Consider the following 56,859-nt stretch of genomic DNA (forward strand, 5'->3'; position numbering starts at 1 on the left):
GGCTTTTGCGCCGCTGCCGGATTCGCGCGACAATGGCGCCCATCACCTCTTATATAGAGGCGTCGTCAGCGCCGCGCGGCAGTCCGCGGTGGCTCTGGTAGAATCGCCTCGATTTCCAGCCTGCGAATGCGCACAAGCGCTCAGAGAGCCCCGAATGACCGTGACCATCAAGACCCCCGAAGACATCGAGAAGATGCGAATTGCCGGCCGCCTGGCGGCCGAGGTGCTGGAGATGATCGCGCCTCACGTCAAGCCCGGTGTCACCACCGAAGAGCTCGACCGCCTGTGCCACGACTACATAGTCAACGAGCAGCAGGCCATCCCTGCCCCGCTCAACTATAAAGGCTACCCCAAGTCGATCTGCACCTCGATCAACCATGTGGTCTGCCACGGCATCCCCAACGACAAGCCGCTCAAGAACGGCGACGTCCTGAACATCGATGTCACCGTGATCAAGGACGGCTACCACGGCGACACCAGCCGCATGTTCCACGTTGGCACCGTGCCGGTGTGGGCCGAGCGTCTGTCGCAAGTGACCCAGGAATGCCTGTACAAGGCCATCGAACTGGTCAAGCCAGGTTGCCGCCTGGGCGACATTGGTGAAGTCATCCAGAAGCACGCCGAGAAGAACGGTTTTTCCGTGGTCCGCGAATTCTGCGGCCACGGCATCGGCAAGGTGTTCCACGAAGAACCCCAGGTGCTGCACTACGGGCGTGCCGGGACCGGCATGGAGCTCAAAGAAGGCATGACTTTCACCATCGAGCCGATGATCAACCAGGGCAAGGCCGACACCAAGGTGCTGGGCGATGGCTGGACGGCGATCACCAAGGACCGCAAGCTGTCGGCACAGTGGGAGCACACCCTGGTGGTGACGGCTACCGGCTACGAGATCTTCACCTTGCGCAGTGACGACACCATCGCCCGCGTTTCGGCGTGATGCCGCGCAGGCGGGCGAACCGTTCAGGCCACTAATCTCTTCAGGAATACGACATGCCGCAGGTGGATCCGGAGTTGTTCGATCGCGGCCAGTTCCAGGCCGAACTGGCATTGAAGGCAAGCCCCATCGCGGCTTTCAAGAAGGCGATTCGCCAGGCTCACGACGTGCTCGACGAGCGCTTTCGCAACGGCCGCGACATTCGTCGGCTGATCGAAGACCGTGCCTGGTTCGTCGACAACATCCTGGAACGGGCGTGGAACCAGTTCGACTGGAGCGAGGATGCCGACATCGCCCTGGTCGCCGTGGGCGGCTACGGTCGCGGCGAACTGCACCCCTACTCCGACATCGACCTGATGATCCTGCTCGAAAGCCCCGACTACGAGGTTTTTCGCGATTCGATCGAGCGTTTTCTCACCCTGCTGTGGGACATTGGCCTGGAAGTGGGCCAGAGCGTGCGCTCCATCGATGAGTGCGCCGAGCAGGCGCGTGCCGACATCACGGTCATCACCAACCTGATGGAAAGCCGCACCATCGCCGGGCCCGAGCGGCTGCGCAAGCGCATGCTCGAGGTCACCAGCACCGAGCGCATGTGGCCCAGCCGCGAGTTCTTCCTGGCCAAGCGCGCCGAACAGTCCGCCCGTCATCACAAGTACAACGACACCGAGTACAACCTGGAGCCCAACGTCAAGGGCTCCCCCGGCGGCCTGCGCGATATCCAGACCCTGCTGTGGGTGGCGCGCCGCCAGTTCGGCACGCTGAACCTGCATGCGCTGGCCGGTGAAGGCTTCCTGGTGGAAAGCGAAAACAACCTGCTGGCCTCTTCCCAGGAGTTCCTGTGGAAGGTGCGCTATGCCCTGCACATGCTCGCCGGGCGTGCCGAAGACCGCCTGCTGTTCGATCACCAGCGTTCCATCGCCGGCCTCCTGGGTTACAAGGACAGCGACGCGAAGCTGGCGATCGAGCGGTTCATGCAGAAGTACTACCGCGTGGTGATGAGCATCGCCGAGCTCAGCGACCTGATCATCCAGCATTTCGAGGAAGTGATTCTCGGCGACCCCGATGCCGGTTCCACGGTACCGATCAACTCGCGCTTCCAGCTGCATGATGGCTATATCGAGGCGACTCACACCCAGGTGTTCAAGCGCACTCCGTTCGCGATGCTGGAAATCTTCGTGCTGATGGCGCAGAACCCGGAGATCAAGGGCGTACGCGCGGACACCATCCGCCTGCTGCGTGAGCACCGCCACCTGATCGACGATACGTTCCGCAACGATATCCGCAACACCAGCCTGTTCATCGAGCTGTTCAAGTGCGAAGTGGGCATTCACCGCAATCTGCGTCGCATGAACCGCTACGGCATCCTCGGCCGCTACCTGCCCGAGTTCGGCCATATCGTCGGGCAGATGCAACACGACCTGTTCCACATCTATACGGTGGATGCGCACACGCTCAACCTGATCAAGCACCTGCGCAAGCTGCAGTACACCCAGGTCTCGGAGAAGTTTCCATTGGCCAGCAAGGTCATGGGCCGCCTGCCCAAGCCAGAGCTGATCTACCTGGCCGGGCTGTACCACGACATCGGCAAGGGGCGTAACGGCGACCACTCCGAGCTGGGTGCGGTGGATGCCGAGCACTTCTGCCAGCGTCACCAGTTGCCGGCCTGGGACAGTCGCCTCATCGTCTGGCTGGTGCAGAACCACCTGGTGATGTCGACCACCGCGCAGCGCAAGGACCTCTCCGACCCGCAGGTCATCCACGATTTCGCCCAGCAGGTCGGTGACGAAGTGCACCTGGATTACCTCTACGTGCTGACGGTGGCCGACATCAACGCGACCAACCCCAGCCTGTGGAATTCCTGGCGGGCCAGCCTGTTGCGCCAGCTTTATACCGAGACCAAGCGCGCGCTGCGTCGGGGTCTGGAAAACCCGCTGGACCGGGAGGAGCAGATTCGTCGCACGCAGAGCGCCGCCCTGGAGATACTGGTACGCGGCGGCACCGATCAGGACGACATCGAGCAGCTCTGGTCGCAGTTGGGCGACGACTATTTCCTGCGCCATAACGCCGGCGACGTGGCTTGGCATACGGACGCCATCCTCCAGCAGCCTGCCAATGGCGACCCGTTGGTGCTGATCAAGGAAACCACCCAGCGCGAATTCGAGGGCGGCACGCAGATCTTCATCTATGCGCCCGACCAGCACGACTTCTTCGCGGTGACGGTCGCGGCCATGGACCAGCTCAACCTGAACATCCACGACGCACGCATCATCACTTCCAGCAGCCAGTTCACCCTCGACACCTACATCGTGCTGGACAACGACGGCGGCTCGATCGGCAACGACCCGCGCCGCGTCGCGCAGATTCGCCAGGGCCTGAGCGATGCACTGCGCAATCCCGATGACTACCCCAACATCATCCATCGCCGCGTGCCGCGCCAGCTAAAGCATTTCGCCTTCCCGCCGCAGGTGACCATCCAGAACGATGCCCAGCGCCCGGTCACCATCCTGGAGTTGAGCGCGCCTGACAGGCCTGGCCTGCTGGCCCGCATCGGCAAGATCTTCCTTGAGTTCGATTTGTCGTTGCAGAACGCCAAGGTGTCCACACTGGGCGAACGCGTAGAGGACGTGTTCTTCATCACCGATGCGCACAATCTGCCCCTGTCCGACCCGCAGCTGTGCAGTCGGTTGCAGGCCACCATCGTCGACCAACTCAGTGTCAGCCAGGCGCCCGGCGTCGAGCTGTCCCGTTTGAGCATTTGATATGAACCATGCGTTGAACCAGCTGCAGCCCTACCCTTTCGAGAAGTTGCGTGCCTTGCTCAGTGGCGTCACCGCCGCTGCGGATAAGCGTGCGATCGCCCTGTCCATCGGCGAACCCAAGCACAGCTCGCCGGCCTTCGTGAAGCAGGCACTGGCCGACAATCTCGACCAGATGGCCGTGTACCCGACGACTCAGGGCATCCCGGCCCTGCGCGAAGCCATCGCGCAGTGGTGCGAGCGACGCTTCCAGGTCCCGGCGGGTTGGCTCGATCCGGCGCGCCACGTACTGCCGGTCAATGGCACCCGTGAGGCGCTGTTCGCCTTCACCCAGACCGTTGCCCAGCGCGACGTCGACGGGCTGGTGGTCAGCCCCAATCCGTTCTATCAGATCTACGAGGGCGCAGCCCTGCTGGCGGGCACCAAGCCGCACTACCTGCCCTGCCTGGACCAGAACGGCTTCAACCCGGATTTCGACGCGGTCCCGGCCGATGTCTGGCAGCGCTGCCAGATCCTGTTCCTGTGCTCGCCCGGCAACCCGACCGGCGCCCTGGTGCCGATGCCGACCTTGAAAAAACTCATCGCCCTGGCCGACGAATACGACTTCGTGATCGCTGCCGACGAGTGCTACAGCGAGCTGTACTTCGACGAAGACGCACCGCCGCCTGGTCTGCTGACGGCCTGTGCCGAGCTGGGTCGCAGCGATTTCAAGCGGTGCGTGGTGTTCCACAGCCTGTCCAAGCGCTCCAACCTGCCAGGCCTGCGTTCCGGATTCGTGGCGGGCGACGCGCAGATCCTCAAGGCGTTCCTGCTGTACCGCACCTACCATGGCTGCGCCATGCCCGTGCAAACCCAGTTGGCCAGCATTGCCGCCTGGCAGGACGAAGCCCACGTACTGGCCAACCGCGATCTGTACCGGGAAAAATTCGATGCCGTGCTGGACATCCTGACGCCGGTACTGGACGTCAAGCGCCCCGATGGCAGCTTCTACCTGTGGGCCAAGGTACCGATGGACGATGCCAAATTCTGCCGCGAGCTGTTCGAGCAGGAGCATGTCACGGTGGTGCCCGGATCCTACCTGTCCCGCGAAGTCGACGGGCTCAACCCGGGTGCCGGACGCGTACGCATGGCGCTGGTCGCACCGTTGAGCGAGTGTGTCGAAGCCGCCCAGCGCATTCGCCACTTTCTCGAGCGCCGATAACACATAGCTACGCTTTTGCCGGGCGTTTGATCGCCATCATCGGTGGCCCTTTTTCAGGAGCCATTGATGATGTGCGATCTACTGTTCTGCAAACCCCTTCCTGCCTTGGACGTCGCGGCTTCACGCCGCGTGGCCCTGGCCGAGCGCCCGACCAATGCGTTGAGCGCCTCTTCCTCCGGACGTTCAAAACGCGCTCTGGGCCAGTTCTCAAAATTCTGGGCACCTGGCCGCACGCTGACCGTCGGTTTTTTCAATGAAACCCCAGTCGAGCACCAGGCAGCCATCGAGAAGGTGGCGCGGCAATGGCTATGCTGCGCCAACCTGAAGTTCGATTTCGTCGACAGCCTGTTCGCCGATATCCGCATTTATACCGGTGGTGAAGACAACTACAGTCAAGTTGGCACCGATGCGCTGCTGGCCAGCCCGATGGATGCAACCATGGCCTTGGGCATCAAGCCGGATGATCCGCTGTTCGGGCGGACCGTGCTGCACGAGTTCGGCCACGTATTGGGACTGCTGCACGAGCATCAACACCCCAACGCGGATATTCCGTGGGACGTCCCCAAGCTGTATGCGTACTTCGCGGCCAAGGGCATCGACCAGCAGACCGTCGACATCAACCTGTTGGACAAGATCGACAAGGCGCTGGCCAAGGGCACGGCGTATGACCGCACTTCGATCATGCATTACTCGGTGCTGCAGGAGCAGACCGTGGGAGACTGGGAAGTGGGCATCAATCACACCTTGAGCCGCCGCGACCGCAAGTTCGTGCGGCGCATATACCCTGAGGTGGTCGCCTAGCGGGCGGGGCCGAGGTGGGCGTCGCTCATCTCGAAGCCGGCCAGTGTCTCATTCATCGCTCGGCCACTCATGAGACGCTGGCGAACCACCACAGGACGTACCACGTAACGCGGCAGGCACTCGAATTCGTGTTCTTCCCACGCCGGCTCGTGCGTGGTTCGCTGGAAATCGGGCCACTGCCCGATGGCCAGGAAAACCAACTGCGGTATGAGCGAAATCGCCAGCAAAGTGTTGAAGTCAACCAATCCCAGGCCACCGAGAGCCGAACCGATGATGACGGGTACCGCGCTACCGACGGCAGTCCACAGTTTGGATAATCTGCGCATGGGATAGAACCTCACGTAGTTACTGTATGCATATACAGTAACCCATGCTCAGCCGTATGAGCAATCCTTGATATTCGAACGGGAACACCAGTGATTCAACTCAGTGGACCCAGGTGCCATGCCACGGGCTCAGCGCCCGTGGCCGAGGTTGGCTTCGCTCATGTCCAGCTCGGCCAGCACCTCGCGCACGGCATCGTCGCCGATCCGCCGTTCACGGCGCATTTCATAGAGTGCCAGGCGCTGCGCGCGCAGTGCCTTGATCCGCAGGTGGCGTTCGAGTTGATCCATTTGCCGGGCCAGCGCCTGGGCCTCCGCGGAATCCTCGAACGCGTCCAGCTGCTGGCGGTACTCGGACATGATCCGCGCCCTGAGCTCGGTCGCCAAGGCCGCCTGACTGGCGTCCTGCTCGGTGGCTTTCTGCGTCGGATCTTCCTCTTCGAGCGAGCGAATGGCCGACTCGGCGGTGTGGCGCCAGGCATCCCGTATTTCCTGGCGAGCGCCCTGATCATCGCTGGTGGCCACGCCGCGCAGCAACAGCGGCAAGGCGATGCAGGCCACGACCAGCGACAGGAGGATGACACCGGCGGCGATGAAGATGAGCAGGTCTCGCTGAGGGAAGTCCTGACCGGGTGCCATCAACAGCGGCACCGACATGACGCCGGCCAGGGTTACCGCGCCGCGCACACCGCCCAGGGTCAGCAGCGCGCAGGAGCGGGCGTCTGGCAGCCGGGTGATAGTGGCCTTGCCGCGCAGGCGGCGTATCCACGTCATCGCGCGCCAAGTGCTCTGGACCCAGACGAAGCGCAGCGTAAGCAAGACGCCGAAGATCGCCAGCACCTCCAGACAGCGCCACGACAACGCAGGCCACAACGTCGGCTCGTGGCTCAGTACTGCCTTGACGATGTCCGGCAACTGCAAGCCGAGCAGGAGGAAGATCAAACCGTTGAAGGCAAACTCCAGCAGCGCCCACACGCTGCGGTTGAGGATGCGCGTGCGGGTCTGCCGGGGCAGCAGGTCCAGCCAGCTCTGCATCATGCCGGCAGCCACCGCGCTGAGGATGCCTGAAGCGCCCAGGCGTTCGGCCAGCACATACGCGGCGAAGGGCAACAGCAGCATGAACACCACATGGGTGGCCGGATCATCCCAGCCCCGCGCAATCATCCAGACACGCAGACGCCCCACCACCCAGCTCAGCAGCACGCCCAAAGCCAGGCCGCCGACCGCCACCAGGACGAACGTGACACTGGCGTCGGCCAGGGAGAACACGCCGGTGATCGCTGCCGCGAGGGCGAACTTGAAGGTCACCAGGCCCGAGGCATCGTTCATCAGCGCTTCGCCCTGAAGGATGCGCATCAGCGGGGTCGGCAAGCGGTCCTGGGCAATCGCCGACACCGCCACGGCGTCGGTCGGCGACAGTACCGCCGCCAGGGCGAAGGCCACCGGCAGCGGAATGTCGGGCAGCAGCCAGTGAATGAAGTACCCCGCCCCCAGTACCGTGAACAGCACCAGGCCCACCGCCAGCATCAGCACGGGGCCGCGGTAATGCCAGAGATCGCGCTTGGGAATGCGCCAACCATCGGAAAACAGCAGCGGCGGCAGAAACAGAAACAGGAACAGCTCAGGCTCCAGCGCAACGTGCAGGCCCAGGGTGGGCCAGGCGAGGATGGCCCCGGCGGCGATTTGCAGCAGTGGCAATGGCAAGGGAATGACGCGGGCGACCAACCGCGAAACGCCGACCAGCATCAACAGGATCAGCACGGTGTAGGCGGTTTGCATGGGGCAGGATTTCCTTTGAATCGACAGACAGTGGCCATGGTAACGGTTCACAGGCTGTCGGCGCATGCCCACGGAGCTGTCTGCCTTGCCTCAAGGGCGTGAACGATCTTTCATGCGTTCCACCACGCCCATCACCAGCACGAAGAACACCGGCACGAAGATGATTGCCAAGGTGGCGGTGAGCATGCCGCCTATCACCCCTGTACCGATTGCCTGCTGGCTGGCAGAGCTTGCTCCCGTCGCGAATACCAGCGGTACGACACCCAGGATGAACGCCAAAGAGGTCATGATGATCGGCCGCAGACGCAGACGCGCGGCATGGATGGCCGCCTCGACCCTGCCCATGCCTTGCTCATGCAGGCTCTTGGCAAATTCGATGATCAGAATTGCATTCTTGGCCGAGAGGCCAATGATAGTGATGAGCCCGACCTTGAAGAACACATCGTTCGGCATCCCACGCAAAGTTACGGCCAGCACGGCCCCGATGATGCCCAGCGGGACTACCAGCAATACAGCAGTGGGGATTGCCCAGCTTTCGTACAGCGCCGCCAGACAAAGAAAAACGACGATCATCGACAAGCCCAGCAACAGCGGCACCTGTCCGCCCGAGATTCGCTCTTGCAGCGATAGGCCGGTCCACTCCAGCGCGAATCCCTTTGGCAGACTCGAAGCCAGTCGCTCCATTTCTTCCATTGCCTGGCCGGTGCTATGGCCCGCCGAAGGCTCGCCGGACAGACTCACCGAAGGATAACCGTTGTACCGATTGAGCTGCGCCGGCCCCCTGGTCCAGTTCGCCTGGGCAAATGCCGATACGGGCACCATGCGACCTTGGTTGTTTTTGACTTCAAGACGCATCACGTCATCAATCTGCTGACGACGATCGCCCTCGCTTTGCACGATGACCTGTTGCATGCGCCCCAGGTTGGGAAAGTCGTTGACGTAGGCCGAACCGAGCGATGTGGACAACACGCTGGCAATGTCGGCGAAGGAGACGCCCATTGCGTTGGCTTGTTGGCGATCGATCTCGATGTCGATCTGCGGCGTTTCCGCCAATGACGCCTCGCGCACGCTTTGCAGCAATGGGCTGGACGAGGCCTTGCCCAAAAGCTCATCGCGCGCCTGTTGAAGAGCGGCATAGCCTTGCCCGCCCCGGTCTTGCAAACGCACCTCGAAACCGCCGGAAGTTCCCAACCCCTCTACCGGAGGCGGTAGCAGACTGAATGCAATGGCATCCTTGAGCCCGGAAAATACCGCACTGGCGCGATCGGCGATCGCTTGTGCCGAATCCTCTGCGGAGCGCTGCGACCAGTCCTTCAAGGTAGTGAACGCCAGGGCCGCATTCTGCCCGCTGCCGGAAAAACTGAAACCCAAGATCATTACCGTATTGGCAACACCCGATTCCTGGGCGTTGTGCGCCTCGACCTGTTTGGCTACGGCAATGGTCCGATTCTGGCTGGCGCCTGGCGGCAGCTGTATGTCGGTGATGGTGTACCCCTGATCCTCCATGGGCAAAAAGGATGAAGGCAAGCGACTGAACAACACGCCCAGAATCACGACCAACATCACGAACACCAGCATGTATCGCCCCACTCTACGTACTGCGCCGCGCACCCAGCCTTCATAGCGCTCGCTGGCGCGATCAAACTTGCGATTGAACCAGCCGAAGAACCCTTTCTTTTCATGGTGGTTTCCATCGGCAATGGGCTTGAGCAGCGTGGCGCACAGGGCGGGCGTGAGGCTCAGGGCCAGAAACGCCGAGAAGACGATGGCTACTGCCATGGAAATCGAGAACTGCTGGTAGATCACTCCAACCGACCCTGGCATGAAGGCCATCGGAATGAACACGGCGGTCAGCACCAGCGTGATACCAATGATTGCGCTGCTGATCTCGGTCATGGCCTTGCGGGTGGCGTCCTTGGGCGACAGCCCTTCCTGCGCCATGAGGCGTTCGACGTTTTCAACGACAACGATGGCATCGTCCACCAGAATGCCGATTGCCAGCACCATGCCGAATAAGGTCAGCACGTTGATGGAGAAGCCGAGCAGGAACATCACAGCAAAGGTGCCCATCAGTGCTACGGGTACGACCAGTGCAGGGATCAAGGTGTAACGAATGTTCTGCAAAAACACGAACATCACGATGAAGACCAGCGCCATCGCTTCGAGCAGGGTATGGATGACCTTGGTAATCGATATTTTCACGAACGGCGAGGTGTCGTAGGGTATGTCGTATTTGACGCCTGCCGGGAAAAACCGCGACAGCTCGTCGAGCTTGGCCCGCACCTGCGTGGCTGTATTCAAGGCGTTGCCGGCGGGCGCCAGCTGCACACCCACGGCCACGGATGCATTGCCATCCAGGCGCGTTCCGAAGTTGTAGCTCTGACTTCCGACTTCTACCCTGGCGACATCGCCCACGGTCACGTTGGAGCCGTTCGGGTTCGCCTTGAGCACGACGGCGGCGAATTCCTCCGGGGTGCCGAGCTGCCCTTTCACCATGACCGTCGCGGTCATCTCCTGGTCGGTCGAACTGGGCAGGTCACCAATGCTACCTGCCGACACCTGTACGTTCTGGTCGGCAATGGCCTGGCTGACTTCGCCGGGTGTCAGCTGAAACGCCACCAGTTTCTGCGGGTCCACCCAGACCCGCATGGCACGCTCGGAGCCAAACAGCTGAGCCTTGCCGACGCCATCCAGGCGTTTGATCTCGTTGATCACGTTGCGTGCCAGATAGTCGCTCAAGGCGATCTCGTCCAGGCGCCCGTCGATCGAGCTCAGTGTTGCGATCATCAGAAAGCCGGCGGACGTCTCTTCAATCTGCAGGCCCTGCTGAGTCACGGCCCGGGGTAGGCGCGGCTCAACGACTTTCAGCCGGTTTTGAACATCGACCTTGGCCAACTCCGGATCGGTGCCTGGCTGGAACGTGATGGTCAGGGTTGCCGTGCCCTGGCTGCTGCTGGAGCTGAAATACAGAAGATGATTGACCCCGTTGAGCTCTTGCTCGATCAGGCTTACCACGGTCTCGTCAATGGTTTGGGCGGACGCTCCCGGGTAGGTCGCAGTGAGCTCGATCTGCGGCGGGGCCACGCTCGGGTATTGCGCCACGGGCAGATTGGGGATGGCAATCAGTCCGGCCAGCACGATGAACAACGCGATGACCCAGGCGAACACCGGCCGGCCGATAAAAAACTGTGCCATCAGCGGTTTGCTCCAGAATCCGCAACATTGCCAGGCTCCTGGGCGGTCACAGCCATGCCAGGTTGAACATGTTGCAAGCCTTCGATAATCACTCGCTCGCCAGCGCTCAATCCGCGCTGCACGATCCAGCGATTGCCTCTGACGCCGTCGACCTCGACTTGACGCTCCTCGACCTGGCCTTGAGCATCGACGAGCAACACGATGGCCTTGCCTGCCGCATCACGCTGCACAGCTCGCTGCGGCACCGTGATGCCGTTCGCATCGTGGGCCTGATCCAGTTGCACGCGAATGAAGCTGCCGGGCAACAGCAGCTTTTGCGGATTGGGAAACTCGCTGCGCAAGGTGATCTGCCCCGTGCTTTGATCAACCGCCAGATCCGTGAACAGCAGGACGCCCTTGAGCGGGTAGGCGGTGCCATCCTCCTGAATGAGGGTGGCGCTTATCTGCGTCTTGGAAAGAGCTTGCAGCCGGCCGGTCTGTAGCGATTTTCGCAGCTGACTGATCTGCCGCGTGGACTGGTTGACGTCGGCGTAGATCGGTTCGAGTTGCTGAATCATGGCCAGCGCGGTGGTATCGCCCTGGCCCACCAAGGCGCCTTCGGTGACCAGAGCCTTGCCGATACGCCCGGAGATGGGTGCGGTGACTGTGGCGTAGCCCAGATCAAGGCGAGCCTTTTTCAAGGTCGCCCGCGCGGAGGCGACGTCGGCTTGAGACTGCAGAAAACCAGCCTTGGCGTTCTCGGCCTCCTGGCGGCTCACCGCGTCGATCTTGACCAGTTCTTCGTATCGCTCGGCTTGCAGGCGGGTCTGGTAAAGGTTCGCCTCGGCTTTCTTGACACCGGCTTGGGCGCTCTCGACTTCGGCTTGCAGCGGCGCCGGGTCGATAAGGAACAACACGTCGCCCTGCTTCACGTCACTGCCCTCGCGATAAACGCGCTTGAGGACGATGCCTGCAACCCTGGCACGAACTTCGGCCGTACGAGGAGAAACCAGACGCCCGTTCAGTTCGGTAGTGACCGTCAACGCTTGCGGCTTTACCAATTCCACGGTCACTTGAGGTGGCGATGCCTGTTCAGGCGCTGCTGGCTTGCCACAAGCTGCCAACAGCAGAAGGACCAAGCATGGAAGCAGTCGATGGAATCGAAGTTGACGTAGCAAAGACATGATGGCGTTCCCGGAAAGATCCGCCCATGCTAGCGACACTTGGCTGCGCAACTTGTAAAGAAGTGTTGGAAGTTGTTAAGGAGTGTCAAGAGAACGGACTGCTGCCGGTTTCGTTGGTTATGCTAGCGCTTTCAAACCAGGCTGAAACGAAATGACTGGAATCCTGCTCGTGGAGGACGACGAAGCGCTGGCCGAGCTGATCGCAAGCTATCTGCAACGGTTCGGCTATGACGTCAGCGTCGTTCATCGTGGCGATCAGGCCTTGGATGCCCTGCACAGGCACCGGCCTGATCTGGTCGTGCTGGACCTGATGATTCCGGGTCTGGATGGACTGCAAGTCTGCCGCCTGATCCGGCAGCACGATGCCGAACTGCCCATTATCATGCTGACCGCTCGACATGACAGCGACGACCAGATTCTGGGCTTGGAAACGGGTGCGGACGACTACGTGGCCAAACCCTGCGAGCCCCGTGTGCTGTTGGCGCGCATCCGCACCTTGTTGCGGCGCAGCGCCCATGGCGAACAGCCCAGTGAAGCCAAGCGAATCGTTCTGGGTCAACTGACCCTGGACCTGGCAGAGCGTCAGGTGCAATGGCGGTCACAACGGGTCGACCTGTCTTCCGGGGAATACAACCTGCTGGTGATCCTGGCTCGACACACGGGTGACGTCTTGAGCCGAGACCAATTGATTCACGAGCTCAGGGGCATCGAGTTCAATGGTATCGATCGATCGGTCGATGTAGCGATCTCGAAATTGCGCCGCAAGTTCGAAGAGAATCCAAGCGATCCCCAACGAATCAAGACCGTATGGGGAAAGGGCTACATGCTGAGTCGACGCGAGTGGGACGACTAACCCTGTGTCCATTGCGTTTCTCCGCCACTCGAGCACCATCGACCATGTTCAAGATGCTGACCCGGCTTTACCTGATCTTGCTTGTAACTTATGGGCTTGCGCTCTATGTCGTGCCCGAAGCGGTACTCAAGCTGTTCGACGAACGCAACTTCATCTACAACATGGAAGAAGCCCGAGGGCCACTGAAGCTTATCCAGCAACGCTTCCAGGCTGTTCCCGAAGCGACTTGGGGTGAAGTCGAACGGGCACTTCAACAGGATTTTGCGCCGTTGCAACTGCGCCTGATTGGCATCGATGATGTTCACCTGAGTGCCAAGGAGGTACAGGATCTGACCCAGGGGCGAAACGCGGTGCGGATGGGTTTCTACGGCGAACTGGGTATCGCATTGACGCCACTCTCCAAGCGCGTGGCGGTTGAGGTGGTCTGGCCGGACCCGCCCGTGGACATCAATGCGATGTATTGGCTGATGAACATTCTTATCGGTGCGGCACTGCTGGGTTGTCTGCTGATATGGGTGCGCCCGCACTGGCGAGATCTGCAGCGCTTCAAGCTCACCGCGATTCGACTGGGCCGCGGCGAGTTGGGCGCAAGAACGCAGATATCGCAGCGCTCCAACATCGGGGAACTGGCCCAGGTATTCGACAGAATGGCCGAGGACATAGAAGCGCTTCTGACTCAGCGGCAAGACCTGCTCAACGCGGTCTCCCATGAACTGCGCACCCCGCTGTCCAGGCTCGAGTTCGGCATGGCACTGATCCGCTCGGACGAACTGGCTCCCTCCACGCGCATCAGGCTGGATCAAATGATCGGTCATGTGCGAGAGCTCGACTCGCTGGTTGGCGAACTGTTGTCCTATACCCGACTGCAATCGCCTTACGAACGTGCCCATCTGGAGCCGGTGCATACCGCAGCGTTTCTGGACAGCGTGTTGATCGGTTTCATCGAAGAGCAGGAACGACGCGGCATTGATCTGCTCGTTGACACCACGCTGGCTCCGGACCTGTTCGGGTTCGATCCCAAGCTGACGGCTCGTGCCCTGCAGAACCTCGCCGGCAATGCCTTGCGGTACTGTCAGCATCAGGTTCGAGTATCGGCAATCACTACGCATGAACGCGGCTTGGTGATCCGCATCGAAGACGATGGCATCGGTATCCCGGCCGGTGAGCGCGTGCGAATCTTCGAACCTTTCTACCGGATGGATCGCAGCCGCGACCGCGCCACCGGTGGCTTTGGACTCGGGCTGGCCATCAGTCGGCGCGCCATTCAATGCCAGGGCGGCGACGTCACCGTCGATGCATCGCCACTGGGTGGCAGCCGCTTCGACATTCACCTGCCCCCTACCCCGCCACGCAAGCATGGCGCTGTCACAGTCGATGCCGCATAATTCCCCGATTCGTTTTCGGGAGGCAGTGGGGCGCATTCGTAGCCCCTCCTAGATCAATGACGCATATTCTCTACGGCATCAAAGCCTGCGACACGATGAAGAAGGCCCGCACCTGGCTCGACGAGCACCAGATCGAATACGCCTTCCATGACTACAAGACCGCTGGCATCGACCGCGAGCACCTGGCCCGCTGGTGCGACGAACACGGCTGGCAGGTGGTGCTGAACAAGGCCGGTACCACCTTCCGCAAGCTTGCCGACGAACAGAAGGCCGACATCGACCAGGCCCGGGCCATCGAGCTGATGCTCGCCCAGCCGTCGATGATCAAGCGCCCGGTGTTGCAGCTTGGCGACAAGACCGTGATCGGCTTCAAGCCCGACATCTACGCAGCGGCCCTTGCCTGACACGGGCCCGCACTCATTCTGCACGAGGTAATTCCATGTCCAATTCTCTGTTCAGCCTGGCCTTCGGCGTCGGCACGCAAAACCGTCAAGGCACCTGGCTGGAAGTGTTCTACGCCCAGCCCCTGACCAACCCATCCGCCGCGCTGGTCGATGCCATTGCACCCGTGTTGAACTACACCGGCGGCAACCAGGCCATCACCTTCAGTAACACCCAGGCTTCGCAACTGGCCGAGGCGCTCAAGCACGTCGACCCGGCCCAGGCTGCCCTGCTCACTCGCCTGGCCGAGAGCCACAAGCCGCTGGTCGCGACCCTGCTGGCCGAAGACGCCGCGCTGACCTCCACGCCCGAGGCGTACCTGAAGCTGCACCTGCTGTCGCACCGTCTGGCCCAGCCACACGGTCTGAACCTGGCCGGCATCTTCCCATTGCTGCCCAATGTCGCCTGGACCAGCCAGGGCGCGGTCGATCTGGCCGAACTGGGTGAGCGTCAGCTGGAAGCACGCCTGAAGGGCGAGTTGCTGGAAGTGTTCTCGGTGGACAAATTCCCGAAGATGACCGACTACGTCGTGCCGGCCGGTGTGCGCATCGCCGACAGCGCCCGTGTACGACTGGGCGCCTACATCGGCGAAGGCACCACCGTCATGCACGAGGGCTTCGTCAACTTCAACGCCGGCACCCAGGGCCCGGGCATGATCGAAGGCCGTGTTTCGGCCGGTGTGTTCGTCGGCAAGGGCTCGGACCTGGGCGGCGGCTGCTCGACCATGGGCACCCTGTCCGGTGGTGGCAACATCTTGATCAAGGTCGGTGAAGGCTGCCTGATCGGCGCCAATGCCGGTATCGGCATCCCGTTGGGCGACCGCAACACCGTCGAAGCCGGCCTGTACATCACGGCGGGCACCAAGGTGGCCCTGCTCGACGAGCAGAACCAACTGGTCAAGACCTTGAAAGCGCGCGACCTGGCGGGCCAGCCCGACCTGCTGTTCCGTCGCAATTCGGTCACCGGCGCCGTGGAGTGCAAGAGCCACAAGTCGGCCATCGAACTCAACGAAGCGCTGCACGCTCACAACTAAGTGGCGATATCGGGCCCGGCATCTCGGCCGGGCCTCTTGCCCGGGGTCTTCGACCATGTTCCACGCCTCCCCCTGGCGCTCTGACTTCCCAGCCATCGCCGCCTTGCAACACCAGCAGCAGACCTACCTGGACAGCGCTGCCACCACGCAGAAACCACACGCCCTGATCGACGCCATCGGCCAGTACTACGCCCAGGGTGCGGCCAACGTGCATCGCGCGCAGCACCTGCCTGGCTCCATGGCCACGCGTGCGTTCGAAGCCAGCCGTGAGAAGGTCGCGCAGTGGCTCAATGCAAGCAGTGCGGAGCAGATCGTTTTCACTCACGGCGCGACCAGTGCCCTGAACCTGCTGGCGTATGGCCTGGCCGAGCAGTTTCAGCCAGGCGATGAACTGGTGATAAGCGCCGCCGAGCACCACGCCAACCTGCTGCCCTGGCAGCAACTGGCCAAGCGTCGTGGCCTGTCGTTGCGGGTTCTGCCACTGCAAGCCAGCGGCGTGGTTGATCTGCAAGCGGCCGCACAGATCATCGGCCCACGTACTCGGGTATTGGCAGTGAGTCAGTTGTCCAATGTGTTCGGTGCGTGGCAACCGCTACCGGAGCTGCTGACGCTGGCTCGGGCCCAAGGCGCAATCACGGTGGTGGATGGCGCCCAGGGCGTGGTGCACGGACGCCATGATGTTGAACGCCTGCAGTGCGACTTCTATGTGTTTTCCAGCCACAAGCTGTACGGCCCGGACGGCGTCGGCGTGTTGTATGGGCGCCGCGAGGCGTTGCAGAAGCTCGCGCACTGGCAGTTCGGCGGCGAGATGGTGCACCAGGCCGACTACCAGAGCGCCAGCTTCCATCCCGCGCCCCTGGGCCATGAGGCAGGCACCCCGCCCATCGCCAGCGTCATCGGCCTGGGCGCGACTCTGGATTACCTGAGCGGCCTGGACGCGCAGGCGGTCGCCGAACACGAGGCAGCCCTGCATGCACAACTGCTGGCAGGGTTGCGCGCGCGCAGTGGCGTTCAACTGCTCGGCGCACCGCAGGTCGCGCTGGCCAGCTTTGTCGTTGAGGGCGTGCACAACGCCGACCTGGCGCACCTGCTGACCGATCAGGGCGTCGCCGTGCGGGCCGGACATCACTGCGCCATGCCGCTGATGAAGCACCTGGGTTTGTCGGGCGCCATTCGTGTGTCCCTTGGCCTGTACAACGACTCAGGGGATTTGCAGCGGTTTTTCGACGCGTTGGACAAGTCGCTGGAGATACTCGTATGACGATGAGTTCACAGGCGCAAGAAGCACTGAAGGTGTTCACCCAGGCCAACGGGTGGGAGCAACGCGCGCGGTTGCTGATGCAGTGGGGCGAACGCCTGGAACCGCTGAGCGACGAGCAGAAAGTGGAGGCCAATCGCGTGCACGGCTGTGAGAGCGTGGTGTGGCTGGTGGCCGAGCGGCAGGGCGAGCACTGGCACTTCAAGGCGGCCAGCGATGCCCGAATGATCCGCGGCTTGCTGGCGCTGCTGCTGGTGCGGGTTCAGGGGCTCGATTCCCAAGCGTTGCGTGAGTTGAATCTTAACGCCTGGTTCGAGCAACTGGGCCTGGGCCGCCAGCTGTCACCTTCGCGCAGCAATGGGCTGAATGCGGTGTTGAAGCGGATGAGCGAACTGGCGTGAACCTGTGCGTTGGGTGGGCACTCTTCGCGGGCAGAGGGCTCGCCGCCCGCCCCGCTCCCACAAAAGGCGCATGCCATGCTTGCCCTGTGGGAGCGGGCTCTGCCCGCGAAGAAGCCGCCGCGACGTTGCAGCTGCCCCTGCCCTCAGACTCCCGCCTTGACCCGATCCGCCGGCCGCCGCACTCCGGCGACGATCTTGTCGACCGCCTTGGTCGCCGCCACCATGCCGAAAGTCGCCGTCACCATCATCACTGCGCCAAAGCCCCCCGCGCAGTCCAGTTTCACCCCGTCACCGACGAAACTCTTCTGCAGACAAATGCTGCCATCGGGCTTGGGATAGCGCAGCTGCTCGGTGGAGAACACGCAGGGCACGCTGTAGTGACGGGTGACCGTGCGCGAAAAGCCATAGTCGCGACGCAGAGTCGAGCGCACCTTGGACGCCAGCGGATCGTTGAACGTCCGGTTCAGGTCGCACACTTGAATCAGGGTCGGATCGATCTGCCCGCCGGCGCCGCCGGTGGTGATGATCTGGATCTTGCGCCGCTTGCACCAGGCGATCAGCGCGGCCTTGGCATTCACGCTGTCGATGCAGTCGATCACGCAATCGATGTTCGGCGTGATGTATTCAGCCATGGTGTCGCGGGTGACGAAATCAGCCACCGCGTGCACGGTACAACCGGGGTTGATGCCACGCAGCCGCTCGGCCATCACCTCGACCTTGGGCTTGCCCACGGTGCTGTCGAGCGCATGCAACTGACGGTTGGCGTTGCTGACGCAGACATCGTCCAAATCGAACAGCGAGATTTCGCCCACCCCGGTGCGGGCAATCGCTTCCGCCGCCCAGGAGCCGACGCCGCCCACACCCACGATGGCCACGTGCGCATCACGCAGGCGCTGCATGCCCGCCAGGCCATACAGGCGGGTAATACCGGCGAAACGGGGATCTTCTGTACTCATGGGGCGGCACCTCAAAAAACCGGCGCGCAGTATACATCACAGCCTGATGCAGGAGCGGTCATGGGATGCGCCGCCCTTTTCGCGGACAAGGACCGCTCCTACGGACGAGGGAAACCGTTAATATAGCGCCTGACCGTCATTATCCGAGGTGAACCCCATGAGTTCGTCCACACCCCACACCGCCAAGCTCGATCGCATTCTGGCCGATGCCCAGCGCGAGCGCGAAAGCGGCTACCGCGACAAGGCCCTGCGCATGTACCCCCATGTGTGCGGCCGTTGCGCCCGCGAGTTCGCCGGCAAGCGCCTGAGCGAGCTGACCGTGCACCACCGCGACCACAACCACGACAACAACCCCCAGGACGGCTCCAACTGGGAATTGCTGTGCCTGTACTGCCACGACAACGAGCACTCGCGCTACACCGATCAGCAGTACTACGCCGAAGGCTCGACCAGCAGCCCGACCATCGCCAAGGCGACCCACAACCCCTTCGCGGCTCTGGCCGGATTGATGAAAAAAGACTGAGCGAGCACGTGGCCAACAAACGGTACAGCTGCATCGGGTTGTTCAACCCCAAATCCCCGGAAAACGTCGGCTCGGTGATGCGCGCCGCCGGTTGCTACGGGGTCAATTCGGTGTTCTACACCGGCAAGCGCTACGAGCGTGCGCGGGATTTCGTCACCGACACCAAGCGGGTTCACTACGACATCCCGCTCATCGGCATCGACGACCTGCAGAAGATCATCCCCCTGGGCTGCACGCCCGTGGCCGTGGAACTGGTCGACGGCGCACGCCCGCTGCCCGAGTACACCCATCCGGACCGTGCCATCTACATTTTCGGCCCCGAAGACGGCAGCCTCGACCAGAGCGTGCGCGACTGGTGCGAAGACACCATCTACATCCCCACCACCGGCTGCATGAACCTGGCGGCTACGGTCAACGTCGTGCTTTACGATCGACTGGCCAAGGGCAACAACACGCGCTCCGGGCCCAAATTCAAATAAGCCGATGGAACAGCGTGACGATTTGGCAGTCAGCTTGTTATCACTGCCCTATCAGGAGATTCACCATGAGCGACAGCAAAACCGTGGACGTCATCAAATCCGTTACTCAGCCCGACTACCATAACGTCAAGGGTTGGGAACGCGCCGGCTCGCTGCTGGTGGGCGTCGTCACGATCGGCAAGGGTCTGCGCCGCGGCGGGATCTTCGGCCTGATCCAGGTGGCCATCGGCGGCGCTGCCCTGGCACGCGGTTGGAGCGGTCACTGCGCGGCCAAGTCGCTGGCCGAAAAAGGTCGCAGCGATCTGGAAGAGATTCGCAGCAAGATCGAGCGCGCTGGCGAAGACCTGCTGAATCTGAAGAAGAATGCCGATTCGGCCACCGACACGGCGACCGTGACCGGTGAAGACCCTGCCGTGACCCCCAAGGTCTAAGCGTTCGGCATCAGGCGCATCCCTGCACGCTGCGGGGATGCGCTCCACACGTGTAGATCGACCCTCGCCAAACGAGCTTCGTGCTCGATCAGCCCGCCCGAAAGATCAGATAGTCTTCCCAGTCGTCTTCATCGACATCCTTCTCGCTGACCATCTTTCCAGACTGCGAAATACGCTGTTTGTGCACCTGTTCGCGATCACCGCAGACCAGATGATGCCACAGCGGCAAATCCTGCCCCTGGCTGACCAGGCGGTAGCCGCAGGTGGGCGGAAGCCACTTGAACTGGTCGGCCTGGCCCGGCGTCAGCTGGATGCAGTCAGGCACTTCGAGCTTGCGCCGTGGGTAATCGCTGCACTGGCAGGTCTTGAGGTCCAGCATCTTGCACGCCACGCGTGTGTAGTAGACGCTCTCGTCATCTTCGTCCTCAAGCTTCTGCAGACAGCACAGGCCGCACCCGTCGCACAGCGACTCCCACTCGACCGGATCGAGTTGGTCGAGCGTCTTGCGCTTCCAGAAGGGTTCGACGATGGCGGCCATGTTACCGAGTGTCCTGTACGAAATTGACGGTTCAGGCATAGGCGGTACCCGAAAGGGCCGCCAGTCTAGTGCGCTGCGGCGCGCGGGCCAAGCCTTGGCGACTGCCGGTCAAGCTTCACTTGTCAGGCGCGATCGATTCGCAGTAGGTTTTGCCCCTGTCATCCATCACTCTCTCATTCAGGAATGCCATGAGCGCCAATCCCCGCATCGCCGACTACGCCATCCACGAGCAATTCATCAATCGCTGGTCGCCCCGTGCGTTCGAGCCGGTCGAGATCGAACAGGACACCCTGCTCAGCTTCTTCGAAGCCGCTCGCTGGGCCGCTTCGGCCTACAACTCGCAACCTTGGCGCTTTCTCTACGCACGCCGTGGCACGCCGAACTGGGAGCGTTACCTGGGCCTGCTCAATGAATTCAACCGCTCCTGGGCACAGCATTCGTCGGCGATCGTGATCATCGCCTCGAAGACCACCTTCACCGCACCCGGCGCGACCGAAGAATCGCCTGCGCTGTGGCACACCTTCGACACCGGTTCGGCCTGGGCTCACCTGGCGCTGCAAGCCAGCATCAGCGGCTGGCACACCCACGGCATGGCCGGCTTCGACCAGGACAAGACCCGTGAAGAGCTGAAAGTCCCCGCCGAATACGCGCTGCACGCCGCCGTGGCCATCGGCAAGCTGGGCGACAAGGCCACCCTGGCCGAATACCTGCAAGGCCGCGAGCTGCCGAGCCCGCGTCTGCCTCTGAGCCAACTGGTGGCTGAAGGCGACTTCACGCTATGATCCGAAGGGTCGGCGCGCCATCCGCCGCCGACCCTGCTTCCCTCCATCCCCGCAACTCAATAGCCGCGAGCGAAATCCACTTCGCCGCGCAGCGGCTTGCCGTCCTGCCACGCCTGCAGGTTCTCGACGAACAGCTCGACCATGGCCGCCGGCGAGGTCGGCGCTGCGCTGTGGCCGGTGAGCAGCAAGCCCCACGCGGTCCAGAAGGGATGCTTGACCGGCAACGGCTCCTGCCGACAGACGTCGATGACCGCACCGGCCAGGTGCCCTTCCTTGAGTGCTTCCACCAGATCCGCGTCCACCACCGCCACGCCGCGTCCGGCGTTGATGAACAGCGCTTCGGGCTTGAAACGCTTGAACATCGCCGCATCGAACAGATCGTGGGTCTGCGGGGTGTCGGGCAGCAGGTTGATGACATAGTCGGCCTGCTCTACCAGGCGACCAAGCTCAGCGAGCGGTGCCACTTCAGTGAAAGGCGCCAGCACTCTGGCACTGCTCGCCACCCCATTCAGTGCGACACCGAAGGGTTGCAGGAACTTCGCCACCGCCTGGCCAATCTCGCCCACGCCGACAATCAACACGCTACGCCCAGCCAGGCTGCTGCCAGGACGCGGATCCCACTTGCGCTCGACCTGACTCACCAGCCGTGCCAGCACTTCGCGCTCGTGGCCCAGCATGTAGGTCAGCATGTACTCGGCCATGACCTGACCGAAAATGCCCACGGCCCGAGTGAGGCGATAGCTTTGAGGCAAACTGTCATTTAGCAGCGGTTTTATGCCCGCCCAGGTCGACTGCGCCCATTGCGGCGTCGCGCCGGTGCGCAATAGGTTGACGAACAGGTCCGGCTGGCCGAGCCACACCGGGCAATCTGCCACCAACCGCGCCAGCTCGGCCGGATCGCCGCTGGTCTGTACATTCAAATGAGGAGCAGCTGCGCCGAGCAACCTGGCGTATACGGCGTAATCGTGTTCGGCGATCAGAACGCGGGTCATTGCGGAACCTTGGTCAAGACAGCTGGCCGACCCTGTTTCAGCAGGGCGGCAGCAGATTGGGATGATCAGATGGGGTCGTTGCGGCGCAGCAGCTCTTCGGGAAGATGCTCGATGTACTCGTCTTCGGCGGGCGGCATCTGCAGGTGGTAACCCTGGGTATCCAGGTGTTCCAGCACCAGATTGATGTCTTCACGCGCCAGGGCGCGCTCGGGGCTCAATACCAGGTCGAAGGCGTGCACCGGCTTGCCGAATACCCCCAGCAGGCCTTCGGGCACGCGCTCCAGCGCGTCGCTCTTGAGCACATAGAGGTACATTTCGTTCTTGCGCGGGCTGCGATAGATCGAGCAGATGCGTTTCATGACGGTTCTCCAGCGTTGGCCAGGCTGTCGAGCAGGGCCTGCCCCATGCGCTCGCGTCGCCATCCACGCAGCGAATCGGGCAATTGATAAGGGCCATCGGGGTAGCCGGTCTTGAGCAGGGCCTCAAGGGTTTTCTTGCGCAGCATCAGCTCGGGTGCCATGTTCAGGCGCTCTGCTTCGCGTTGGCCGATGGCGCGCAACTGCTTGAGCACGGCCGAGCTTTCGATGGGCAAAGGCTCGGGCAGCGCCGCCGGCCAGTGCTCGGGCGGAACGCTGGCACCGGTCTTGATCAACTCCAGAATCTGCTCGCCATCCTGGCGGACGGTACGCGGATGCATGTCTTCGATCTTGGCCAGGGTCTGCAGGTTGTCCGGTTGCAGTTTGGCCAGGGGCCACAGCGACTGCTCACGCACGATGCGGTTGCGTGGCAGGTTGCGCGCACGGGCCTCGCGCTCGCGCCAGGCGCATAACTCGCGCAGCACCGCCAACTGTGCCCGCGACAACTTCCACGCCAGCTTGGCGTCACGGTACAGCTCGTCGGGGTTCACTTCGCGGCGCAGCTGGGCAACCAGTTCGGCGCCGTCTTCAAGGACCCAGGCGTACTTGTCCTCGGACAACTGCGGACGCAGCTTCTCGAACACTTCGGCCAGGTGCACGGCATCTTCGGCGGCATAGCTGACCTGGGTATCGGACAACGGCCGCTGCAGCCAATCCGAACGGGTTTCGCCCTTGGGCAGCTCGATGCCCAACACTTCCTGAACCAGGCGCGAGTAACCCATGGAGAAACCAAGGTTGAGGTAGGCCGCCGCCAATTGGGTGTCGAACAGCGGAGCTGGCAGGCTGCCGGTCAGGCGCAACAAAACTTCCAGGTCTTCGCTGCAGGCGTGCAGCACCTTGATCACCGCAGGGTTTTCCAGCAGTTGAGTCAGCGGTTGCCATTGCGTGATCGACAAGGGGTCGATCAGAAAAGCGCTGGCGCCGTCGCCGATCTGCAGCAGTCCGGCGATCGGGTAGAAGGTGTCGACCCGCATGAATTCGGTGTCGAGGGCGACGTACGGCAGGCGCTGCCAGTGGGCGCAATGCTCAGCCAGGCTGGCATCGTCGCGAATCCAGTGAATATCGATGGCCACAAGCCTCTCCCACGAATAATGGCGCGCAGTATATATCGGCCCTGCTTCCACGGGGACATCCATCCGTGCCTGCGGTCGCCAATCCTGAGAGTACCCGTTGCGGGCACATGCATTGAACGATCCGCCCCTCGTTGTGGGTCGAACCTAGGCATGGGGTCGTTTTCGATGGCCCGCCATTCTGTCCACACTGACCAGAGGTGTCGAGATGCCGGTAAAACACAACTTGTTCGCTGACCTGAAACTGAGCAAGGAAGAGGTCGAAAGCCGCGCCAAGAGCGATGATCGACTCAGCCAGCTACTCACCGAATACCACGTCAGCGACGCCGACGTGGTCAAGGCCGAAGACCGCGCCGCGCCGGACGACGAGGTCAAGAAGCTCAAGGAAAAACGCCTGCTGATCAAGGACAAGATCGTCCAGCAGTTGGGCTAGTGCGAGCGTGGGAGGCGGCGCAGGTGCGCCGCTTCCACAGTCCTCACAGTGCCGAGGATTCGCGCTTCAGGTCCGCATGGCGAAACGGCTTGGTCGCCCCGGACAAGGATGTGGCCACCTGATCGAGCCAATGCTCGGCGGTAAATTTTGGCGCACCGGCCGCAAGTACGATCAGCATCAACCCAGGCACCAGCGCAGCCGGCCCGAGACGCCGCAGGTTCCAACGTTCCAACACCAGAAGAAACGCGAACGCGGCACTCCCGCCGATCACCGCACCCATGATGGCCTCCGCCATCGGGTGGATCACATTGCCCACCAGCGTTGCCGCGAACCAGACTCCAAAGCCAAGACCCGCCAGCGCCGCCGGCCATCGCAGACGCGGATGGATCTGCCGCGCCAGCATGTTCGCCAGCACCGGCATCATCAAACAGGCATTCATCGCATGGCCACTGAACACGGCAATGTTCAACGACGGCAGGCCGATGCCCCAGCCTTTGAACAGAATCTTGCTGGCGCCGACCAGGGCGTAGGCGCACAACACCGTCAGCAACCACACGGCACATGCGGCGCGGGCGCCGCTGAACCACAACCAGCCGGCAATCACCAGCGCAATGGGGAACATCACGGTGATAGCACCGTACTCCAACAACATGCATCACTCCTTCACAATCGAACCAACTGCGCCGGTCGTGTAGATCCGGCGCGACATCAAGGCGTCTTGTTGAGCGTTATACGCGAGATATCGTGGACCGCGATGTACTTCTTGGCATTCTTCGACACACGCACGCATCCAAACACCAGTACGTAGGCACCGGCCAGGTCCTCAAGCTCATGTATCGGAAAGCGCTGGGTGAAATCATCGGCCAGCGAACTGTCGACCACCACGCTCAAGTCCTGCCGCCCGCCGGTGTTGAGCCACAGGCTCGGCGGCTGATCGCCCGACTGCGCCGCATCGGAGATCAAGCCCCAATAACCGCGCATGCGCTCCAGCTCATCACACTCGGCATGGGCGAACGGCACGAAGAAATCGCGGACCTTGAACAGCCCGCTTTCCACCGAGATCAACTGCTCCGAACGACGAAAGTCCTCGCTCAGGATCAGGTTCTTCAGCAACGTGCTCAAGCGCCGATGACGGGTCTGGGTTCTTTGTGCGGCATGCCCGCCACCCTGCCGGCCTGCGCCATAGGTGGCCTCTGCGCCCTCCTCCACGGCGTGATGATGCAACGGTGCGCCAAAGGCAAAGTCCACCTCGATGCGTTCGCCCCGGTTGACCACATCGTCCTGCTCCAGCGTGTCACCGCGGTACGACGCACTCTGCGGCCCGCCCATGTCGCAGAACTCGGCGTGGGGCCGGGCACCGAAGCAGGAGGCCTGACCACTGCGCGCCGCCTTGCGATAAAACCCAGGGCCCATGCAACGCGGACACAACAGATTGCGCCGCATGACACCAATGCACTTGGGGCTCAGCGCCTCGAATCCGGCGATGTCGTAAACGGTATTGTTGATGGTGCACAAGGCGACGTCCATGCAGCTCTCCGGCTCGGGTCTCAGGTAGGGATGCGGGAGGTTGGCAGTGGACGGAGTGGGATGATAGGCGAAGGGGGGATTTTCAGATTTTTCTTACAGGGTTTCTGCTGCGCAGCTTTTTTGGCGAAAGCACGGGTTAGCGAGCCGGAACGCAACGGCTCACTTTGCACAGAGGTACGGGTGGCTGAAACACGGGTCGGAAGTTTGCCGGGTCGTTTTTCAGGCCTTGGCAATCTCTGGCGTCAGCAGCCATTCGGCACTGTCATTCCAGACGTCCATGCGGACTATCTTGCCATCCCGCACCTCGAATCGATCCAGGTAACGGTTGCCCGAGAAACTGCGGCCATCAGCCCATTCACCATAAAGCGTTCCGTTTGAATACACCACGGTGTGATCACCACGGTCCATCCAGTCGAAATTACCCAGGGCTTTCTTGACCCACGCGTAGCGTGAACCGTTGAACGCAGTGATTGCCTGGGGATCGGGCATCACCCGTCCGCCGGTGAAGGTGATCTGCACATCCTCACTCATGAACGTCGCGGCGCGGACCGGATCCGGAGCCATCGAGGCCTCGAGGAAACTGCTAACAATCTGTACGTCTTTGTTTATATCGATCATCGTCATAACTCCTGAATCAAGGTAAGTCCGCTGATGGCGGATGCATCCGCTTGGTGCAAAACGCTTTATTTTGGCGCGCAGACTGCGGTATTCACGGACATATCGGCCATTTTTGTGGATCCAGCGACTGGCATCCTACTTGCTAGCAATAAATATGCAAATGCTAGCAATCAGGAGAGTAAACCATGGCCACCTGGCTTCCAAACCTGCAACGTCTGCTGTTCCCCGTGGCTGCGGCAGCCACGCTAAACCTGGCGATGATCCAAGGCGCGCAAGCGGCCGAACCGCCGATCAAAGTCGGTTTGTTAGCCGCCCTTTCGGGCCAATCGGCCAAGTCCGGGGAAGCCCTGACCCGCGGCCTGACCATGGCCATCAATGAGGTCAATGCCAGCGGCGGCGTGCTTGGCCGTCAGTTGGAGCTGGTGCGTCGAGATGATGAAAGCAACCCGTCCAAGGGGATGCTCGCCGCGCGCGAGCTGGTCCAGCGCGAGAAGGTCACCGTGCTGTTCGGCGGACTGGACACGCCAGTTTCCCTGGCTATCGTGCCGCTGGCCAATCAACTCAAAGTACCGTTCATGGGCATCTGGGCCGCGGGTACGAAAATCACCGAGAACGGTGCGGCAGAAAACTACGTGTTCCGGGTCTCTGCCGTCGATGAGCTGGTGGACGAGGCCCTGGTGCAATACGGGGTCGACAACGGCATGAAAAAGCCGGGCATGATCCTCATCAATAATCCCTGGGGCGAATCCAACGAGGCAGGTTTCAAACGCGCCCTGGAAAAACGCAGCCTGGCCAATGCCGGTGTCGAGCGCATTCAGGACAGCGATTTGGACGTGGTTCCGCAATTGACTCGCCTGAAAAACGCCGGTGCGGACACTCTGCTGATGGTGGGCAATGTGGGTCCTTCGGCACAGGTGGTCAAATCCCTGGACCGCATGGGCTGGGACGTGCCTGTGGTTTCTCACTGGGGGCCGGCGGGTGGTCGTTTCGGCGAACTGGCGGGGCCGAACGCGTCCAAGGTCCATTTCATTCAGACCTACGTGTTCACGGAACACAACGGCGCCAAGGGCGATGCACTGCTGGCCGCATTGAAGACGGCCTACCCGCAGATCAAGACCGTGGCCGACGTCACCCCGGCAGTCGGCATCGCCAATGCGTACGACGCGCTGCATCTCGCCGCTCAAGCCATCGAAAAGGCCGGCACCACGCAGGGCCCTGCCGTGCGCGACGGTTTCTACGCAGTCACGGACTATGACGGCTTGATCAAGCACTACAAGCAGCCGTTCAGCCCATCCAAGCATGATGCCCTGGGCCCTGACGACTATATCTTCACCCACTTCGTCAACGACCAGATCGTACCGCTCAAGCCTCAGGAGTAAGCGATGTTCACCGCCGCCGTTATCACCGGGCTCGGCCTGGGCAGCATGTACGCTTTGTTGGCATTGGGTTTTCACCTCACCTACGTCGTATCGCGCACCGTCAACTTTGCCCAGGGCAGCGCCATGATGGTCGGTGCGGTGCTCGGCTACCTGTTTTGCATCAACTGGGGCTGGCCATTGTGGCTGGGCGTGCCACTGACACTGATCCTCTGTGCGTTGTATGGCTTGGTGATCGAGCGCTACCTGGTACGGCCCTTCCACAGCCGTGGTTCGCAGGCCTGGCTGATGGCAACGGTGGCGGGCGGAATTCTGGTGGACAACCTTGCGCTGTTTACCTTCGGCAAGGAACCTCGGCAGTTCGAGAGCCGCTTGGTGAACCTGAATGTCGAGCTGTTCGGCAGCCACATCAGTGCACTGCAGCTGCTGATTCCACTGGCAGGCGCGGCCGTCGCCCTGGCGCTGTACCTGGTACGGCGTTACACCCGACTGGGCAAGGTACTGGAAGCCTGCGTGCAAAATCCGCGCGCCGCGATGCTGATGGGCATCAACGTCAATCGTGTGGTCGCCATCGCCTTTGCGCTGTCGACCGTCTTCGCGGCGGTGGCGGGCCTGTTGATTGCGCCACTGTTCAGCGTCAACGCGGAAATGGGCCTGTTGTTCGGCCTGAAAGCCTTTGCGGTGGCGATTCTCGGTGGCATCGGCAGCGCGGGCGGTGTGTTCGCCGCCGGATTGCTGTTCGGCCTGGCCGAGGCGTTGATCACCCTGTACTTCGGCTCGGCATTCACCCAGATATTCACGTTTGCGCTGGTCATTCTGGCGCTGGCGATTCGGCCTAACGGCCTGTTCGGCAGCCGGGTATTGGTGAAAGTATGAACAACCCCAAAACCCTGGTCGCTCCAGCGTTCATCGCCTTGCTCGCTGTGGTCTGCGGCGTCATGGCGTTCACGCTCGACAGCTACTCGTTACTGGTTTTTACCCTCTGCGCCCTGGCGGCGGTGGTCGGCGTCGGCCTCAATATCCTGATTGGCCTGAGCGGACAGATTTCATTCGGGCATATCGCGTTCTATGCGATAGGCGCCTATGTATCGGCACTCCTGAGCATGGCCGGATGGACGCTGTGGCTGGCCCTGCCAATGGCCGGTGCGGTAGCGGGTCTGATTGGCGCGCTGCTGGCGATCCCCGCGCTACGGGTCAGCGGCCCTTACCTGGCGATGATCACCATCGCCTTTGCGTTCGTGGTGCATCACGGCTTGATCGAATGGCGGGACGTGACCGGTGGCTCCAACGGCTTGATGGGTATCCCGCTACCGGAATTCGCCGGCCTGGATCCGGCGATCCTGCTCGCCCTGCTGGCCGCCGCGCTGATGATCGGCGCGCTGCTGTTCTATCGACGCCTGAGCCAGAGCGGCTGGGGCAAGGCCATGCGTGCGGTGAAAACCTCGGAAATCGCGGCACGCTCGCTGGGCTTCAATCCGGTGATCAGCAAGACCCTGGCGTTCGCATTGTCCGCCGCCCTGACCGGGCTGGCAGGCGGTTTGCTCGCGCCACTACTGATGTTCATCAACCCGGAATCCTTTCCCTTCTCCCAATCCATCCTGTTCGTTCTGGCCGTGATCGTGGGCGGCAGTGGCATGCTGTTCGGGCCGCTGATCGGCGCAGTGTTGATCGTGCTGGTCCCGGAACTGCTCTCGGATTTTGCCGAATACCGGCTGCTGATCTTCTCCCTGCTCCTGCTCATCGTATTGTGGATCGCGCCCAACGGACTGCTGGGTGCCCTTGCCCGACGCCTGATCAAACCGGTGCGCTTGCTGCCGCCGACGTCCATCGATCAAGCACGCATGGCCGCGCATCTACGCAGCCGTGGCCCGTCCTCAGGGTTGCGGGTTTCCGATATCGGCATTCGCTTCGGTGGTGTACAGGCCGCGCAACACGTCAGCCTGCAGGCACCCGCTGGCAGTATCACCAGCATCATCGGGCCCAACGGTGCGGGCAAAACCACCGTTCTGAATATGATCAGTGGATTTTACGCACCGGACAGCGGCCAGATCGAGTTGCAGCAACCGCTGGCCGGCCTACCCGCCTGGAAAACCGCCAGGGCCGGCATCGCCCGTACTTACCAGACCACCTTGCTGTTCGGCGAAATGTCCGTACTCGACAATCTGTTGGTGGCGATGCAGAAGGGACGCCTGGGTCTGCCATTCAGCCGCGCCCTGGACACACAACGCAGCCTGGCGCTGGATCTGCTGGCATTGGTGGGCTACCGCGGCGAGGTGAATATTCCCGCCGAAGATTTGCCTCACGTAGACCGTCGCCTGGTGGAAATAGCCCGGGCGCTGGCGACCGCACCGGCCGTATTGCTGCTGGATGAACCTGCGGCGGGCCTCAGTCGTCGCGACACCGACGACTTGGCGACACTGCTGCGCAAGCTGGCGGACTTCGGCCTCACGGTCATTCTGGTCGAGCACGACATGACGCTGGTCATGTCGGTGTCCGAGCATTTACTGGTGCTTGATGCTGGCAAGCCGATCGCCTCGGGGCCGCCGTCTGAAATCCGCCAGAATCCGCAAGTGATCGCGGCCTATCTGGGCGGCACCGACTATCAGGCCACCGCGCGTGCCCAACCCTGGGCCGGTAGCCGCGACACGCGTCTGTACGTCAAGGATCTGGTCATTGACTACGGCGCGTCCGCCGTGGTCAACAAAGTCAATCTGCTGGTCAATCCTGGCGAGCTGGTGGCCATTCTCGGCGCGAACGGCGCTGGCAAATCGAGCATTCTGCAATGCCTGGCCGGCCTGCATCGCGCCAGCAGCGGCAGCATCCTGCTCGACAACGAAAATATCGAACAGACCAGCGCCAGCCTGATTGCTGCGCAGGGCCTGGCACTGGTGCCCGAAGGCCGTCAGGTCTTCCCTTACCTGAGCGTGCGCGACAATTTGCTACTGGGCGGTTACTCACGCCGCGAAGCCTTCGATGCCGACGCTGAAATCGAGGCCATCCTCAAGCGCTTCCCTCGCCTGCGCGATCGCATCGACAACCCGGCCGGCCTGCTGTCCGGTGGTGAACAGCAAATGGTTGCCGTGGGTCGCGGTCTGATGGCGAAGCCGAAAATCCTGTTGCTCGACGAACCCTCCCTGGGCCTGTCGCCCGCCATGATCGGCGAGCTTTACGACGCGCTGGCTGCCCTGCGTGACGAGGGCGTGACCATTCTGCTGGTGGACCAGATGGCCAACCTGGCGCTGCAAGTGGCAGATCGTGCGTATGTGCTGGAAATCGGAACCATCGTGAAAACCGGCAGCGCCGCTCAATTGCGTGAAGACAAAGACCTGGCTGCGGCCTACCTGGGCGAAGGTGTCAGTGCATGAAGGCGATGAAGATCATCAATGTGCGGCTTGGCGCCGATAACCACTTGAGCGAGCTACAGGTGGAGAACGGCTATTTCGTCGAAGCCTTGAGCGCCGACGCAGGCCCATGGGAAACCCTCGATCTGCGTGGGCAGCTCGTCATGCCCGGCCTGATCGAAACCCACATTCACCTGGACAAAGCCTGCATCATGCAGCGATGCCATCTTCAGGAAGGCACGTTGGCGGAAGCGGTGGCCCAAACCCGAGCGGCCAAAGCCGGGTTTACCGAAGACGATGTGTATCGGCGCGGTGCGCAGGTGCTGGACAAGGCCATCGTGCAAGGCACCACGCACATGCGCACTCATGTGGAGCTGGATCCACAGATCGGCTTGATCGGTTTCCATGCCATTCGCCGTTTGCAGGCCGACTATGCATGGGCGATCACCCTGGAACTGTGTGTGTTTCCGCAGGAAGGAATGCTCAACAACCCAGGGACCGAGGCACTGTTGTGCCAGGCGCTGGAAAGCGGTGCAACGGTCCTGGGTGGGTGCCCGTATATGGACAGCGACCCGCTGGGGCAGATCCAGCGGCTATTCGAACTGGCCACACGCTACGACTGCGACCTGGACCTGCATCTGGATTTCGATTTGAACCCCGAAGGCCTGACCGTCATGGAAGTCGCGCGCTGCACTCGGCTGCATGGGTGGGGCGGACGTGTGACCATCGGCCACGTGACCAAGCTGTCCGCCTTGCCCCAGGAATCACTGACGGTGCTCGCACTGGAGCTGGCCGAAGCGGGCGTTCAGGTGACCTGCCTGCCCAGCACCGACCTGTTCCTGATGGGTCGCGACGTGTTCCACAACAAACCTCGGGGGCTGGCACCGCTGGCGCATCTACACGCCTGCGGCGTGACGTGTTCGGTGTCCACCAACAATGTCGGCAACCCCTTTACGCCCTATGGCGATGCTTCGCTGGTGCGTCAGGCCAACCTCTTCGCCAACGTCAGCCAGATGGGCACAGTGCCGCAGTTGCTGCAGTGCCTGGCCTGGGTATCCAGCGAATCGGCACGCCTGCTCAGGCTGAAGGATTACGGCCTGCTACCGGGCTGCCGCGCCGACTTCATCGTCTTCGACGCGCCTTCGCCAGCAGCGGTGATCGCCGAGATAAGCGCTCCGGTAATGGGCTTCAAGGGTGGCAGGCAAACATTCAGTCGACCGGTCGGGACGTTGCTGAGGCCATGATTGAACGGGCAGGCCTGCTCGTCAGCCACTCAGCGCCTGCTTGAGGTTGAACTCCTCCAAGGCGCGCTCTTCCAGCGCCAACTGCCCTTCCAGTTCGTCCAGGTGCTCCAGCATGACCCGTACGGCCCCCGCGTTATCGCCCTGTTCCAGCGCGGTGATGATCTGCTGATGTTCGTCCGGCGCGCATGACGGCACATCGTTGCGCTGGTACAGCGCCACGATCAATGAGCTGCGCACCATCAGATTGCCAAGGATATCGCTGAGCACGACGTTTCCACTGATCTCGCCGAGCATGAGGTGAAATTCACTCAGCTCGCGAACGATGGCGCGTCGATCGGTATCGCTGGTGGCTTTGCGCTCGTTGTTCATATGGCTGGCAATGCGCTGGCGGTGCTTGCGCATCACGGCCGGGGTAATGGCCTCGACGATCGCCCGTTCGATGGCGCGACGGGCGCTGAAGATATCCCGCGCCTCCTTGGCTGTGGGCTGGGCCACCATGGCGCCCCGATTGGCTTCGATGGTCACTACTTTCTGCATCGCCAGCCGCTGCAGGGCGACCTGCACGTGATTGCGGTTGGCCTGCAGGGTTTCGACGATGTGGGCTTCGACCAACCGAGTGCCGGGCGGCAGGCGATGGTGGGCAATAGCCTTGAACAGCGCATCGACGATACGCTGCACCTCAAGCTGTTTGGCAGTGACGGTACTCAACCCCATCGTTTCCTCTGTTGTCTAGAAAGCCTCATGCCTATACACGAGATGGCTAGTATCCGGCAAATACCCGTTCAACCTTCAGTCTGCCTGACCAAGTGCGGTACCCTCGCCTCGCGGATCATGCATGGCACTGCGCCGCCCGTGGGCATCGATGGCGATGATACCGGCATGGCCCGTCATCGGGCTCTGCGCCGGTATGATTTCCACCCCATGACCCAGCGCCGCCAGGCCTTCGATGCTCGCGGCGCTCATGTCGCCTTCGAGTTTGAGGTTGTCGGTGCTGTCGAAAAAACTGCGGCCCAGCAAAAAGCGGGGGAAGCCCAAGGCCTGATCGATAGGCTGCTGATAGTCGATGAGCTGCGTCGCCAGGACCATCTGCGTCTGCGGTTGACCATCGCCTCCCTGAGTGCCGAAGAACCAGCGGCGACCATCGTCGGCCAGGTAACAGGATGGGTTGAGCGTATGGGCGGGACGCTTGCCGGGGGCCCAGCCGTTAACGTGTTCGGGATTGGCGTTGAAACCCGCAGCACGGTTCTGCCACAGCACTCCGGTGTCGCCCAGAATACAGCCCGAGCCGAAGTCGTGAAACAGGCTCTGGATGAGGCAGGCCGTCCGGCCCTGGGCATCGGTCGCAGCCATCCAGACCGTATCGGCCGGGCGTCCCGGCTCGTTCCACGGCGCTGCACGCTGATCGTCGATGGCATCGGCATACCTCTGAACGTGACGCTCATCGAGACTGGCGGCGAAATCCCAAGCGGTGCTCAGCGGATCGCACAACTGCGCGTTGCGGCGCAGCAGACCTTGCTTGATGGCTTCGACCAGGTAGTGGTAGTAAAGCGCGCTGCCATTGCCGACCTGCGCGAGTGGCTTATGCTGCAGCGCGGCCATGGCCTGCAAGGTATAAAGACCCTGGCACGGCGGTGCGACGTTATAGAGTCGGCCCTGCCGGTAAGGGACCGAAACTGGGTCCATCAGCGGTGCGCGCGTGGCCGCCAGGTCGGCCTGGGTCAGGCCACAACCGAGCCGATCGAACGCCGCCCCGAACGCGTGAGCCAACTCGCCCTGATAGAAGTCCTCGACCCCGTACCTGGCCAGATGCCGCAGCGTGTTGGCAAGCGCCGGCTGACGCAGCGTATCGCCTGCGCGCAACCAGCGCCCATCGGTCTTGCAGACACCGTGCAAATCCGGCAACTGCTCGATGAGTGGCTGCCGCAATGTCTGCCAAAACAGCTGGGACTGTGAAACAGGCGTGCCCGCCTCTGCCACGCTTGCGGCGTCCTGCAACAGGTCGGCCCAACCAAAATGCGAGCCCCACTCCTGCCGGCTGATAGTCGCCGCCGTCTGCCAACTCGCCAGCGCACCCGCCGTGGTGGCGACGGACGATGGACCTCTCAAACCGATGACTCCGCCGTCGGGCAACCGCTGCCCGGCCTGCCCGATCCCCACGATGGTGCGGACCTGGGTGTCGTGGATCATCCAGAGGGCATCCCCACCCAGGCCGGTCATGTGCGGGAACACCACGGCCAGCATGGCACTGGCTGCCAGCATGGCATCAATGGCCGTGCCACCCGCATCGAGGATCTGCATCCCTGCGGCACTGGCTTGGGCGTGAGGCGTGCAGATCACAGCATGAGAAGAGGTAGCGATCATGATTCGAGGCCCTGACTTTGCTAGCTATCTATGAATTTATTGTTAGCAGAGCAATAAGTGTGCCGCGCTTTTTCCTAGTGGCCGGTGAGGCTCGGGTTGGGCAAACGGCAGTGGGCTGAATCAATGGCGGCGAAGAGGATCTTCAGGCTTTCAGACAGTGTTTCCTATCAGCAGGGGCACGATCTGCGCCCCCGCTACGGTCATTGCGCGGCGTTGAACTGCGGGGTGGCCTCGATAGGCGCCTTGACCAACAGATACGGCGGCTGCCGGGTGTCGAACCCCTTGCCCATACGGCTCCACTGCCCCAACGTCACGTACACCGAATCGGCGGTCACGAATACGCCGTCCGGCCACACCAGCCGCGGGTCGCGCACGACCACGTCGAGGCGGCCATCCGGCCAGCGACGCAGCACTTGGTGATGCTCTGCATCGGTCATGTACAGACGGCCCTGAGCGTCCATGTCCATCCCGTCGACCATCACCTTCTCCCCTTCATCCTTGATCTGGGCAGCCAGTTGTCGATCATCGAGGCCGAAGTCGGAAAGTGCTGCGGTCGGCAGACTCCACAGGTGTCGACTGGTGAGCGGCGAATAGAACAGACGCGAACTATCGGGCGTCAGCGCCAGACCATCGACGCCACCGTGAGGGAATGCGGTGTTCTTGCCGTCGTAGCGCATGGGCACACCGTCGAGCTGGGTGACGAAATCCTTCTGCGCCACGATGGAAGGATGACCGGCAAGCACACGACGCTGCTTCCCCGTGGCCAGATCCACCACCACCAAAGCCGGGTCGTCGCCGAAAGATGAGTCGGCGACATAAGCGGTGCCTTGACTGCCGTGGGTCAGATCGATGCGCAGGTCATTCATGTGGCTGTCCTGACGCAGGGCATCCTTGAGCTCGATGGACGTCACGATGCTGTTGCTGCTCAAGTCGATACCCACCACCTTCGCCGCCCCCGCCGGAATGCCCTGCTTGCCGGCACGCTTGCCATCGTCGATCAACCAGAGGCGCCCACGCCTGTCCAAGGTCATGCCATGCAGGGAAACGAGACGCTTGGCGTCGGACAGCCCAGACGGCAGGCTCACATCGGCGGAGGGATAGGGAACCAGCTTGCCGTCGACCAACTCGCCCAGCGTCATGCCAGCGTGATCATCGGCATGACGCGGAAAACCGACAAAAGTGCGCCCTTCCGGAGTAACCACGATGCCTGACGGCCCTGGGCCGCTGAACGCCGCCACCTCCTGGATCGAACCAATGGGAACCAGGCTGCGATCAATGGTTTCGGCCTGGGCTGCAGTCGCTGTCAAAGCCAACATCGCGGCCGCCAGGGCGGTGATCGAGGCTCGCTTCAATGGGTTTTTGGTCATCCTTTCCGGGCTCCTGCGGGATGAGGTGGGCTGGTCTGCACTAGGCTCTGAAACCGGTTTCAGAAACGTGCGAAAAAAAACCTGTACGGGCGTCGAAGGGAACATACGGCGCGACAGGTTCATGGGTATTGAAGGGAGTTGGGTAGGGAAGTTCCACTGGATGAAGGGTGACGTGTGGCTGGGAATGGACTGAACGATGGTTGACGGCCGGTGCGTCACGATCGAAGTCGGGGAGTCAGAGACGATCAAATCGACGCAGCCGCCAAACCGAGGCTTGATGGTTAATTCCACCGCGTGAAATGGCGTCCAAAACAAAAAGCCCCCGAGAACGTCAACGTTTCCGGGGGCTTAGCGTGTAGCAATAATGGCGGAGAGATAGGGATTCGAACCCTAGGTACCGGTGAAGGTACAACGGATTTCGAATCCGTCCCATTCGGCCACTCTGGCATCTCTCCAACGGCGCGAATCATACCAGCGTCTGCGCCAAACGCGAAACCCCTGATGCAAAATAATTTGCGAATTCAGGCGCTTGCGCGTCTACAGTGGTGTTACAGCGGCACGCCCAGGCGGTTGGCCACTTCTTCGTAGGCTTCGATGACGTCGCCCAGACCCTGGCGGAAGCGGTCCTTGTCCATTTTCTTGCGGGTGTCCTTGTCCCACAGGCGGCAGCCGTCGGGGCTGAATTCGTCGCCCAGGACGATGGAGCCGTCGCTGAACACGCCGAATTCGAGCTTGAAGTCGACCAGCAGCAGGCCGGCGTCGTCGAAGAGCTTGGTCAGCACGTCGTTGACCTTGAGCGACAGCTCTTTCATCTTCGCCAGTTGCTCGGCGGTGCCCCAGCCGAAGGCCACGACGTGGGATTCGTTGATGAACGGGTCACCCTTGGCGTCGTCCTTGAGGAACAGCTCGAAGGTGTACGGGTTGAGCTTCATGCCCTCTTCGACGCCCAGGCGCTTGACCAGGCTGCCGGCGGCGTAGTTGCGCACCACGCATTCGACCGGAATCATGTCGAGCTTCTTGACCAGCACTTCGTTGTCGGCCAGCAGCTTGTCGAATTGGGTCGGGATGCCCGCCGCTTCCAGCTTCTGCATGATGAAGGCGTTGAACTTGTTGTTCACCATGCCCTTGCGGTCGAGCTGTTCGATGCGCTTGCCGTCGAACGCCGAGGTGTCGTTGCGAAACAGCAGGATCAAGCGGTCGGCGTCGTCGGTCTTGTACACCGACTTGGCTTTGCCGCGGTAGAGTTCTTCACGTTTTTCCATGATGGGCTCCGCTTGCTAAAAGTATGGGCTAGGCGCCCCTTTGGGACGCTAGGCGATGTGGCGCCAATCGAGCCCTGAATCTTGATCGGCCACTTGCAGCCAGTCCGCGTCGCACCCCAGGGTGTCGACGAAGCATTGCCGAGCCAGCTGCGGCAGATTGTTCTTGCTGCTCAGGTGGGCCAGTACTAGGTGTTGCAGATTCTTCCAGCCCAACTGTTCCACCAGGCCGGCAGCCTGGTGATTGTTCAGATGGCCCCAGTCACCGCCGACGCGCTGCTTGAGGAAATAGGGGTAGTGCCCACGGGCGAGCATGTCGCGGCAATGGTTGCTTTCGATCATCAAGGCGTCCAGGCCCTGATAGTGGTCGCGAACCCTTGCGCAATGGGAGCCCAGGTCGGTCAGCAGACCGAAGCGGCGCTTGCCGTCGGTGAATACGTACTGGGTAGGTTCCAGAGCGTCGTGGGCCACGGAGACCACTTCGATGCGCAACGCCCCGACGTCCAGGACGTCGCCACAGCGCACATGGCTGCGCACCGGCACCGGCTTGCGCAGACCGCGCTCGGTGCCCTGGCTCATGTAGACGGGCACGCCATGACGCCGCGCCAGCAGCTCCACGCCATGCACGTGGTCGGCATGTTCGTGGGTCACCAGCACGGCGCTCAATTGCGCGGCGCTCAGGCCCAGACGGGCCAGCCGACGTTCGGTTTCCCGCAGGGAGAAACCGCAGTCGACCAGCACGTGCGTGTCTTCGCTGCTGACCAGTGTGCCATTCCCTTGGCTACCGCTTCCGAGAACGGCAAAACGCATCGCTTAGCCCAGGTTGTCTTGAATCACACCCAACACGCGGCGGGCAACGTCTGCCGGGGCCACGGTGTTGATGTTCTTCTCTACAGTGACCTGAACGGTGTCGCCCACCTTGCTCAGGCGCACCTGGTAACGCTCGGCGCGGGCTTCGATTTCTTCCTTGCTCGGCGCATTGCCGAACACGCGGCTGAAGAAGCCGGGCTTGTCGTCGGCGCGTTGGGCGGACTCGGCGAGGTTGATGTAGTACAGGCCCAGGCTGCGGTTGATGTCTTCGATGCGCCACTGGCCCTGTTCAAGGGCACGGCCCACGCTGGACCAGGCACGGTCCAGGTCGGCGCCGACGTTGAGCACCGGGTTGCCGCTGCCGTCTTCGCTCATGGCTACACGGCTGGGCGCGTCGAAATCACGCGCGGCAACCAGAGACACCGAGCCGCCGCGTTCCGAGTCGCGGGTCATGCTGGCGAGCATCTGGTCGACCAGAATCGAATCCAGGCCAGTGTTCACCGAACGTGCGGGGAAATCGGGCTCGCTGGTGCTGCCACCCGGACGCTCGACGCTGACCACGTAGATTTCGCTGCTGTTGCGTTGCACGCCTGGCTCGATGCGCACGCGCACGCGGGTTTCGCTTTCACCGGAGGTGGTCGCGCCGCTCAGGCGCTGCGCCATGGAGGCGGAGAGCTCGTCGAAGCGCTGCCAGGTGGTGGTAAATTCGCCGGTCTGCGGGCGGTCTTCGGCGATGCGGAAACCGTTGTCCTCGAAGAACTGGTGCGCGATCGGCCAGACTTCGGCAGGCGCGCGCTGGGCCAGGATCCAGCGGTTTTCACCGCTGCGCTGCAGCGAGAAGTCGCTGGCCTGGGCCGCCACCTGCAAAGGCAGTGGACGCGGCACTTCGAATTCGGATGCCTTGGCGTTGTCGTCGGCGACGTTGCGCGGGATCGGCAGCAGCGGATCCAGACGCTTGTCGGTTTGCACGCCGGGCGGCAGTTGCATCGGGGCGGTTTGGGTCGCCTCGAGGTAATCATTGCCACGATCGCGGAAATAACCGTTTTCGCCCCAGAGCCACCCGCAACCGCTGGTGCTCGAAATGACCAAGGCAAGGGCAGAAAGGCCAGCCAATCGCTTCATGCGTCTTACTTCCTCAATTAAACCAGGACGCCGGACTGGCGCAGGGCCTGCCGCAGCGGTTCATGACAGGTGGCGCTCAACCAGGTGAGCGGCAGGCGAATGCCTTCGGGCATCAAGCCCATTTCGTGCAACGCCCATTTGACCGGAATCGGGTTGGCTTCCAGGAACAGGTTCTTGTGCAGCGGCATCAGCTTGTCGTTGATGGCGCGGGCCAGTTCCGCCTCGCCGTTCAACGCCGCGTTGCACAGGTCGGCCATGGCGCGCGGGGCGACGTTGGCAGTGACCGAAATATTGCCCTTGCCGCCCAGCAGGATCAGCTCGACGGCCGTGGGATCGTCACCGGACAGCACGAGGAAATCGCTGTCGACACGACTGATGATGTCCTTGGCGCGCTCGAGGTTGCCGGTGGCTTCCTTGATGCCGATGATGTTCGGCACCTTGGACAGCCGCACGACGGTGTCGGCCAGCATGTCGCAGGCGGTGCGGCCGGGAACGTTGTAGAGGATCTGCGGGATGTCGACGGTTTCGGCGACGTGCTTGAAGTGCTGGTACAAGCCTTCCTGGGTCGGCTTGTTGTAGTACGGGGTCACCAGCAGGCAGGCGTCGGCGCCGGCGCCCTTGGCATTGCGGGTCAGCTCGACGGCCTCGCGGGTGGAATTGGCACCGGTGCCGGCGATGACCGGGATACGCCCGTTCACCTGCTTGACCACGTGCTCGATGACCTTGATGTGCTCTTCGTAATCAAGGGTCGCCGACTCGCCGGTGGTGCCGACGGCGACGATGGCATGGGTGCCCTCCTGCAGATGGAAGTCCACCAGCTTGCTCAGGCTGTCCCAGTCCAGACGCCCTTGGGCGTCCATGGGTGTGACCAGTGCCACCATACTGCCCGCAATCATGCAACCGCTCCTGCCGGAAAAAGAGAGCGGTAATGGTACTGGCGCCAACCACCTTGCACAAGCGAAGTACCACGCCGCGAGCATTCCCCTTCGCGCCGCTTTTCTATACCCTTTCAGACTTTGATCGGCAGGGGTTGCCTTTCTTGCCTGGTCATCGCCTGCCGTAACGGCGCTTCGAACCCCGTCCCTGAGCCTTGTCACCTGGTGTCACCCCGTATCTGCGGGCGTTGCCGGGCAGTCAGTGCAGGTTCGCACGAGGTACGGCGCAGGCCTTGAACCAGTCATCCGGCCCCTTCAAGCTGCCGACCGCTCATCGCTTTAGGAATGCTGCATGTCCACCCCCACAGTTCGCGAACAATTCCTCGTCATCAGCGCCCTGGGCCGCAACCCCATGGAACTGACCAATGTACTGTGCCGCGCGGCCCACGACGCCCGCTGCTCGGTGTCCACCTCGCGCCTGACCCGCCATGGCGAATACAGCGCCCTGGTTCTGCAGGTATCGGGCAACTGGGATGCCCTGGCGCGCCTGGAAACCGGCCTGAGCTCGCTGGCCAAGAAGCACGACTTCACTGTCAGCCTGGTGCGCAGCGCCACTCTGGACAGCCGCCCGCAGGCGCTGCCTTACGTGGCCTATGTCAGTTCGGCGTATCGTTCCGACATCATCAACGAGCTGTGCCAGTTCTTCATCGACCACAACGTCGAGCTCGAGAACCTGACCTGCGACACCTACCAGGCGCCGCAGACCGGTGGCACCATGCTCAATGCCACGTTCACCGTGACGCTGCCTGCCGGTGTGCAGATCAGCTGGTTGCGCGACCAGTTCCTGGACTTCGCCGATGCGCTGAACCTGGATGCGCTGATCGAACCCTGGCGTCCACAGAACCCCATGTAAGGATTGACCGATGGCTGTCGCTCTCAATGAACCTGTTGCCGATTTCCAAGCCCAGGCCACCGGCGGCCAGACCGTCAGCCTGAGCGAGCTCAAGGGCCGCCAGGTGGTGGTCTATTTCTACCCCAAGGACAGCACGCCGGGCTGCACCACTCAGGGCCAGGACTTCCGCGACCTGCTCGAGCAGTTCAAGGCCGCCGACACCGAGGTGTTCGGTGTGTCGCGCGACGGGCTCAAGTCCCACGAGAACTTCAAGGCCAAGCAGGGCTTCACCTTCGAGCTGATCAGCGACAAGGACGAGGCGCTGTGCCAGCTGTTCGATGTGATCAAGCTGAAGAAGCTGTATGGCAAGGAGTACCTGGGCGTGGACCGCAGCACCTTCCTGATCGATCGGGACGGTGTGCTGCGCCAGGAATGGCGTGGGGTGAAGGTGCCGGGGCATGTGCAGAGTGTGCTGGAAGCGGCCCAGGCGTTGAGCCAGGGTTGATATCGGCGGTGGCCCCTTCGCGGCCGCTGACCGCTCCTACAGACAGGATCACCTGTGGGAGCGGGGCGGGCGGCCGAGCCCTCTGCCCGCGAAGCCCGCACCGCGGTCTCAGAGCATCGGCGCGACGGTAGGCTCCTGCCTTGGCCAGGCATCCAGCACGGCCTTGAACAGGGTCGCCAGGGGAATGGCGAAGAAGATGCCCCAGAACCCCCACAACCCGCCGAACAACAGCACCGCACAGATGATCGCCACTGGGTGCAGGTTCACCGCCTCGGAGAACAGCAACGGCACCAGCACGTTGCCATCCAGGGTCTGGATGATGCCGTACACCACCATCAGGTAGATGAACTGGTCACCCCAGCCCCACTGGAACAGCGCGATCAGCGTGACCGGGACCGTCACCACCACCGCCCCCACGTAGGGCACCACCACCGACAACCCCACCAGCAGTGCCAGCAGAGCGGCGTAGTTCAGCCCCAGTGCGACGAAGGCGATGTAGGTCACCACGCCGCAGATGAAGATCTCGATGACCTTGCCGCGGATGTAGTTGGCGATCTGCCGGTTCATTTCCTGCGCCACCCGAGTCAGCAGCGTACGCTCGCGCGGCAGGTAACCGCTGACCCAGCGGCCGATCATGACCCGGTCCTTGAGGAAGAAGAACACCAGGATAGGCACCAGTACGAAATAGATCATGACGTTGACCAGCAGAGGCAGGCTGGACAGAGAAAAGGTCAGTGCCCACTGGCCGAATTTGCCGATCTCGCCGCGGGCCGCTTCGATGGCCTGCAATACCTGCTCGTCGCTGACCAGGTGCGGATAGCGCTCGGGCAGCAGCAACAGCAGCGACTGCCATTTGCCGAGCATGCCGGGCAGCTCGTTGAACAGGGTGATCACTTGGTGCCAGAGCAGCGGCACAAGCACCAGCATGAACAGCGCCAGCGCGCCCATGAACAACGCGAACACCGCTCCGACGGCCACGCCGGAAGGCACCCGCAAGCGCTCCAGAATGTTGACCAGGCCTTGCATGAGGAACGCCAGCACCATCCCCGCCAGCACGGGTGCCAGCATCCCGCCCAAGGTCAGAACGGCGGTGAACGCCAGCACCAGCAGCACCGCCAGAATGACGGCCTCCTCATCGGAAAAGTAACGCTGGATCCAGTCGCGTAGCACTTTGAACATTGAAATTCCCTTGAATGACCCAGCTACCAGGGTGGTGGCTCAGGCCTTGCGCAACCAATACGAGTAGACCCCGTCCAGCGCCTTTTCGTGTAACAGCGCATGACCTGCCAAGGTGGCAAACGAACGGAAGTCGCGCTGCGAGCCGGCGTCGGTGGCGATCACCTTCAGTACCGTACCACTGGCCATGCGGTTGAGTTCCAGCTTGGCCTTGAGCAATGGCAACGGGCAATTAAGACCGCTGGTGTCCAGCTCGACGTCACATTCGGGCACATCGTTCATCGATATCTTCTCCAGCCAAAGGATGCCGTGGCGCTGCGGTGAATCCCGGCAGACTGCGGCGCGACAGAATAACCCAAGGTTGCCGCCTCTGGTGGTCGCCGAATGGGGCGGCTACAGTAGGGCCTTTCATCTGCCGAGCTCAGTGCATGCCCTTTCTGCGCCCTACCCTGCTGACCCTCGCCTGCCTGCTGGCGCTACCCGGCCACGCCAGCGACCTGCCCTCGCTTGGCGACGCCAGCTCGGCGATCGTCTCGCCCCAGCAGGAGCATCAATTGGGTCGTGCCTGGCTGAGCCTGTTGCGTGGCCAGGTCAAGCAGCTCAATGACCCGTTGCTCAAGGACTTCGTCGAGACCAGCGTGTATCGCCTCTCCGAGACCAGCCAACTGAACGATCGGCGCCTGGAATTCATCCTGATCGACAGCAAGGAGCTCAACGCCTTTGCAGCGCCGGGGGGCATCGTCGGGGTCAACGGCGGGTTGTTCTTCAATGCCGAAACCGAGGGCGAGTACATCGGCGTGCTGGCCCACGAACTGGCGCACTTGTCGCAACGCCACTTCGCCCGAGGCGTCGAGGCTCAGCAACGCATGCAATTGCCGATGATGGCGGCGTTGCTGGCCGGTATCGTGATTGCCGCCTCAGGTGCCGGTGACGCCGGCATCGCGGCGATCGCCGGCAGCCAGGCGGCAGCCATTCAGGAGCAACGGCGCTTCTCTCGGCAGAACGAGCAGGAAGCCGACCGCATCGGCATCATCAACATGGAAAAGGCCGGGTACGACCCGCGCAACATGCCGACAATGTTTGAACGGCTGATGCGCCAGTACCGTTTCGATGCCCGGCCGCCGGAATTCCTCCTGACCCACCCGGTCAGCGAATCGCGTATCGCCGACACCCGCAACCGCGCCGAGCAGGCCGCCCCAGGGGGCAAGGAAGACAGCCTGTGGTACCAGCTGATGCGCGCCCGGGTGCAACTGTACTACGAAGAAACGCCGGGGCTGGCGGCCAAGCGTTTTCGCGCGCAACTGGATGACAACCCCAACGCACTGCCTGCGAACTATGGTCTGGCATTGGCCCAGATCAAGGCCGGGCAACTGAACGAGGCGCGTGAAAATCTCAAGCTGCTGTTGGCCAAGCAGCCGGACGACATCACCGTCAATCTGGCGCAGGTCGACCTGGACATCACCAACAACCGCATTCCCGACGCCCAACAGCGCATCGATCGGCTGCTGACGCAGTACCCGGGCAACTATCCGATCAACCAGAAGCGGGTCGATGTGCTGCTCAAGCAGAACCGCATGGCCGATGCGGAGAAAGCGCTGGAAAACCTCCTCAAGACCCGTTCGGACGACCCGGACGTGTGGTACCTGGTAGCCGAAACCCGCGGGCAGAATGGAAATATCATCGGCCTGCATCAGGCGCGTGCCGAGTTTTTCGCACTGGTCGGCGAGTTCGACCAGGCCATCCAGCAATTGGACCTGGCCAAGCGCCGTGCTGCAGACAACTTCCAGCTCGCTTCACGCATCGACGCACGGCAGCGGGAGCTGATGGAGCAGGACCGGCTGGTCAAGGACATGCTGCGCTGAATACCCCTGCGGGCCTGCCTCGGCCCGCTTGTTCACGCAAAACCTTCTCACACGCTTCGACATATCGGTTTTCACATTTTTTTCACGCGACCGCTCTAGCGTCTAGACTTGCTCCAGGTGCGATGAATTTTCCGTGACCGGTGTGAATATCTATGGGCGTCCTGTGGCAAACCGAACCTGACAAGACTGCAGCCAAAACTGCCAGTCCTGATCCGTCGCCATTGCCAGATAGCCCACGTCAACGTCACTTGTGGCGGCGTCTGTTCTGGTTGTTGGTCGTGATCACGATCGCCGCGCTGGCGTACGCGATGTATGCCGAGGTGCGCACCTCGCGGCTGCAGGCGCGCGAGTTCAGTCGCTGGGCGAACTCGCTGACCTATGAGGTGCGGCCGGGACCGAGCCAGGCCATCGTCTACCCAGGCGCCGGCCCGTTCGACAAGCGCCTGGGCTACAGCGCACTGGGTGACTTCCTGCCGCGCCTGCTCAAGCGCAACTACGTGATCGAACGGCAGACCCAGTTCTCGCCGGCCTTGATGAGCTATGCCGGGCATGACCTGTTCGTGCCCTACCAGGAAAAATCCCAGGCTGGGCTGGTGATCACCGATTGCCGGGGCGATCCGTTGTACCTGTATCGCTACCCGCAGCAGCTCTACACCGAATTCGCTCAGATACCACCGGTGATGGTCGACAGCCTGCTGTTCGTCGAAAACCGCGGCCTGCTCGACAGCCCCGAACCGCTGCTCAACCCGGCTGTGGATTGGCCGCGCTTCGCCAAGGCGGCCTGGTCGCAAGTGGCGCGGATGTTCGCGCTGCCTGGGCAGTCGGCCGGTGGCAGTACCCTGGCCACGCAGTTGGAAAAGTACCGCCACTCGCCCGACGGCCTGACCGGCTCGGGGCCGGAGAAGATCCGTCAGATGATTTCGGCCAGTGTGAGGGCCTATCAAGGCGGTCCGCAGACGCTGGAAGCGCGTCAACGCATCGTGCGCGACTACCTCAACAGCGTGCCGCTGTCGGCGGTGCCCGGCCACGGTGAGGTACATGGCATGGCCGAAGGCCTACGCGTCTGGTACGGCGCCGATTTCGAGCAGGTCAACCGCGCGCTTGCCAGCACCACCACCGACCCTGCCAGCGAGGCCGCGCGCGGCCTGGCCCTGCGTCAGGTGCTGTCGCTGATGATCGCCCAGCGTCGGCCGTCGTACTTTCTCAACAAGGGCCATGACGACCTCGCCGAGCTGACCGACAGTCACATTCGCCTGCTTGCCGCCAACGGCATCGTCGATCCGACGCTGGCAGCCGCCGCGCTGGCCAGTCAGGTCATCTACCGCGACTGGGTGCAGGAGCCGACTTGGCAACCCAACGAGTCGAACAAGGGCATCAGCGTGGTGCGCAATCGCCTGTCGTCCATGCTCGACCGGCCGCTGTACGACCTCGACCGCCTGGATCTTTCAGCCACCACGACCCTCAATGCCGACCTGCAGAAACAGGCCAGCGACTACCTGCGCCAACTCGCCGACCCGGCCTTCGCCCAACAGATCGGCCTGATCGGCGAGCGCCTGCTGACCCCGGCGAGCACCCGTGAAGTGAGCTACAGCTTCACCCTCTTCGAGCGCACGGCTGACGGCTCGCGCGTACGGGTGCAGACCGACAACACCGACCAGCCATTCGACATCAACGAAGGCAGCAAGCTGGAGCTGGGCTCGACCGCCAAAATGCGTGTGCTGACCACTTACCTGGAAATCATCCACGAACTGCATGAACGCTATGCCGGGCAGACGCCCGCGCAACTGCGCCAGGTGAAGATCGAGGACGCCGATCGGCTGTCGCGCTGGGTGCTCGATACCCTGATCCAGAACCCGGGCATGGACGCACGGACGCTGCTCGCCGCGGCCCTGGAGCGCAAGTATTCGGCAAGCCCCGCCGAAAGCTTCTTCACCGGCGGCGGGATTCATACTTTCGGCAACTTCCGCCGCGAGGACAACGGCCGCATTCCCACGCTCAAGGAAGCGCTGCAGGAGTCCATCAACCTGCCCTTCATTCGCCTGATGCGCGACCTGGTGCGCTATAGCACCTACTCGGCGCCGGGCAATAGCGGCCAGTTGCTCAAGGACGATGACGATCCGCGTCGGCAGGAATACCTGGCACGCTTCGCCGACCGCGAAGGCACCGAATTCCTCAAGCGGTTCTGGAAGAAGTACCAGCGCAAGACCACCGAGCAACGCCTGGAAACTTTTCTCGACGGCATGCGCCCGACCCCGCAGCGCCTGGCCGCCGTGCACCGCTACCTCTACCCCAACGCGACGCAGGCACCCTTCGATCGCTTTGTGCGTGAGCACAGCAAGAGCGAAAGCGTCACCGACAAGCGCCTGAACGAGATGTACGTCAGTTATGGCCCTGGCCGCTACAACCTGCCGGACCAAGGCTATATCGCCAAAGTCCATCCACTGGACCTGTGGCTGTTGGGCTACCTGCTCAATCACCCGGAGGCGACTTTCGGCGAAGCGAGTGCGGCCAGCCGGTTCGAGCGTCAGGAAGTCTACGGCTGGCTGTTCAACAGCCGCCACAAGCGCGCCCGCGATAACCGCATCCGCACCATGCTGGAGATCGAAGCCTTTACCGATATTCACCAGCGCTGGCAGCGCGTGGGCTATCCGTTCGATCATCTGGTGCCCTCGCTGGCAACCGCCATCGGCAGTTCGGGTGACCGTCCTGCAGCGTTGGCCGAGCTGATCGGCATCATTCAGAACGACGGCATCAAGTTGCCCACCGTGCGCATCGACACCCTGCATTTCGCCGCCGACACCCCCTATGACACACGGGTGATCAGTGACCCGGACCGGGGCAAGCGGGTCCTGCCTGCCGAGGTCGCGGCGGCCATGCGCGAAGCCCTGTCGCAGGTGGTGGACGCTGGCACTGCGCGGCGCGTATCCGGCAGTTTCAAGACCGATGACGGCACTGCGCTGGTGATGGGTGGCAAGACCGGCACCGGTGACAACCGCATCGCAAGCTTCGGCGCCGGAGGCCGGGTGATCAGCTCCAAGGCGATCAACCGTACCGCGACCTTCGTGTTCTTCATCGGCGAAAACCATTTCGGCACCCTGACCGCCTTCGTACCGGGCAAGGCCGCCGAGGGCTTTCGCTTCACCTCGGCGCTGCCGGTGCAGGTGCTCAAGGGCATGGCGCCGATCCTGACGCCCTACCTGCAGCCGGGGGCTCATACACAGTGCCATGCGCCCTTGCAGGCGGCGCGTTGAACGGAACCGCGAATTCATCGACTCGCGTGTGGCCGCGTAATAAGCTATATCGATAGCCCCCTATCGGCCCAGGAGCCCCTCGCAATGAAGGCAGAAAATCCGTTCGGTATTCAGCGCGTCATGCACGAGATCAAACGTCGCCGCCTGCAGGTGCTGCGCGTTGCGCAACTGACCCCGCGCATGCGGCGCATCACCCTCGGCGGTCCGGAGCTGGCCGGTTTCGTCAGCGAAGGCTGCGATGACCACATCAAGCTGATGTTCGCCACCACCCCGGAGCAGCAGGCGGCGCTCGACACCATGGTGCTCGGTGCGCCCACGCCCGAAGGCGCCAAGCCCGAGATGCGCGACTACACCCCGCGGCGCATCGACCTTGCGGCTGGCGAGCTGGACATCGACTTCGTCCTGCATGGCGACGGCCCCGCGGCCACCTGGGCGGCCCAGGCCGAGCCAGGGCAATTCCTGCACATCGGCGGCCCCCGCAGTTCGATGCACGTACCGGATGTGTTCGATGCCTACCTGTTGATCGGCGACGAAACCGCCATCCCGGCCATGGCCCGACGCCTGGAAGAGCTGCCGGGCAACCGCCGCGCGCTCTTGGTCATCGAAGTGGAGAACGCTCAGGAGCAGCAGTCGTTCGACAGCGCGGCGGCCTTCGAGGTGATCTGGATCGACCGGCACCAAGGCGACCTGCTGCAGACCGTCAAGGACCTGCGCCTACCCGACGGCGTGGTCTATGGCTGGATCGCGACCGAGGCTGGGCTGTCACGCAAGTTGCGGCGCGTGCTGCTGGACGACCACAAGTTGAGCGAGGAGCAGATCAAGGCCGCCGGCTACTGGCGTCATGAGGGTGACGACAGCGAGTGAGGCTGTCGCCAGGGGTACTTGCGCGGGGGCCTAGCGCGCGCCTGCGCGTCCCCAGCAGCGGTCCATCACCAGCACCAGCGCGGAGCAGCCAATGAAGGCCAGCAGCACTCCCAGTGCGTTCAGCCATACCTGGCCCATGCCCAGTTTCGAGACGTCCAGAAACGGATAGGGATACACGCCGATGCTGTGCCCACGCAGCAACAGGTAGGCGAAGTAGACCACAGGGTAGATCGCCCAGGCCGCCACGTGCCGCAAGCGCAGCGTGCCTTTCGGCACACAGCACGCCCAATACACCACGAACGCCACGGGCAGCACATCGTGTAGCAACTCGTTGGCCAGCCATTGCCAGCCCTCGGGCTGCCACAGGTTGCGCAGCAACAGGCTATAGGCGACACCCACCACCACGATGCTGACCAGTACCCCGCTGCTCACCGCTGGTCGCAGGCAGAGCCGACGCCACAGCGAGTCGCCCCTCGACACGTGGGCAGTCAACACGCCGGCCACTGCGGTATTGGTGAGGATGGTGAAGAAGCTGAAGAAATGCACCAGCCCCCCGAGCAGACTCGCTTCGATCTGCCAGCGCGACCACAGCACCAGGTACAACTGCAACGCCAGGGCGAACCAGGTAGCGGCCGCCGCGAGCGCGACCAGAGGGCGTTCGGCGCGGATCAACGCTTGCCGCGCTGCAATTGCACGTACAGCCGCTCGACCTTTTCCCGCGCCCAAGGCGTCTTGCGCAGGAAGGTCAGGCTCGACTTGATGCTCGGATCGCTCTTGAAGCAGCGGATGTCGACACGCTGCGCCAACCCTTCCCATTGGTAATGCGCCACCAGCGCATTGAGGATCTGCTCCAGCGTCACGCCGTGCAGGGGGTTGTGTGTGGGTTCATGCATGCCAGGCTCCAGGAACGGCGGGGCAGAAGGTGCGCACCTTAACCAACGGGCAAGATGTCGGGAAGCGTTAATTGCAGGGGCGCCCCGCCCCTTTGCTGGAAAAAGGCTGGCGGATGCAATTATTAATGTTATGTTATAACGCTAACATTTTGTAACACCTCAAGGACTCGAAGATGTTTGCCGTCACCACCCGCCCCTCTTTCAAAGGGCTGACGCCCCTGGCCGCCGCATTGCTCATCGCCTCACCGGCCTATGCCCTGGATCTGCAACCCCAAGTCATCACCGCCAATCCGTTGGGCAACGCGCAATTGGCTTCGCCCACCACCGTGCTGGAAGGCGATCGCCTGACGCTGGCACAGAAAGGCAGCCTGGGCGAAACACTGAACAACCAGCCAGGCGTGTCGTCTTCCTACTTCGGCCCCGGTGCGAGCCGTCCAATCATTCGCGGGCTGGATGGCGACCGCATTCGCATTCTGCGCAACGGGGTCGGCGCGCTCGATGCCTCGTCGCTGTCGTATGACCATGCGGTCCCCCTGGACCCCGTCAATACCGACCGCATCGAGATCGTTCGTGGCCCGGCCGCTCTGCTGTATGGCGGCAATGCCATTGGCGGAGTCGTCAACAGCTTCGATAACCGCATTCCAACCGAGGCGATCGAAGGCATCCAAGGTGCCGGTGAACTGCGCTACGGCGGAGCCGACACAACCCGTAGCAGCGCTGGCAAGCTGGAGGCCGGCAACGGTACCTTCGCTCTGCACCTGGACGCCAGCGCACGTGAATTCAACGACCTGCGCATTCCTGGCTACGCCCATAGCAGCCGTCAACGCGCCAGCGAAGACACCGACGAGAACGGTGGCAAGCACCGGCTCGACAACAGTGATGGACGTCAGGACGGCGGAGCAGTGGGCGGTTCCTACACCTGGGACCACGGTTATGCCGGGCTTTCCTACAGCAATTACGACTCCAATTACGGCTCACCGGCGGAAGAGGACGTGCGCATCCGCATGCAGCAGGATCACTACGCCTTCGCTTCGGAAATCCGCGACCTGGAAGGACCGATCAGTTCGGTGAAACTGAATGCCGGCTATACCGACTACGAACACCGCGAGATCGAAGGCGGTGAAGTCGGTACCACGTTCAAGAACGAGGGTTACGAAGCCAGGATCGAAGCCCGCCACCGGCCAATCGGTCCACTGGAAGGGGTGATCGGCGCTCAGGTCAACCGCAGCCAGTTCCAGGCGCTGGGCGAAGAAGCGTTCGTGCCCAAGACCGACACTGACGCCCTGGCGCTGTTCGTGCTGGAAGACTGGCAGGCCACCGAGCGTTTGAAACTGAGCCTGGGCGGTCGCCTGGAGCATACCCGGGTCGAACCGGACGCTGCCGGGAACCAGCGCTTCCTGGCAGCAGACAATGCCAGCAGCTTCACTGCCGGGAGCCTTTCGGCAGGCGCGGTGTACACCCTGACGCCCGTCTGGTCGCTGGCCGCGACCTTGGGCTACACCGAACGGGCTCCGACCTTCTATGAGCTGTATGCCAACGGCGCGCATGTGGCCACTGGCACCTACGAGGTAGGTGATGCTGGGCTGAGCAAGGAGAAGGCCGTGTCGAGCGATCTGGCGCTGCGTTTCGACAACGGTACCCACAAAGGCAGCGTGGGCGTGTTTTATAGCCATTTCTCCAACTACATCGGACTGCTGGGCACCGGCCGCACGCTTGACGATGAAGGTGAAGAAGACGTCGACGGCATTCCTGAGTACACCTATTCCGGCGTGCGGGCACGTTTCAGCGGCATCGAGGCACAGGATCGCTGGACCTTGGCACAAAATGCCTACGGCAACTGGGCGTTGGAGCTGTCGGGCGATTACACCCGTGCGAAGAACCTGGACACCGGCGAAGACTTGCCACGTATCGCCCCGCTTCGCTTGAACAGCGGGCTGCTATGGGAAAAGGATCGCTGGCAGGCGCGGCTGGACGTCGAACACGCCAGCGCGCAGCACAAGGTGCCGGATAACGAAAGTACCACCCGCGGATACACCACCTTGGGTGCCAGCGCTGGTTATCGCTTCGACATCGGGGGCAGCCAGTGGCTGGCGTTCGTCAAGGGCGAGAATCTCACTGACCAGACCGTGCGCTACGCCAGCTCGATCCTGCGCGACATCGCGCCGGCCCAGGGCCGCAGTGTGCAAGTGGGACTGCGTACGACCTTTTGACCGCTTTACACGCCGCTGCCGTCGTGCCCATTTCCGGCCGACTGCAGCGGATCGATTCCAACGCCGCATGGCCCAGGCCCTGCGGCAGAGCGTCACACTGTTGCAGTTTCGGCAACTAACCCTCTTCCAAACCCGGCTTTAAAACCGCGTGCTCGATCTATATCCTCCCGCCGCAACAAACTGAAACGTTTAACTTTCGAAAAATAACGAAGCGCTTCTCGAACAGCTTCGGACTTACCAGAAGAACTCTTTTCCAATGCCTTCAACTGCCCTTTCACGCCCTCGGGCGTTTTTGCCGTTCACCGCTTTAATGGCCATGAGTACCCTGAGCGCCGCCCCGGACGCCTTGGCCACGCCCGCGTTCGATACCCAGTCACCCTTCATGTTCGGCGATTGGAACGGCACCCGCGGCGACCTGTCCGCCAAAGGTTACGACTTCAAGCTCGACTACACCGGCGAAGTCGGCAGCAACCTGCACGGCGGCTATGACCATGACCACGCCACACGCTACAGCGACCAGTTCGCGCTGGGCGTACACATGGACCTGGCGAAGATCCTCGGCTGGCACGACGCCGAGTTTCAGCTCACGTTGACCGACCGCAACGGCGACAACATCAGCAATGACCGGATCAACGATCCGCGTGTCGGCGGGTTCACTTCGGCTCAGGAAGTCTGGGGGCGTGGCAACATCACGCGCATTACCCAACTGTGGTACCAGCAGAAGTTCTTCGACCAGCGCCTGGACATCAAGGCCGGTCGCTTCGGTGAAGGTGAAGAGTTCAACAGCTTCCCGTGCGACTTCCAGAACCTGGCGTTCTGTGGCTCGCAGGTCGGCAATTGGGTGGGCAGTGTCTGGTACAACTGGCCGGTGAGCCAATGGGCGTTGCGCGTCAAATACAACATCACGCCCGAGCTGTACGCCCAGGTCGGCATCTTCGAGCAAAACCCTTCGAACCTGGAAAACGACAACGGCTTCAAACTCAGCGGCAGCGGTACCGAAGGCGCCATGCTGCCGGTCGAGTTGATCTGGAAGCCGACCCTCGCCGGGCTGCCGGGCGAGTACCGCGCCGGTTACTACTACAGCACGGCAGACGCGGACGACGTCTACAAGGACCGCAGCGGTCAGCCTGCCGCGATCACTGGCCAGGACTACCGCAGCGCATCCAGCCGCCACGGTTTCTGGCTGGGCGCTCAGCAGCAGTTGACCAGCGTCGCCAGCGACAACTCGCGCGGCCTGAGCGTGTTCGCCAATGCCACCGTGCACGACAAGAAAACCAACGCCATCGACAATTACGTGCAAGGCGGCATCGTCTACAAAGGCCTGTTCGATGCCCGAGCTCGCGATGACATCGGTTTTGCCGTGGCCCGCGTTCATGTCAATCCGGCCTATCGCAAGAACGCCGAGTGGCACAACCGCACGCTTGCAGTCAGCGACTACAACAATGCCGCCTACCTGCCGATCCAGGACACCGAGTACAGCGCCGAGCTCTATTACGGGGTCCACATGACCAACTGGCTGGTGCTGCGACCGAACCTGCAATACATCCGTCATCCGGGCGGTGTCAGTCACATCGACGATGCACTGATCGGCGGACTGAAGATTCAAGCGTCATTCTGAAACTAAACGTGACTCGCAATATCTGTAAACAATCAAAACTTGACATTTGAATATTAAAAAACCACACGAACACAATGGAGATTCTTCACTATGAGCACTGACGGTGCACCGCGTCGGTCGCGTCTACTGCCCAATATCTTGGGTATCGTAATGCTGCTGATGGGCCTGGCCTTGCTGGCCGGCGGTATCAAATTGGCCACTCTGGGTGGCTCGCTGTACTACCTGATCGCCGGTATCGGCGTAGGTTTCACCGGCGTGTTGCTGCTTCAGGGCCGTCGCTCGGCGATCGGTCTGTATGCAGCGGTACTGTTCGCCAGCACTATCTGGTCGCTGTATGAAGTGGGTCTGGACTGGTGGCAACTGGTGCCACGCCTGGCCTTGTGGTTTGCCCTGGGCGTGGTCCTGCTGCTGCCCTGGTTCCGCAAGCCACTGCTGCGCCAGCCTGCACCCAAGGCTACGGCTGCGTTGAGCATCGCCGTGGTGCTGGCCGGTCTCTGCGCACTGGCCAGCCAGTTCACCAACCCTGGTGAAATCAAGGGCGAGCTGGACCGTGAAACCGCCAACATGCCGAACACCGCACCGGCCATGCCGGACGGCGACTGGAACTCCTATGGCCGCAGTGCCCACGGTGACCGTTACTCGCCCCTGGCGCAGATCACCCCGGACAACGTCAGCAAGCTGACCCCGGCCTGGACCTACCGCACCGGCGACATCCCCGGCCCGAACGATCCGGGCGAGACCACTGCGGAGAACACTCCGCTCAAGGTCAACGGCATGCTGTACGTGTGCACGCCGCACAGCCAGGTCATCGCCCTGGACCCGGACACCGGCAAGGAAATCTGGCGTTTCGATCCGAAGATCAGCACGCAGAACGCGCCGAACTTCAAGGGCTGGGCGCACATGACCTGCCGTGGCGTGTCGTATCACGATGACGCAGCCTACGCTGCCGCCAGCCCGGTCACCGACGCCAGCGCACCTGCCGCTGCGCCGACTGCCTGCCCGAAACGCATTTTCGTGCCGACCGCCGACACCCGTCTGATCGCCCTGAACGCCGACACCGGCAAGATGTGCGAAGACTTCGGTGACAAAGGCCAGGTCGATCTGCGAGCCAACATCGGCGAGTTCGCCGCTGGTGGCTACTACTCCACTTCGCCACCGGCCGTGACCAAGAACTTGGTCGTGATCGGCGGTCACGTGACCGACAACGTGTCGGTGGACGAGCCTTCGGGCGTGATCCGCGCCTACGACGTGCACGACGGTCACCTGGTATGGAACTGGGACAGCGGCAACCCCGACGACACCACGCCGATTGCCCCTGGCCAGACCTACACCCGCAACTCGCCGAACATGTGGTCCATGTTCAGCGTCGACGAAAAGAACGGCATGCTGTACCTGCCCATGGGCAACCAGATGCCTGACCAGTGGGGCGGCAACCGTACCCCCGAGTCGGAAAAATACAGCGCTGGCCTGACCGCGCTGGACATCGACACCGGCCATGTGAAGTGGACCTACCAGTTCACCCACCACGACCTGTGGGACATGGACGTCGGCGGCCAGCCGACCTTGATGGACCTCAAGACCGCCAATGGCGTGAAGCCTGCCGTGCTGGCCTCGACCAAGCAGGGCAGCATCTACGTGCTGAACCGCCTGACCGGCGAGCCGATCGTGCCGATCCACGAAGTCCCGGTGCCACAGGGCGCAGTGGAAGGCGACCGCACCTCGCCGACCCAACCAAAGTCCGACCTCAACTTCATGCCGCCAGTGATGCAAGAGCGCGACATGTGGGGCGTGACGCCGTTCGACCAGATGCTGTGCCGGATCGACTTCAAGTCGCTGCGCTATGAAGGTCCGTTCACACCACCTTCGCTGCAGGGCACTCTGGTTTACCCCGGCAACTTCGGCGTGTTCGACTGGGGTGGCCTGTCGGTCGACCCGGTACGCCAGGTGGCCTTCGTCAACCCAAGCTACATGGCTTTCCGCTCCAAGTTGGTGCCTGCTGCAGAAGTGGCCGGCGGCCCAGGTCGCAAGAGCGAAACCGAAGGCGTGCAGCCGAACAAGGGCGCACCTTATGGCGTGATCCTGGAAGCGCTGCTGTCGCCGATGGGCCTGCCGTGCCAGGCTCCGGCCTGGGGTTACGTCGCTGCGGTCGACCTGACCACGCACCAGACCATCTGGAAACACAAGAACGGTACCGTGCGCGACAGCTCGCCTGTGCCGATCCCGTTGACCATGGGCGTGCCAAGCCTGGGTGGTACGTTCACCACCGCCAGCGGCCTGTCGTTCCTGAGCGGTACGCTTGACCAGTACCTGCGTGCCTATGACATCCGTGACGGCAAGCAACTGTGGGAAGGCCGCCTGCCAGCGGGCGCGCAGACCACCCCGATGACCTACACCGGCAAGGACGGTCGTCAGTATGTGGTGGTGGTTGCCGGCGGGCATGGCTCGCTGGGCACCAAGCAGGGTGACTACGTGATGGCGTTCGCATTGCCTGAAAGCAAGTAATGCTGGCGTAACGTAAGACGGCTCCTTCGGGAGCCGTTTTTTTTGAGGGGGGTCAGTGGAGGCCTATTCGCGGGCAGAGCCCGCTCCCACATAGCTGGGTATGAAGCAAAACCTGTGGGAGCGGGCTTGCGCGTTAGGCGGCGAATAGGGCCCCGAATAGGGCTTCACTGACACCCCTTACTTCTCAATCACCTCCCCCCGCTGCGCCGCCAGCCTGGCCAGCAGCCGATTCTGCGCCGGCACCGGAACTCCCTGCGCTTCCATGGCCTTGATCAGATCCTCCACCAGCGCATTGAACTCACTGCGGCTGATGTTCTGCCCCTTGTGCGCCTCGGCCATGTCATCGCCGGTGTAAGTGCACGGCCCACCTGCCTCGACGCAGAACCTGTCGATCAATTGCCGACGCAACAACTCGATGTTCACGTTGCGAAAGTGCGCGACGATCCGCTCGTCCCGGGCCACGTTCAGCAACATTCCCTCCACGATCCGGCTGATCCCCGACTTGCCGCCGAGTGCCTGGTACAGGCTGTCGTCACGCGCTGGCTGCTGTTGGCCCGCGCAAGCACCCAGCAACAGGGCCATGCCCAGCACATGAAGGCGCATCTCAGAAACTCCCCTGCACGGACAGGTAGGTACCGTTCTGGTTATCCAGCGTGGCGATTTCACCCAGCCGCGCATAGGCCAGCACGATCGCCAGATGCTTGTTGGGGAAATACCCCAGGAACACATCCGCCCAATCGCTTTCGCCGGCGAACGACAGGTTGTCCGGCTTCTCCCGGTACTCCACACCCAGTGCCCAGCGCGGGTTGAACAGCACGGCCACCGCCCCCTCTTTCAACAGGCTGCGGCTGTCACGCCGGTCGCCACCAAAACCCAGCAGGCCCAGTTCATTGGCGCGGCTGTAGCGCACCCCGCCGTTGATCAGCAGGTTGTAGCCGAACGCCGCGCCCATGAACAGGCGACTGGCCGTCAGGTAGCCCTCGACATCTTCGTCACGCTGCGCGCCGACCAGACTGGGGATGAGAAAATCCTTCTGCCGCTTG

General features: G+C 62.4%; 52 protein-coding genes and 1 tRNA gene (1 of these 53 cut by a window edge). 27 read left to right on the plus strand and 26 right to left on the minus strand.

Features of this window, described 5'->3' with window-relative positions:
- The first annotated feature begins 154 nt into the window (after positions 1 to 154).
- The 4 genes from map to BLV18_RS15620 all read left to right on the plus strand — a co-directional run bounded on the left by map (position 155) and on the right by BLV18_RS15620 (position 5,692).
- Positions 155 to 937, plus strand: coding sequence for a type I methionyl aminopeptidase (gene map / locus BLV18_RS15605; protein WP_049862290.1), 783 nt, complete (start codon positions 155 to 157; stop codon positions 935 to 937).
- 53 nt (positions 938 to 990) lie between these two features.
- Positions 991 to 3,693: a [protein-PII] uridylyltransferase gene (locus tag BLV18_RS15610; protein WP_056843854.1), complete on the plus strand. Its 2,703-nt coding sequence runs from the start codon at positions 991 to 993 to the stop codon at positions 3,691 to 3,693.
- A 1-nt stretch (position 3,694) separates the two neighbouring features.
- Entirely contained in the window at positions 3,695 to 4,891 is a 1,197-nt protein-coding gene (dapC, locus tag BLV18_RS15615) for a succinyldiaminopimelate transaminase (protein ID WP_090359770.1), read from the plus strand.
- Positions 4,892 to 4,957: 66 nt separating this feature from the next.
- Entirely contained in the window at positions 4,958 to 5,692 is a 735-nt protein-coding gene (locus tag BLV18_RS15620; protein WP_090359772.1) for a M12 family metallopeptidase, read from the plus strand.
- Here BLV18_RS15620 and BLV18_RS15625 read toward each other — a convergent pair.
- The 4 genes from BLV18_RS15625 to BLV18_RS15640 all read right to left on the minus strand — a co-directional run bounded on the left by BLV18_RS15625 (position 5,689) and on the right by BLV18_RS15640 (position 12,152).
- Positions 5,689 to 6,018, minus strand: a complete 330-nt coding sequence (locus tag BLV18_RS15625) for a hypothetical protein (RefSeq protein ID WP_090359775.1) — start codon at positions 6,016 to 6,018, stop codon at positions 5,689 to 5,691. The genes BLV18_RS15620 and BLV18_RS15625 overlap by 4 nt on opposite strands.
- Before the next feature lie 129 nt (positions 6,019 to 6,147).
- The gene (locus tag BLV18_RS15630) at positions 6,148 to 7,794 is read right to left on the minus strand and encodes a Na+/H+ antiporter (protein ID WP_090359777.1); all 1,647 of its coding nucleotides are present in this window, start codon (positions 7,792 to 7,794) and stop codon (positions 6,148 to 6,150) included.
- Positions 7,795 to 7,884: 90 nt separating this feature from the next.
- Positions 7,885 to 10,989, minus strand: a complete 3,105-nt coding sequence (locus BLV18_RS15635) for a multidrug efflux RND transporter permease subunit (RefSeq protein WP_090359780.1) — start codon at positions 10,987 to 10,989, stop codon at positions 7,885 to 7,887.
- Positions 10,989 to 12,152 carry an efflux RND transporter periplasmic adaptor subunit gene (locus BLV18_RS15640; RefSeq protein WP_090359783.1) on the minus strand — a complete coding sequence of 388 codons (1,164 nt, stop codon included), beginning with the start codon at positions 12,150 to 12,152 and terminating at the stop codon, positions 10,989 to 10,991. Before BLV18_RS15640 ends, BLV18_RS15635 begins: the two co-directional genes overlap by 1 nt.
- A gap of 151 nt (positions 12,153 to 12,303) precedes the next feature.
- Here BLV18_RS15640 and BLV18_RS15645 point away from each other — a divergent pair, with 151 nt between their 5' ends.
- The 6 genes from BLV18_RS15645 to BLV18_RS15670 are packed head-to-tail and all read left to right on the plus strand — an operon-like array spanning position 12,304 to position 17,523.
- Positions 12,304 to 13,005, plus strand: a complete 702-nt coding sequence (locus BLV18_RS15645) for a response regulator (RefSeq protein ID WP_090359787.1) — start codon at positions 12,304 to 12,306, stop codon at positions 13,003 to 13,005.
- 44 nt (positions 13,006 to 13,049) lie between these two features.
- On the plus strand, positions 13,050 to 14,390 hold the full coding sequence (locus tag BLV18_RS15650; RefSeq protein ID WP_090359789.1) for an ATP-binding protein: 1,341 nt from the start codon (positions 13,050 to 13,052) through the stop codon (positions 14,388 to 14,390).
- Between the two features lie 56 nt (positions 14,391 to 14,446).
- Entirely contained in the window at positions 14,447 to 14,794 is a 348-nt protein-coding gene (locus BLV18_RS15655; RefSeq protein ID WP_090359792.1) for an ArsC family reductase, read from the plus strand.
- Positions 14,795 to 14,829: 35 nt separating this feature from the next.
- Positions 14,830 to 15,864 (plus strand): 2,3,4,5-tetrahydropyridine-2,6-dicarboxylate N-succinyltransferase, encoded by a 1,035-nt coding sequence (dapD, locus tag BLV18_RS15660; RefSeq protein WP_090359794.1) that lies wholly within the window; start codon positions 14,830 to 14,832, stop codon positions 15,862 to 15,864.
- Positions 15,865 to 15,919: 55 nt separating this feature from the next.
- On the plus strand, positions 15,920 to 17,125 hold the full coding sequence (locus BLV18_RS15665) for an aminotransferase class V-fold PLP-dependent enzyme (RefSeq protein WP_090359797.1): 1,206 nt from the start codon (positions 15,920 to 15,922) through the stop codon (positions 17,123 to 17,125).
- Complete coding sequence (locus tag BLV18_RS15670) at positions 17,122 to 17,523, plus strand: SufE family protein (RefSeq protein ID WP_090359801.1); 402 nt, start codon at positions 17,122 to 17,124, stop codon at positions 17,521 to 17,523. The genes BLV18_RS15665 and BLV18_RS15670 overlap by 4 nt, the downstream gene beginning before the upstream one ends.
- Positions 17,524 to 17,666: 143 nt before the next feature.
- Here BLV18_RS15670 and tcdA read toward each other — a convergent pair whose 3' ends face one another.
- Entirely contained in the window at positions 17,667 to 18,479 is an 813-nt protein-coding gene (tcdA, locus tag BLV18_RS15675; protein WP_090359804.1) for a tRNA cyclic N6-threonylcarbamoyladenosine(37) synthase TcdA, read from the minus strand.
- Between the two features lie 157 nt (positions 18,480 to 18,636).
- Here tcdA and BLV18_RS15680 point away from each other — a divergent pair, with 157 nt between their 5' ends.
- From BLV18_RS15680 to BLV18_RS15690, 3 genes are all read left to right on the plus strand, one after another.
- A complete protein-coding gene (locus BLV18_RS15680) occupies positions 18,637 to 19,002 on the plus strand; it encodes a YajD family HNH nuclease (RefSeq protein WP_043185061.1) in 366 nt (121 codons plus the stop codon).
- An 8-nt stretch (positions 19,003 to 19,010) separates the two neighbouring features.
- A complete protein-coding gene (locus BLV18_RS15685) occupies positions 19,011 to 19,481 on the plus strand; it encodes an RNA methyltransferase (RefSeq protein WP_049862310.1) in 471 nt (156 codons plus the stop codon).
- 65 nt (positions 19,482 to 19,546) lie between these two features.
- Positions 19,547 to 19,912, plus strand: a complete 366-nt coding sequence (locus BLV18_RS15690; protein ID WP_049862311.1) for a YgaP family membrane protein — start codon at positions 19,547 to 19,549, stop codon at positions 19,910 to 19,912.
- 88 nt (positions 19,913 to 20,000) lie between these two features.
- Here BLV18_RS15690 and BLV18_RS15695 read toward each other — a convergent pair whose 3' ends face one another.
- Entirely contained in the window at positions 20,001 to 20,450 is a 450-nt protein-coding gene (locus BLV18_RS15695; protein WP_090359807.1) for a YcgN family cysteine cluster protein, read from the minus strand.
- Between the two features lie 188 nt (positions 20,451 to 20,638).
- Between BLV18_RS15695 and BLV18_RS15700 the strand changes: the two genes are divergently transcribed.
- Positions 20,639 to 21,232 carry a nitroreductase family protein gene (locus BLV18_RS15700; RefSeq protein WP_043185056.1) on the plus strand — a complete coding sequence of 198 codons (594 nt, stop codon included), beginning with the start codon at positions 20,639 to 20,641 and terminating at the stop codon, positions 21,230 to 21,232.
- A gap of 56 nt (positions 21,233 to 21,288) precedes the next feature.
- Here the strand turns inward: BLV18_RS15700 and BLV18_RS15705 are convergent, their stop codons facing one another.
- The 3 genes from BLV18_RS15705 to rnd all read right to left on the minus strand — a co-directional run bounded on the left by BLV18_RS15705 (position 21,289) and on the right by rnd (position 23,713).
- Positions 21,289 to 22,224, minus strand: a complete 936-nt coding sequence (locus BLV18_RS15705; protein ID WP_090359809.1) for a D-2-hydroxyacid dehydrogenase — start codon at positions 22,222 to 22,224, stop codon at positions 21,289 to 21,291.
- Positions 22,225 to 22,289: 65 nt separating this feature from the next.
- Entirely contained in the window at positions 22,290 to 22,583 is a 294-nt protein-coding gene (locus BLV18_RS15710) for a YcgL domain-containing protein (protein WP_049862315.1), read from the minus strand.
- On the minus strand, positions 22,580 to 23,713 hold the full coding sequence (rnd, locus tag BLV18_RS15715; protein ID WP_090359812.1) for a ribonuclease D: 1,134 nt from the start codon (positions 23,711 to 23,713) through the stop codon (positions 22,580 to 22,582). Before rnd ends, BLV18_RS15710 begins: the two co-directional genes overlap by 4 nt.
- Positions 23,714 to 23,918: 205 nt before the next feature.
- Between rnd and BLV18_RS15720 the strand changes: the two genes are divergently transcribed.
- The gene (locus BLV18_RS15720; RefSeq protein ID WP_090359814.1) at positions 23,919 to 24,143 is read left to right on the plus strand and encodes a DUF465 domain-containing protein; all 225 of its coding nucleotides are present in this window, start codon (positions 23,919 to 23,921) and stop codon (positions 24,141 to 24,143) included.
- Between the two features lie 43 nt (positions 24,144 to 24,186).
- Here BLV18_RS15720 and BLV18_RS15725 read toward each other — a convergent pair whose 3' ends face one another.
- The 3 genes from BLV18_RS15725 to BLV18_RS15735 form a co-directional block, all read right to left on the minus strand.
- The gene (locus BLV18_RS15725) at positions 24,187 to 24,795 is read right to left on the minus strand and encodes a hypothetical protein (protein ID WP_244156872.1); all 609 of its coding nucleotides are present in this window, start codon (positions 24,793 to 24,795) and stop codon (positions 24,187 to 24,189) included.
- 56 nt (positions 24,796 to 24,851) lie between these two features.
- Positions 24,852 to 25,670, minus strand: coding sequence for a hypothetical protein (locus BLV18_RS15730; protein ID WP_090359817.1), 819 nt, complete (start codon positions 25,668 to 25,670; stop codon positions 24,852 to 24,854).
- Between the two features lie 219 nt (positions 25,671 to 25,889).
- Positions 25,890 to 26,288 (minus strand): nuclear transport factor 2 family protein, encoded by a 399-nt coding sequence (locus tag BLV18_RS15735; protein ID WP_090359819.1) that lies wholly within the window; start codon positions 26,286 to 26,288, stop codon positions 25,890 to 25,892.
- A 185-nt stretch (positions 26,289 to 26,473) separates the two neighbouring features.
- On the opposite strand from BLV18_RS15735, the gene BLV18_RS15740 reads away from it, so the two are divergent.
- Genes BLV18_RS15740 through BLV18_RS15755 form a run of 4 tightly spaced genes read left to right on the plus strand, consistent with a single transcriptional unit; the run spans position 26,474 to position 32,249 of the window.
- Positions 26,474 to 27,667: an ABC transporter substrate-binding protein gene (locus BLV18_RS15740; protein ID WP_090359822.1), complete on the plus strand. Its 1,194-nt coding sequence runs from the start codon at positions 26,474 to 26,476 to the stop codon at positions 27,665 to 27,667.
- A 3-nt stretch (positions 27,668 to 27,670) separates the two neighbouring features.
- A complete protein-coding gene (locus tag BLV18_RS15745) occupies positions 27,671 to 28,540 on the plus strand; it encodes a branched-chain amino acid ABC transporter permease (RefSeq protein WP_090359826.1) in 870 nt (289 codons plus the stop codon).
- Entirely contained in the window at positions 28,537 to 31,029 is a 2,493-nt protein-coding gene (locus tag BLV18_RS15750) for a branched-chain amino acid ABC transporter ATP-binding protein/permease (protein ID WP_090359829.1), read from the plus strand. Before BLV18_RS15745 ends, BLV18_RS15750 begins: the two co-directional genes overlap by 4 nt.
- Entirely contained in the window at positions 31,026 to 32,249 is a 1,224-nt protein-coding gene (locus BLV18_RS15755; protein ID WP_090359832.1) for an amidohydrolase family protein, read from the plus strand. The genes BLV18_RS15750 and BLV18_RS15755 overlap by 4 nt, the downstream gene beginning before the upstream one ends.
- Before the next feature lie 21 nt (positions 32,250 to 32,270).
- Here BLV18_RS15755 and BLV18_RS15760 read toward each other — a convergent pair whose 3' ends face one another.
- The 8 genes from BLV18_RS15760 to dapA form a co-directional block, all read right to left on the minus strand.
- Positions 32,271 to 32,963: a GntR family transcriptional regulator gene (locus BLV18_RS15760; RefSeq protein ID WP_090359835.1), complete on the minus strand. Its 693-nt coding sequence runs from the start codon at positions 32,961 to 32,963 to the stop codon at positions 32,271 to 32,273.
- Positions 32,964 to 33,038: 75 nt separating this feature from the next.
- Complete coding sequence (locus BLV18_RS15765; RefSeq protein ID WP_090359838.1) at positions 33,039 to 34,610, minus strand: gamma-glutamyltransferase family protein; 1,572 nt, start codon at positions 34,608 to 34,610, stop codon at positions 33,039 to 33,041.
- Positions 34,611 to 34,810: 200 nt separating this feature from the next.
- Complete coding sequence (locus tag BLV18_RS15770; protein WP_090359840.1) at positions 34,811 to 35,977, minus strand: SMP-30/gluconolactonase/LRE family protein; 1,167 nt, start codon at positions 35,975 to 35,977, stop codon at positions 34,811 to 34,813.
- Positions 35,978 to 36,342: 365 nt separating this feature from the next.
- Positions 36,343 to 36,432, minus strand: a tRNA-Ser gene (locus BLV18_RS15775).
- Between the two features lie 93 nt (positions 36,433 to 36,525).
- Positions 36,526 to 37,239 (minus strand): phosphoribosylaminoimidazolesuccinocarboxamide synthase, encoded by a 714-nt coding sequence (purC, locus tag BLV18_RS15780; protein WP_056843894.1) that lies wholly within the window; start codon positions 37,237 to 37,239, stop codon positions 36,526 to 36,528.
- A 48-nt stretch (positions 37,240 to 37,287) separates the two neighbouring features.
- Positions 37,288 to 38,046, minus strand: coding sequence for an MBL fold metallo-hydrolase (locus BLV18_RS15785; RefSeq protein ID WP_049862327.1), 759 nt, complete (start codon positions 38,044 to 38,046; stop codon positions 37,288 to 37,290).
- Between the two features lie 3 nt (positions 38,047 to 38,049).
- Positions 38,050 to 39,168: an NlpB/DapX family lipoprotein gene (bamC, locus tag BLV18_RS15790; RefSeq protein ID WP_056843896.1), complete on the minus strand. Its 1,119-nt coding sequence runs from the start codon at positions 39,166 to 39,168 to the stop codon at positions 38,050 to 38,052.
- A 17-nt stretch (positions 39,169 to 39,185) separates the two neighbouring features.
- The gene (gene dapA / locus BLV18_RS15795; protein ID WP_090359844.1) at positions 39,186 to 40,064 is read right to left on the minus strand and encodes a 4-hydroxy-tetrahydrodipicolinate synthase; all 879 of its coding nucleotides are present in this window, start codon (positions 40,062 to 40,064) and stop codon (positions 39,186 to 39,188) included.
- A 331-nt stretch (positions 40,065 to 40,395) separates the two neighbouring features.
- Here dapA and BLV18_RS15800 point away from each other — a divergent pair, with 331 nt between their 5' ends.
- Entirely contained in the window at positions 40,396 to 40,956 is a 561-nt protein-coding gene (locus BLV18_RS15800) for a glycine cleavage system transcriptional repressor (RefSeq protein ID WP_043184988.1), read from the plus strand.
- Positions 40,957 to 40,966: 10 nt separating this feature from the next.
- A complete protein-coding gene (locus tag BLV18_RS15805; protein ID WP_090359847.1) occupies positions 40,967 to 41,440 on the plus strand; it encodes a peroxiredoxin in 474 nt (157 codons plus the stop codon).
- 108 nt (positions 41,441 to 41,548) lie between these two features.
- Here BLV18_RS15805 and BLV18_RS15810 read toward each other — a convergent pair whose 3' ends face one another.
- Both BLV18_RS15810 and BLV18_RS15815 read right to left on the minus strand, forming a co-directional pair.
- Positions 41,549 to 42,619, minus strand: coding sequence for an AI-2E family transporter (locus BLV18_RS15810; protein ID WP_090359850.1), 1,071 nt, complete (start codon positions 42,617 to 42,619; stop codon positions 41,549 to 41,551).
- Positions 42,620 to 42,658: 39 nt separating this feature from the next.
- The gene (locus BLV18_RS15815) at positions 42,659 to 42,898 is read right to left on the minus strand and encodes a sulfurtransferase TusA family protein (protein ID WP_049862331.1); all 240 of its coding nucleotides are present in this window, start codon (positions 42,896 to 42,898) and stop codon (positions 42,659 to 42,661) included.
- A gap of 146 nt (positions 42,899 to 43,044) precedes the next feature.
- On the opposite strand from BLV18_RS15815, the gene BLV18_RS15820 reads away from it, so the two are divergent.
- The 3 genes from BLV18_RS15820 to BLV18_RS15830 all read left to right on the plus strand — a co-directional run bounded on the left by BLV18_RS15820 (position 43,045) and on the right by BLV18_RS15830 (position 48,593).
- The gene (locus BLV18_RS15820; protein WP_090359853.1) at positions 43,045 to 44,478 is read left to right on the plus strand and encodes a M48 family metalloprotease; all 1,434 of its coding nucleotides are present in this window, start codon (positions 43,045 to 43,047) and stop codon (positions 44,476 to 44,478) included.
- A gap of 152 nt (positions 44,479 to 44,630) precedes the next feature.
- Positions 44,631 to 47,729, plus strand: coding sequence for a transglycosylase domain-containing protein (locus tag BLV18_RS15825; RefSeq protein ID WP_090359855.1), 3,099 nt, complete (start codon positions 44,631 to 44,633; stop codon positions 47,727 to 47,729).
- Between the two features lie 84 nt (positions 47,730 to 47,813).
- Positions 47,814 to 48,593: a siderophore-interacting protein gene (locus BLV18_RS15830; RefSeq protein WP_090359857.1), complete on the plus strand. Its 780-nt coding sequence runs from the start codon at positions 47,814 to 47,816 to the stop codon at positions 48,591 to 48,593.
- Positions 48,594 to 48,623: 30 nt separating this feature from the next.
- Here BLV18_RS15830 and BLV18_RS15835 read toward each other — a convergent pair whose 3' ends face one another.
- Together BLV18_RS15835 and BLV18_RS15840 are read right to left on the minus strand one after the other, a co-directional pair.
- Positions 48,624 to 49,265, minus strand: a complete 642-nt coding sequence (locus tag BLV18_RS15835; protein ID WP_208598863.1) for a Pr6Pr family membrane protein — start codon at positions 49,263 to 49,265, stop codon at positions 48,624 to 48,626.
- Positions 49,262 to 49,486 (minus strand): VF530 family protein, encoded by a 225-nt coding sequence (locus BLV18_RS15840; RefSeq protein WP_049862337.1) that lies wholly within the window; start codon positions 49,484 to 49,486, stop codon positions 49,262 to 49,264. The genes BLV18_RS15835 and BLV18_RS15840 overlap by 4 nt, the downstream gene beginning before the upstream one ends.
- 173 nt (positions 49,487 to 49,659) lie before the next feature.
- On the opposite strand from BLV18_RS15840, the gene BLV18_RS15845 reads away from it, so the two are divergent.
- The 3 genes from BLV18_RS15845 to BLV18_RS15855 all read left to right on the plus strand — a co-directional run bounded on the left by BLV18_RS15845 (position 49,660) and on the right by BLV18_RS15855 (position 55,816).
- Positions 49,660 to 51,696, plus strand: coding sequence for a TonB-dependent receptor (locus BLV18_RS15845; RefSeq protein ID WP_090359860.1), 2,037 nt, complete (start codon positions 49,660 to 49,662; stop codon positions 51,694 to 51,696).
- Positions 51,697 to 52,006: 310 nt separating this feature from the next.
- Positions 52,007 to 53,314 carry a carbohydrate porin gene (locus BLV18_RS15850; RefSeq protein ID WP_208598894.1) on the plus strand — a complete coding sequence of 436 codons (1,308 nt, stop codon included), beginning with the start codon at positions 52,007 to 52,009 and terminating at the stop codon, positions 53,312 to 53,314.
- 90 nt (positions 53,315 to 53,404) lie between these two features.
- The gene (locus tag BLV18_RS15855) at positions 53,405 to 55,816 is read left to right on the plus strand and encodes a glucose/quinate/shikimate family membrane-bound PQQ-dependent dehydrogenase (protein WP_090359865.1); all 2,412 of its coding nucleotides are present in this window, start codon (positions 53,405 to 53,407) and stop codon (positions 55,814 to 55,816) included.
- Positions 55,817 to 55,993: 177 nt separating this feature from the next.
- Here BLV18_RS15855 and BLV18_RS15860 read toward each other — a convergent pair whose 3' ends face one another.
- Positions 55,994 to 56,419, minus strand: a complete 426-nt coding sequence (locus tag BLV18_RS15860) for a group I truncated hemoglobin (protein WP_090359868.1) — start codon at positions 56,417 to 56,419, stop codon at positions 55,994 to 55,996.
- A 1-nt stretch (position 56,420) separates the two neighbouring features.
- Positions 56,421 to 56,859: the 3' portion of a DUF3034 family protein gene (locus tag BLV18_RS15865; protein ID WP_425272628.1), read on the minus strand. It continues 422 nt past the right edge of the window; 439 of the gene's 861 nt are visible here — the last part of the coding sequence; its start codon lies off the right edge, out of view — the gene reads right to left on this strand; it ends in the stop codon at positions 56,421 to 56,423.

This window comes from Pseudomonas coleopterorum, from assembly GCF_900105555.1.
GTDB classification, from domain to species: domain Bacteria; phylum Pseudomonadota; class Gammaproteobacteria; order Pseudomonadales; family Pseudomonadaceae; genus Aquipseudomonas; species Aquipseudomonas coleopterorum.

Bases quoted from the DNA above. Each gene is read 5' to 3' on its own strand.
- BLV18_RS15700 (WP_043185056.1), top strand. From the start codon at position 20,639: ATGAGCGCCAATCCCCGCATCGCCGACTACGCCATCCACGAGCAATTC.
- BLV18_RS15815 (WP_049862331.1), bottom strand. From the start codon at position 42,898: ATGAACGATGTGCCCGAATGTGACGTCGAGCTGGACACCAGCGGTCTT.
- BLV18_RS15635 (WP_090359780.1), bottom strand. From the start codon at position 10,989: ATGGCACAGTTTTTTATCGGCCGGCCGGTGTTCGCCTGGGTCATCGCG.
- BLV18_RS15690 (WP_049862311.1), top strand. From the start codon at position 19,547: ATGAGCGACAGCAAAACCGTGGACGTCATCAAATCCGTTACTCAGCCC.
- BLV18_RS15610 (WP_056843854.1), top strand. From the start codon at position 991: ATGCCGCAGGTGGATCCGGAGTTGTTCGATCGCGGCCAGTTCCAGGCC.
- BLV18_RS15640 (WP_090359783.1), bottom strand. From the start codon at position 12,152: ATGTCTTTGCTACGTCAACTTCGATTCCATCGACTGCTTCCATGCTTG.
- BLV18_RS15740 (WP_090359822.1), top strand. From the start codon at position 26,474: ATGGCCACCTGGCTTCCAAACCTGCAACGTCTGCTGTTCCCCGTGGCT.
- dapA (WP_090359844.1), bottom strand. From the start codon at position 40,064: ATGATTGCGGGCAGTATGGTGGCACTGGTCACACCCATGGACGCCCAA.
- BLV18_RS15800 (WP_043184988.1), top strand. From the start codon at position 40,396: ATGTCCACCCCCACAGTTCGCGAACAATTCCTCGTCATCAGCGCCCTG.
- BLV18_RS15845 (WP_090359860.1), top strand. From the start codon at position 49,660: ATGTTTGCCGTCACCACCCGCCCCTCTTTCAAAGGGCTGACGCCCCTG.
- BLV18_RS15710 (WP_049862315.1), bottom strand. From the start codon at position 22,583: ATGAAACGCATCTGCTCGATCTATCGCAGCCCGCGCAAGAACGAAATG.
- BLV18_RS15850 (WP_208598894.1), top strand. From the start codon at position 52,007: ATGGCCATGAGTACCCTGAGCGCCGCCCCGGACGCCTTGGCCACGCCC.
- purC (WP_056843894.1), bottom strand. From the start codon at position 37,239: ATGGAAAAACGTGAAGAACTCTACCGCGGCAAAGCCAAGTCGGTGTAC.
- BLV18_RS15620 (WP_090359772.1), top strand. From the start codon at position 4,958: ATGATGTGCGATCTACTGTTCTGCAAACCCCTTCCTGCCTTGGACGTC.
- BLV18_RS15705 (WP_090359809.1), bottom strand. From the start codon at position 22,224: ATGACCCGCGTTCTGATCGCCGAACACGATTACGCCGTATACGCCAGG.
- BLV18_RS15680 (WP_043185061.1), top strand. From the start codon at position 18,637: ATGAGTTCGTCCACACCCCACACCGCCAAGCTCGATCGCATTCTGGCC.
- BLV18_RS15825 (WP_090359855.1), top strand. From the start codon at position 44,631: ATGGGCGTCCTGTGGCAAACCGAACCTGACAAGACTGCAGCCAAAACT.
- BLV18_RS15735 (WP_090359819.1), bottom strand. From the start codon at position 26,288: ATGATCGATATAAACAAAGACGTACAGATTGTTAGCAGTTTCCTCGAG.
- BLV18_RS15855 (WP_090359865.1), top strand. From the start codon at position 53,405: ATGAGCACTGACGGTGCACCGCGTCGGTCGCGTCTACTGCCCAATATC.
- tcdA (WP_090359804.1), bottom strand. From the start codon at position 18,479: ATGAGTACAGAAGATCCCCGTTTCGCCGGTATTACCCGCCTGTATGGC.
- BLV18_RS15665 (WP_090359797.1), top strand. From the start codon at position 15,920: ATGTTCCACGCCTCCCCCTGGCGCTCTGACTTCCCAGCCATCGCCGCC.
- BLV18_RS15840 (WP_049862337.1), bottom strand. From the start codon at position 49,486: ATGCATGAACCCACACACAACCCCCTGCACGGCGTGACGCTGGAGCAG.
- BLV18_RS15625 (WP_090359775.1), bottom strand. From the start codon at position 6,018: ATGCGCAGATTATCCAAACTGTGGACTGCCGTCGGTAGCGCGGTACCC.
- BLV18_RS15830 (WP_090359857.1), top strand. From the start codon at position 47,814: ATGAAGGCAGAAAATCCGTTCGGTATTCAGCGCGTCATGCACGAGATC.
- BLV18_RS15655 (WP_090359792.1), top strand. From the start codon at position 14,447: ATGACGCATATTCTCTACGGCATCAAAGCCTGCGACACGATGAAGAAG.
- dapC (WP_090359770.1), top strand. From the start codon at position 3,695: ATGAACCATGCGTTGAACCAGCTGCAGCCCTACCCTTTCGAGAAGTTG.
- BLV18_RS15785 (WP_049862327.1), bottom strand. From the start codon at position 38,046: ATGCGTTTTGCCGTTCTCGGAAGCGGTAGCCAAGGGAATGGCACACTG.
- BLV18_RS15630 (WP_090359777.1), bottom strand. From the start codon at position 7,794: ATGCAAACCGCCTACACCGTGCTGATCCTGTTGATGCTGGTCGGCGTT.
- BLV18_RS15650 (WP_090359789.1), top strand. From the start codon at position 13,050: ATGTTCAAGATGCTGACCCGGCTTTACCTGATCTTGCTTGTAACTTAT.
- BLV18_RS15750 (WP_090359829.1), top strand. From the start codon at position 28,537: ATGAACAACCCCAAAACCCTGGTCGCTCCAGCGTTCATCGCCTTGCTC.
- BLV18_RS15805 (WP_090359847.1), top strand. From the start codon at position 40,967: ATGGCTGTCGCTCTCAATGAACCTGTTGCCGATTTCCAAGCCCAGGCC.
- dapD (WP_090359794.1), top strand. From the start codon at position 14,830: ATGTCCAATTCTCTGTTCAGCCTGGCCTTCGGCGTCGGCACGCAAAAC.
- BLV18_RS15755 (WP_090359832.1), top strand. From the start codon at position 31,026: ATGAAGGCGATGAAGATCATCAATGTGCGGCTTGGCGCCGATAACCAC.
- BLV18_RS15645 (WP_090359787.1), top strand. From the start codon at position 12,304: ATGACTGGAATCCTGCTCGTGGAGGACGACGAAGCGCTGGCCGAGCTG.
- map (WP_049862290.1), top strand. From the start codon at position 155: ATGACCGTGACCATCAAGACCCCCGAAGACATCGAGAAGATGCGAATT.
- bamC (WP_056843896.1), bottom strand. From the start codon at position 39,168: ATGAAGCGATTGGCTGGCCTTTCTGCCCTTGCCTTGGTCATTTCGAGC.
- BLV18_RS15745 (WP_090359826.1), top strand. From the start codon at position 27,671: ATGTTCACCGCCGCCGTTATCACCGGGCTCGGCCTGGGCAGCATGTAC.
- BLV18_RS15670 (WP_090359801.1), top strand. From the start codon at position 17,122: ATGACGATGAGTTCACAGGCGCAAGAAGCACTGAAGGTGTTCACCCAG.
- BLV18_RS15810 (WP_090359850.1), bottom strand. From the start codon at position 42,619: ATGTTCAAAGTGCTACGCGACTGGATCCAGCGTTACTTTTCCGATGAG.
- BLV18_RS15860 (WP_090359868.1), bottom strand. From the start codon at position 56,419: ATGCGCCTTCATGTGCTGGGCATGGCCCTGTTGCTGGGTGCTTGCGCG.
- BLV18_RS15760 (WP_090359835.1), bottom strand. From the start codon at position 32,963: ATGGGGTTGAGTACCGTCACTGCCAAACAGCTTGAGGTGCAGCGTATC.
- BLV18_RS15695 (WP_090359807.1), bottom strand. From the start codon at position 20,450: ATGGCCGCCATCGTCGAACCCTTCTGGAAGCGCAAGACGCTCGACCAA.
- BLV18_RS15720 (WP_090359814.1), top strand. From the start codon at position 23,919: ATGCCGGTAAAACACAACTTGTTCGCTGACCTGAAACTGAGCAAGGAA.
- BLV18_RS15820 (WP_090359853.1), top strand. From the start codon at position 43,045: ATGCCCTTTCTGCGCCCTACCCTGCTGACCCTCGCCTGCCTGCTGGCG.
- BLV18_RS15730 (WP_090359817.1), bottom strand. From the start codon at position 25,670: ATGGACGTCGCCTTGTGCACCATCAACAATACCGTTTACGACATCGCC.
- BLV18_RS15770 (WP_090359840.1), bottom strand. From the start codon at position 35,977: ATGACCAAAAACCCATTGAAGCGAGCCTCGATCACCGCCCTGGCGGCC.
- BLV18_RS15725 (WP_244156872.1), bottom strand. From the start codon at position 24,795: ATGTTGTTGGAGTACGGTGCTATCACCGTGATGTTCCCCATTGCGCTG.
- BLV18_RS15765 (WP_090359838.1), bottom strand. From the start codon at position 34,610: ATGATCGCTACCTCTTCTCATGCTGTGATCTGCACGCCTCACGCCCAA.